Annotated in this window: 52 protein-coding genes and 1 pseudogene (2 of these 53 cut by a window edge); 18 read left to right on the plus strand and 35 right to left on the minus strand. The window is 72.7% G+C overall.

The window, feature by feature from the left end; all coding sequences use genetic code 11:
- The 3 genes from pulA to ACIRQ9_RS07180 all read left to right on the plus strand — a co-directional run.
- A protein-coding gene (gene pulA / locus ACIRQ9_RS07170; RefSeq protein WP_404168013.1) for a pullulanase-type alpha-1,6-glucosidase crosses the window boundary here: on the plus strand, window positions 1–1044 show its 3' portion. The gene continues 4323 nt to the left of window position 1, outside the view; only the last 1044 of its 5367 coding nucleotides appear in the window; the start codon falls outside the window, past its left edge; the stop codon is at window positions 1042–1044.
- A 72-nt stretch (window positions 1045–1116) separates the two neighbouring features.
- Window positions 1117–2739, plus strand: coding sequence for a SpoIIE family protein phosphatase (locus ACIRQ9_RS07175; protein WP_404168015.1), 1623 nt, complete (start codon window positions 1117–1119; stop codon window positions 2737–2739).
- Window positions 2740–2774: 35 nt separating this feature from the next.
- Window positions 2775–3131 (plus strand): 5-carboxymethyl-2-hydroxymuconate Delta-isomerase, encoded by a 357-nt coding sequence (locus ACIRQ9_RS07180; protein WP_404168017.1) that lies wholly within the window; start codon window positions 2775–2777, stop codon window positions 3129–3131.
- 20 nt (window positions 3132–3151) lie between these two features.
- Here the strand turns inward: ACIRQ9_RS07180 and ACIRQ9_RS07185 are convergent, their stop codons facing one another.
- The 4 genes from ACIRQ9_RS07185 to ACIRQ9_RS07200 all read right to left on the minus strand — a co-directional run bounded on the left by ACIRQ9_RS07185 (window position 3152) and on the right by ACIRQ9_RS07200 (window position 7872).
- The gene (locus tag ACIRQ9_RS07185; RefSeq protein ID WP_404168019.1) at window positions 3152–3841 is read right to left on the minus strand and encodes a TetR/AcrR family transcriptional regulator; all 690 of its coding nucleotides are present in this window, start codon (window positions 3839–3841) and stop codon (window positions 3152–3154) included.
- A 56-nt stretch (window positions 3842–3897) separates the two neighbouring features.
- Window positions 3898–4926, minus strand: a complete 1029-nt coding sequence (locus ACIRQ9_RS07190) for a PDR/VanB family oxidoreductase (RefSeq protein ID WP_404168021.1) — start codon at window positions 4924–4926, stop codon at window positions 3898–3900.
- Window positions 4926–5831, minus strand: a complete 906-nt coding sequence (locus ACIRQ9_RS07195; protein WP_404168023.1) for a metal-dependent hydrolase — start codon at window positions 5829–5831, stop codon at window positions 4926–4928. Before ACIRQ9_RS07195 ends, ACIRQ9_RS07190 begins: the two co-directional genes overlap by 1 nt.
- A gap of 112 nt (window positions 5832–5943) precedes the next feature.
- Window positions 5944–7872 carry a hypothetical protein gene (locus ACIRQ9_RS07200; protein WP_404168025.1) on the minus strand — a complete coding sequence of 643 codons (1929 nt, stop codon included), beginning with the start codon at window positions 7870–7872 and terminating at the stop codon, window positions 5944–5946.
- 159 nt (window positions 7873–8031) lie between these two features.
- Here ACIRQ9_RS07200 and ACIRQ9_RS07205 point away from each other — a divergent pair, with 159 nt between their 5' ends.
- On the plus strand, window positions 8032–8439 hold the full coding sequence (locus tag ACIRQ9_RS07205) for a hypothetical protein (protein WP_404168027.1): 408 nt from the start codon (window positions 8032–8034) through the stop codon (window positions 8437–8439).
- A 252-nt stretch (window positions 8440–8691) separates the two neighbouring features.
- On the opposite strand, the gene ACIRQ9_RS07210 is transcribed toward ACIRQ9_RS07205, so the two are convergent.
- The 9 genes and pseudogenes from ACIRQ9_RS07210 to ACIRQ9_RS07250 all read right to left on the minus strand — a co-directional run.
- Entirely contained in the window at window positions 8692–10239 is a 1548-nt protein-coding gene (locus tag ACIRQ9_RS07210) for a DUF1996 domain-containing protein (RefSeq protein ID WP_404168029.1), read from the minus strand.
- A 173-nt stretch (window positions 10240–10412) separates the two neighbouring features.
- Window positions 10413–11063 (minus strand): response regulator transcription factor, encoded by a 651-nt coding sequence (locus ACIRQ9_RS07215; RefSeq protein ID WP_363017584.1) that lies wholly within the window; start codon window positions 11061–11063, stop codon window positions 10413–10415.
- Window positions 11048–12322: a sensor histidine kinase gene (locus tag ACIRQ9_RS07220; RefSeq protein WP_404168031.1), complete on the minus strand. Its 1275-nt coding sequence runs from the start codon at window positions 12320–12322 to the stop codon at window positions 11048–11050. Before ACIRQ9_RS07220 ends, ACIRQ9_RS07215 begins: the two co-directional genes overlap by 16 nt.
- Before the next feature lie 147 nt (window positions 12323–12469).
- On the minus strand, window positions 12470–13480 hold the full coding sequence (locus tag ACIRQ9_RS07225; RefSeq protein ID WP_404168033.1) for an NAD-dependent epimerase/dehydratase family protein: 1011 nt from the start codon (window positions 13478–13480) through the stop codon (window positions 12470–12472).
- A 65-nt stretch (window positions 13481–13545) separates the two neighbouring features.
- The gene (locus ACIRQ9_RS07230; protein ID WP_404168035.1) at window positions 13546–14136 is read right to left on the minus strand and encodes a winged helix-turn-helix domain-containing protein; all 591 of its coding nucleotides are present in this window, start codon (window positions 14134–14136) and stop codon (window positions 13546–13548) included.
- Window positions 14137–14419: 283 nt separating this feature from the next.
- Window positions 14420–14797 carry a DUF6891 domain-containing protein gene (locus ACIRQ9_RS07235; RefSeq protein ID WP_404168037.1) on the minus strand — a complete coding sequence of 126 codons (378 nt, stop codon included), beginning with the start codon at window positions 14795–14797 and terminating at the stop codon, window positions 14420–14422.
- A 139-nt stretch (window positions 14798–14936) separates the two neighbouring features.
- Window positions 14937–15968, minus strand: a complete 1032-nt coding sequence (gene glnII / locus ACIRQ9_RS07240) for a glutamine synthetase (protein ID WP_404168039.1) — start codon at window positions 15966–15968, stop codon at window positions 14937–14939.
- 280 nt (window positions 15969–16248) lie between these two features.
- A complete protein-coding gene (locus ACIRQ9_RS07245; protein WP_404168041.1) occupies window positions 16249–16959 on the minus strand; it encodes a hypothetical protein in 711 nt (236 codons plus the stop codon).
- A 130-nt stretch (window positions 16960–17089) separates the two neighbouring features.
- Window positions 17090–17260 (minus strand): annotated as a pseudogene (locus tag ACIRQ9_RS07250) (ArsC/Spx/MgsR family protein); the annotation flags it as partial.
- Between the two features lie 287 nt (window positions 17261–17547).
- Here ACIRQ9_RS07250 and ACIRQ9_RS07255 point away from each other — a divergent pair.
- Both ACIRQ9_RS07255 and ACIRQ9_RS07260 read left to right on the plus strand, forming a co-directional pair.
- Window positions 17548–17862 carry a hypothetical protein gene (locus ACIRQ9_RS07255; RefSeq protein ID WP_351325367.1) on the plus strand — a complete coding sequence of 105 codons (315 nt, stop codon included), beginning with the start codon at window positions 17548–17550 and terminating at the stop codon, window positions 17860–17862.
- Between the two features lie 628 nt (window positions 17863–18490).
- Window positions 18491–18775, plus strand: a complete 285-nt coding sequence (locus tag ACIRQ9_RS07260) for a hypothetical protein (RefSeq protein WP_404168044.1) — start codon at window positions 18491–18493, stop codon at window positions 18773–18775.
- Between the two features lie 28 nt (window positions 18776–18803).
- Here the strand turns inward: ACIRQ9_RS07260 and ACIRQ9_RS07265 are convergent, their stop codons facing one another.
- The 4 genes from ACIRQ9_RS07265 to glnA form a co-directional block, all read right to left on the minus strand.
- Window positions 18804–19385 (minus strand): hypothetical protein, encoded by a 582-nt coding sequence (locus ACIRQ9_RS07265; RefSeq protein ID WP_404168222.1) that lies wholly within the window; start codon window positions 19383–19385, stop codon window positions 18804–18806.
- Window positions 19386–19387: 2 nt separating this feature from the next.
- Entirely contained in the window at window positions 19388–20308 is a 921-nt protein-coding gene (gene htpX / locus ACIRQ9_RS07270; RefSeq protein WP_404168046.1) for a zinc metalloprotease HtpX, read from the minus strand.
- Window positions 20309–20413: 105 nt separating this feature from the next.
- Window positions 20414–20671: a hypothetical protein gene (locus ACIRQ9_RS07275; protein ID WP_404168048.1), complete on the minus strand. Its 258-nt coding sequence runs from the start codon at window positions 20669–20671 to the stop codon at window positions 20414–20416.
- A 103-nt stretch (window positions 20672–20774) separates the two neighbouring features.
- Window positions 20775–22184: a type I glutamate--ammonia ligase gene (gene glnA / locus ACIRQ9_RS07280; protein ID WP_362169691.1), complete on the minus strand. Its 1410-nt coding sequence runs from the start codon at window positions 22182–22184 to the stop codon at window positions 20775–20777.
- Window positions 22185–22393: 209 nt separating this feature from the next.
- On the opposite strand from glnA, the gene ACIRQ9_RS07285 reads away from it, so the two are divergent.
- A complete protein-coding gene (locus tag ACIRQ9_RS07285) occupies window positions 22394–22861 on the plus strand; it encodes an RDD family protein (RefSeq protein ID WP_404168050.1) in 468 nt (155 codons plus the stop codon).
- A 26-nt stretch (window positions 22862–22887) separates the two neighbouring features.
- Here ACIRQ9_RS07285 and ACIRQ9_RS07290 read toward each other — a convergent pair whose 3' ends face one another.
- A complete protein-coding gene (locus ACIRQ9_RS07290; RefSeq protein ID WP_404168224.1) occupies window positions 22888–24537 on the minus strand; it encodes an FAD-dependent monooxygenase in 1650 nt (549 codons plus the stop codon).
- A gap of 213 nt (window positions 24538–24750) precedes the next feature.
- On the opposite strand from ACIRQ9_RS07290, the gene ACIRQ9_RS07295 reads away from it, so the two are divergent.
- From ACIRQ9_RS07295 to ACIRQ9_RS07325, 7 genes are read left to right on the plus strand one after another with little or no spacing between them, the layout of a single operon-like run.
- Window positions 24751–25812 (plus strand): SchA/CurD-like domain-containing protein, encoded by a 1062-nt coding sequence (locus ACIRQ9_RS07295; protein ID WP_404168052.1) that lies wholly within the window; start codon window positions 24751–24753, stop codon window positions 25810–25812.
- A 40-nt stretch (window positions 25813–25852) separates the two neighbouring features.
- Window positions 25853–26269 (plus strand): cupin domain-containing protein, encoded by a 417-nt coding sequence (locus ACIRQ9_RS07300; RefSeq protein ID WP_404168054.1) that lies wholly within the window; start codon window positions 25853–25855, stop codon window positions 26267–26269.
- Window positions 26266–27534 carry a beta-ketoacyl-[acyl-carrier-protein] synthase family protein gene (locus ACIRQ9_RS07305; protein ID WP_404168056.1) on the plus strand — a complete coding sequence of 423 codons (1269 nt, stop codon included), beginning with the start codon at window positions 26266–26268 and terminating at the stop codon, window positions 27532–27534. Before ACIRQ9_RS07300 ends, ACIRQ9_RS07305 begins: the two co-directional genes overlap by 4 nt.
- Window positions 27531–28775, plus strand: a complete 1245-nt coding sequence (locus ACIRQ9_RS07310) for a ketosynthase chain-length factor (protein WP_404168058.1) — start codon at window positions 27531–27533, stop codon at window positions 28773–28775. The genes ACIRQ9_RS07305 and ACIRQ9_RS07310 overlap by 4 nt, the downstream gene beginning before the upstream one ends.
- A gap of 46 nt (window positions 28776–28821) precedes the next feature.
- The gene (locus ACIRQ9_RS07315; RefSeq protein ID WP_351325347.1) at window positions 28822–29073 is read left to right on the plus strand and encodes an acyl carrier protein; all 252 of its coding nucleotides are present in this window, start codon (window positions 28822–28824) and stop codon (window positions 29071–29073) included.
- Between the two features lies 1 nt (window position 29074).
- Window positions 29075–29554, plus strand: coding sequence for an SRPBCC family protein (locus ACIRQ9_RS07320; RefSeq protein ID WP_404168060.1), 480 nt, complete (start codon window positions 29075–29077; stop codon window positions 29552–29554).
- Window positions 29555–29567: 13 nt separating this feature from the next.
- Window positions 29568–29900, plus strand: coding sequence for a TcmI family type II polyketide cyclase (locus ACIRQ9_RS07325; RefSeq protein WP_351325343.1), 333 nt, complete (start codon window positions 29568–29570; stop codon window positions 29898–29900).
- An 80-nt stretch (window positions 29901–29980) separates the two neighbouring features.
- On the opposite strand, the gene ACIRQ9_RS07330 is transcribed toward ACIRQ9_RS07325, so the two are convergent.
- The 6 genes from ACIRQ9_RS07330 to lipB form a co-directional block, all read right to left on the minus strand.
- On the minus strand, window positions 29981–30976 hold the full coding sequence (locus ACIRQ9_RS07330; RefSeq protein WP_404168226.1) for a methyltransferase: 996 nt from the start codon (window positions 30974–30976) through the stop codon (window positions 29981–29983).
- 109 nt (window positions 30977–31085) lie between these two features.
- The gene (locus ACIRQ9_RS07335) at window positions 31086–32174 is read right to left on the minus strand and encodes a nitrous oxide reductase family maturation protein NosD (protein WP_404168063.1); all 1089 of its coding nucleotides are present in this window, start codon (window positions 32172–32174) and stop codon (window positions 31086–31088) included.
- 157 nt (window positions 32175–32331) lie between these two features.
- The gene (locus ACIRQ9_RS07340; protein WP_351325338.1) at window positions 32332–33033 is read right to left on the minus strand and encodes a DUF4191 domain-containing protein; all 702 of its coding nucleotides are present in this window, start codon (window positions 33031–33033) and stop codon (window positions 32332–32334) included.
- A gap of 69 nt (window positions 33034–33102) precedes the next feature.
- Complete coding sequence (locus ACIRQ9_RS07345; RefSeq protein ID WP_351325337.1) at window positions 33103–33300, minus strand: hypothetical protein; 198 nt, start codon at window positions 33298–33300, stop codon at window positions 33103–33105.
- A gap of 214 nt (window positions 33301–33514) precedes the next feature.
- Window positions 33515–34504: a lipoyl synthase gene (lipA, locus tag ACIRQ9_RS07350; protein ID WP_404168065.1), complete on the minus strand. Its 990-nt coding sequence runs from the start codon at window positions 34502–34504 to the stop codon at window positions 33515–33517.
- 125 nt (window positions 34505–34629) lie between these two features.
- A complete protein-coding gene (lipB, locus tag ACIRQ9_RS07355; RefSeq protein WP_404168067.1) occupies window positions 34630–35427 on the minus strand; it encodes a lipoyl(octanoyl) transferase LipB in 798 nt (265 codons plus the stop codon).
- 248 nt (window positions 35428–35675) lie between these two features.
- Here lipB and ACIRQ9_RS07360 point away from each other — a divergent pair, with 248 nt between their 5' ends.
- The gene (locus ACIRQ9_RS07360) at window positions 35676–37142 is read left to right on the plus strand and encodes a regulator (protein ID WP_404168069.1); all 1467 of its coding nucleotides are present in this window, start codon (window positions 35676–35678) and stop codon (window positions 37140–37142) included.
- Window positions 37143–37633: 491 nt separating this feature from the next.
- On the opposite strand, the gene ACIRQ9_RS07365 is transcribed toward ACIRQ9_RS07360, so the two are convergent.
- Window positions 37634–38989, minus strand: coding sequence for an NAD(P)/FAD-dependent oxidoreductase (locus ACIRQ9_RS07365; RefSeq protein WP_404168071.1), 1356 nt, complete (start codon window positions 38987–38989; stop codon window positions 37634–37636).
- A gap of 160 nt (window positions 38990–39149) precedes the next feature.
- Complete coding sequence (locus ACIRQ9_RS07370; RefSeq protein WP_404168073.1) at window positions 39150–40043, minus strand: TIGR01777 family oxidoreductase; 894 nt, start codon at window positions 40041–40043, stop codon at window positions 39150–39152.
- Between the two features lie 71 nt (window positions 40044–40114).
- On the opposite strand from ACIRQ9_RS07370, the gene ACIRQ9_RS07375 reads away from it, so the two are divergent.
- Window positions 40115–40603, plus strand: coding sequence for a GNAT family N-acetyltransferase (locus ACIRQ9_RS07375; protein ID WP_404168075.1), 489 nt, complete (start codon window positions 40115–40117; stop codon window positions 40601–40603).
- A 3-nt stretch (window positions 40604–40606) separates the two neighbouring features.
- On the opposite strand, the gene ACIRQ9_RS07380 is transcribed toward ACIRQ9_RS07375, so the two are convergent.
- On the minus strand, window positions 40607–41791 hold the full coding sequence (locus tag ACIRQ9_RS07380; protein ID WP_404168077.1) for a MarP family serine protease: 1185 nt from the start codon (window positions 41789–41791) through the stop codon (window positions 40607–40609).
- A gap of 192 nt (window positions 41792–41983) precedes the next feature.
- Here ACIRQ9_RS07380 and ACIRQ9_RS07385 point away from each other — a divergent pair, with 192 nt between their 5' ends.
- Window positions 41984–43129, plus strand: a complete 1146-nt coding sequence (locus tag ACIRQ9_RS07385) for an N-acetylmuramoyl-L-alanine amidase (RefSeq protein ID WP_404168079.1) — start codon at window positions 41984–41986, stop codon at window positions 43127–43129.
- A gap of 337 nt (window positions 43130–43466) precedes the next feature.
- Here ACIRQ9_RS07385 and ACIRQ9_RS07390 read toward each other — a convergent pair whose 3' ends face one another.
- The 8 genes from ACIRQ9_RS07390 to ACIRQ9_RS07425 form a co-directional block, all read right to left on the minus strand.
- A complete protein-coding gene (locus ACIRQ9_RS07390) occupies window positions 43467–43985 on the minus strand; it encodes a DUF4240 domain-containing protein (protein WP_404168228.1) in 519 nt (172 codons plus the stop codon).
- 56 nt (window positions 43986–44041) lie between these two features.
- On the minus strand, window positions 44042–45031 hold the full coding sequence (locus ACIRQ9_RS07395) for a helix-turn-helix transcriptional regulator (RefSeq protein ID WP_404168081.1): 990 nt from the start codon (window positions 45029–45031) through the stop codon (window positions 44042–44044).
- Window positions 45032–45144: 113 nt separating this feature from the next.
- Window positions 45145–47847 (minus strand): pyruvate dehydrogenase (acetyl-transferring), homodimeric type, encoded by a 2703-nt coding sequence (gene aceE / locus ACIRQ9_RS07400; RefSeq protein WP_404168083.1) that lies wholly within the window; start codon window positions 47845–47847, stop codon window positions 45145–45147.
- Window positions 47848–48157: 310 nt separating this feature from the next.
- A complete protein-coding gene (locus tag ACIRQ9_RS07405; protein WP_351325320.1) occupies window positions 48158–48781 on the minus strand; it encodes a GntR family transcriptional regulator in 624 nt (207 codons plus the stop codon).
- A gap of 303 nt (window positions 48782–49084) precedes the next feature.
- Complete coding sequence (sucB, locus tag ACIRQ9_RS07410; RefSeq protein ID WP_404168085.1) at window positions 49085–50878, minus strand: 2-oxoglutarate dehydrogenase, E2 component, dihydrolipoamide succinyltransferase; 1794 nt, start codon at window positions 50876–50878, stop codon at window positions 49085–49087.
- A 61-nt stretch (window positions 50879–50939) separates the two neighbouring features.
- The gene (lpdA, locus tag ACIRQ9_RS07415; RefSeq protein WP_404168087.1) at window positions 50940–52328 is read right to left on the minus strand and encodes a dihydrolipoyl dehydrogenase; all 1389 of its coding nucleotides are present in this window, start codon (window positions 52326–52328) and stop codon (window positions 50940–50942) included.
- A 312-nt stretch (window positions 52329–52640) separates the two neighbouring features.
- Window positions 52641–54167, minus strand: a complete 1527-nt coding sequence (locus ACIRQ9_RS07420) for a leucyl aminopeptidase (RefSeq protein WP_404168089.1) — start codon at window positions 54165–54167, stop codon at window positions 52641–52643.
- A 239-nt stretch (window positions 54168–54406) separates the two neighbouring features.
- A complete protein-coding gene (locus ACIRQ9_RS07425; protein ID WP_404168091.1) occupies window positions 54407–55201 on the minus strand; it encodes an adenosylcobinamide-GDP ribazoletransferase in 795 nt (264 codons plus the stop codon).
- 60 nt (window positions 55202–55261) lie between these two features.
- Between ACIRQ9_RS07425 and ACIRQ9_RS07430 the strand changes: the two genes are divergently transcribed.
- Window positions 55262–55460 carry the beginning of a hypothetical protein gene (locus tag ACIRQ9_RS07430; protein ID WP_404168093.1) on the plus strand. 569 nt of this gene lie beyond the right edge of the window, so the window shows 199 of its 768 coding nt (coding positions 1–199); its start codon is at window positions 55262–55264; its stop codon lies off the right edge, out of view.

The raw sequence follows: 55460 nt of genomic DNA on the forward strand, positions 1-55460 counted from the left end.
GCCCGCTTCGTGCAGGCCACCCAGGCCAACATGGCCGGCACCGGCGTCGCCACCTTCTCCGACCGCGCCCGGGACGCGGTGCGCGGCGGCAGCCCCTTCGACGAGGACCCCGGCGTCCAGGGCTTCGCGTCCGGCCTGTACACCGACCCCAACTCCTCGTCCGCCAACGGCACTGTCGCCGAGCAGAAGGCCCGGCTGCTGCACTACCAGGACCTGATCAAGGTCGGTCTGAGCGGCAGCCTCGCCCGGTACCGGTTCACCGACACCGACGGCAAGGAGGTCACCGGGGCCGGGGTCGACTACAACGGCTCCCCGGCCGGGTACGCGGACGCGCCGGGCGACGCCGTCGCCTACGCCGACGCGCACGACAACGAGTCGCTGTTCGACGCGCTGACGTACAAGCTGCCGTCGGCGACCAGCGCCCGGGACCGGGCCAGGATGCAGGTCCTCGCGATGGCCACCGCCACCCTGTCGCAGGGCCCGTCGCTCTCCCAGGCGGGCACCGACCTGCTCCGCTCCAAGTCGCTCGACCGCAACTCCTTCGACAGCGGCGACTGGTTCAACGCCATCCACTGGAACTGCCGGGACGGCAACGGCTTCGGACGCGGCCTGCCCATGGCCGCCGACAACGCCCCCAAGTGGCCGCAGGCCGCACCGCTGCTGAGGTCGGTGCGCGTCGGGTGCGCGGAGATCGACGGAGCCTCGGCCGCCTACCGCGATCTGCTGAGAATCCGTACGACCGACAACGTGTTCTCGCTGGACACCGCTGGACAGGTGCAGTCGAAGCTCTCCTTCCCGCTGTCCGGCAAGGACGAGACGCCGGGCGTGATCACGATGGAACTCGGCGACCTCGTCGTCGTGTTCAACGCCACGCCTGAACGGCAGGAACAGCGGGTGGGCGCCCTGGCCGGGACCGGATACCGGCTGCACCCGGTGCAGGCGGCGGGCGCCGACCCGGTCGTCAAGGCCGCGTCGTACGACCGGGCCGCCGGTACGTTCATCGTTCCGGGGCGGACCGTGGCGGTGTTCTCCCGGTCCGCCTGAGATCCGCACTACGTTGGTGGGGCAGGCCCCAAACCGGGTGCTGCCCCACCGGCGTTGTCCAGGGGGTGGTCAATGGACGTCAACGGCAACCTCACCGACACCACCGTGCTGATCGTGGACGACGAGGCCGCGAGCCGGTACGCGATGGGCACCGTGCTGCGCCGGGCCGGTCACGAGGTCGTCCCGGTCGCCCGCGGCCACGCGGCGCTCGCCGAACTCGACGTACGGCTGCGCAGGGGCCGGCTGCCCGACGTGGCGCTCATCGACGTGCACCTGCCGGACATGAGCGGCTTCGAGCTGTGCCGCCGGCTCAAGGAACGGCCCCACATGGCCGGGCTGCCGGTCGTGCACTTCTCCGCCCTGTCCGCCGTCCCGGCGGACCGCTGTCCGGGCCTCGAAACGGGCGCCGAGGCCTACCTGACGGTGCCCGCCGAACCGGAGGACATCGAGGCGGCCGTCCGCGCCGCGGTCCGCTCCGCCCGGCTCCGCGCCGACGACCAGGCCCTGGTGCGGCGGCTGCGGCAGCTGTCGCAGACCATCGTCGCCGTCCAGTCGGCGCGCTCGCTGCACGAACTGGCCGACGCGGCGGCGGAGGGCGCCGCCCGGCTGCTCGGCTGCCCCGCCGCCGTCTTCTTCCTCGACCGCGACGGCGAGCTGTACCGCGGCCTGAGCCGGGGGCGCACCTCCCTCGCCCTGCCCGACGAGGGCGCCCACCGGGACGTCGCCGCGCTGCTGCGGCGGCTCACCCGGGACCAGTCCGGGGTCCGGATCACCACCGTGCCCGCACCGCTGTGGCCCGCCGGGTTCTTCCGGCCCGGAGTGCAGCACGACGCCCGGCTGACCCTCGTCCTCACCCAGGACGGCCAGGTGCCGGTCTGCCTGGCCACCCCCACCCGCGGCCGGCGCCGGGTCAGCCCCGAGAACGAGGCACTCCTCGCCCAGCTGGCCCAGGCCACCGCGCTGGCCGCCGAACCGCTGCTCATGTACCAGGTGGAGCGGCATGTCGCCCTCACCCTCCAGCACAGCTTCCTGCCCCGGCCGCACGAACTGCCCGTTCTGCCGGGCGTCGACATAGCGGTGCGCTACGAGCCCGCCTCCCAGGAGACCGAGATCGGCGGCGACTTCTACGCCGCGGTACCGGTCGGCGACGGCGTGCTCACCGCGGTCGGGGACGTCGTCGGGCACTCGCTGGAGGCGGCCACCGTCATGGTCGAACTGCGGCACGCGCTGCGCGCCTACTGCCTGGCGGAGAGCGACCCGGCCGCGCTCGCCGACCGGCTCGACCGGCTGCTCCAGCACTACCACGCCGAGGTCACGGCCACCGTCTGCCTGGCCCTGATCGACCCCGGCACCGGACGGACCCGGATCGCCAACGCCGGCCACATCCCGCCGCTGATACTGGGCGAGGACGGCAGCGCCGAGTACGTCAAGGCGTCCGGACCGCTGCTCGGCGTGGGCCTGCCGCACCCGCCGCCCACCGAGCTGGTCCTCGGGCCCGCCGACCGGCTCCTCATGGTCACCGACGGCCTGATCGAGACCCGCGGCACCGACCTCGCGGTCTCGATGGAGCACCTCCGTGCCGCCGCCGTCGGCGCGCTGCCCGGCCTGGAGGCCCTGTGCGACACGCTCCTGGCCTGCTTCGCCCGCGACCGCGAGGACGACGTCGCCCTCCTGGCCCTGCGGCTCGCCGACTAGGCTGAGGCACTGTTCCGGCCGACCAGGAGGGCTCCATGCCGCAGATCACCGTCGACTACTCTCCCGCCGCGGGCCCCGGCCTCGACCGGGAGGGCTTCGCCAGGGCCCTGCACACCGCCGTCGTCGAGATCGCGGCGGCCCGGCCCGAGGCCTGCAAGACGCTGTTCCGCGCCGCCGATTCCTCGGCGTACGGCTACGACGAGGAGGGCGCGCACGTCATCGTGCACATCACCTTCGGGCTGCTGGCCGGCCGCTCCGACGAGACGAAGGCGAAGCTGACCGAGACCACCCTGGACCTGCTGCGGGACCACCTGAAGTCGGACGGTTTCGTCCTGCACGCCTCCGCGGAGGTCCGGGACCTGGACCCGTCGTACCGCAAGTACGAGGGCTGAACGGCCGGCCGTGCCGCCGCTCAGCCCGCCAGCGACAGCAGCCGGACGGCCAGGTCCGCGAACGGGCCGTCGCCCGGCTCGTCCTTGACCATCCGCTTCAGCAGGGCACTCATCTCCTCGTCGTGGGCGGCGCTGACGGCGGCCAGCGCCGCGAAGTCGTGCACCAGCTGGATCTCCAGCTCGGCACGCGGGATGCGCCGGCCGTCCAGCCAGATCAGCGCGGTCGACTCGGCCAGCGAGATCCAGGACCGGATGACCAGTTCCAGCCGGACCGGTGGCTCGGCGACGTCGAGGTGCGCGAGGATCTGCTCGTAGGCGGCCTGCCGTACGGAGTCGATGAGCGCGTTGGTCGCGGACGAGCCGACCGCCGGGCCGCCGCGCATCAACGCGGCGAAACCGGGACCGTGTTCGTCGACGAAGTCGAAGAAGCGCCGCATCACCCGCAGCAGCCGCGATCCCAGCGGACCCTCCCGCGGCTCGGCGAAGCGTCCCGCGAGATCCTCCGAGGCACGCTTCAACGCGGCCTCGTACAGGCTGAGTTTGCCGGGGAAGTAGTGATAGACGAGCGGTCGCGAGATGCCCGCGGCCGACGCTATCTCGTCTATCGAGACCTCGTCGGGCGATCGGCGGCTGAACAGTTCGAGGGCGACGCCGATCAACTGCTGCCGCCGCTCCTCGACTCCCAATCTGCGGCGTACCCCGGTACTCATACGAACACCTTACCGATCGGATCCGGCCTCCCGCGGACCTGACCCGCCACGGGCGTTCACAGATCCAGCACGAGTCTCCCCCCGTGCGCCCGGGATACGCAGATCAGCATCGAGTCGGCACGCTCCGCGTCCGTCAGCAGGTCGTCCCGGTGATCCACCTCGCCCCCCAGCACCCGCTGCCGGCAGGTCCCGCAGAACCCCTGGGCGCAGGAGTAGGCGGTGTCGGGCAGCTCCGTGCGCACCGCGGCCAGCACGGACGAGTCGGCCGGCACCGTCAACGTCTTTCCGCTGCGCCGCAGTTCCAGCTCGAACTCCTGGTCGTCCGCGCCGCCGGCGGACGGGCCGAAGCGTTCCAGCCGGACGCCGGGGAACCGCTCCTGAACGGCCGCCATCAGCCCCTGCGGACCGCAGCAGTACACCAGCGCGCCGTCCGGGACCGTCAGCGCGTCCAGGTCCGGGCGGCCGTCCTCGTCCTCGGCGACCACCGTGACCCGCCCGTCCCCGGCCAGTTCGGCCACGAACGGCATCGACGCCCGGCTGCGCCCGCAGTACAGCAGCCGCCACTCGGCTCCCGGCGGCAGGGCCCGCACCATCGACAGGATCGGCGTGATGCCGATGCCCCCCGCGACGAAGACGTACGAGTCGGCCCCGGCGAGCGGGAAGCGGTTGCGCGGCCCGCGGACCTCCAGCTCCATGCCCTCGGTCACTCGCTCGTGCACCTCGCGGGAACCGCCGCGCCCGTCCGCGACCAGCCGGGCGGCGATCGTGTACGACGAGGCGTCCGCCGGGTCCCCGCACAGCGAGTACTGCCGGACCAGTCCCGACGGCAGCACCACGTCCAGATGCGCCCCGGGCTCCCAGCCCGGCAACCGTTCGCCCTCCAGGCGCAGTTGCACGACGCCGTCCGCGACCGTCGCGCGCGCGGCGACCCGCAGCCGCAGCGACCGCGAGCGCGGCCGTCCGGAGGTCGGCGGGTCCAGGGCCGGCAGGGGCCACAGCGGGGAGACCCCGATCCGGCGTCGCACGGCCTGGCGGACGAGCAGCGCGGCGCCCGCGAGCGCGACGGCGGTCCGCAGCCGCGGCATCACCGGGCCCCGTTCTCGGCGTGCTCGGCGGCCAGCGCGGCGGGGGAGGAGGCGAGGTAGGCGACCGCCTGCGCGGTGGAGCCCTCCTGGGAGGGGTGGTAGTCGCGGCTCAGGTACCTCGGGATGGACCGGAGCATGGCGCCGGTGGCGGGCAGCGTGCCGCGCCGGCCGGCGCGGTGGAAGTCCCGGAACCGGGCACGGCCGTCCTTGAGTGTCGGGTCGTTGGCCATGAAGAAGCGGGCGCCGCGCTGCCACAGGAACACGATCGCCGTGAACGCCGTCGCCCAGGTCCGCGCCCGCCGCCGGTAGCCGCCGTCCAGGTGCTGGAACAGGTCGAAGGCGACCGACCGGTGCTCGACCTCCTCGGCGCCGTGCCAGCGCAGCAGGTCCAGCATGGTCGGATCGGCGCCGCGCCGGTCCAGTTCGCGGGCGTTCAGCACCCAGTCGCCGAGGAAGGCGGTGTAGTGCTCGATGGCCGCGATCAGCGCGACCCGTTCGAGGAGCCACCAGCGGCGCGCCCGGCCGGGCGGCAGCGTGCGGTCGCCGAGCAGCTTCTCGAAGAACCAGTCCACCTGCGCGGTGTACGGCGTCGGGTCGAGTCCCAGCTCCTTGAGGTGGGGCAGGACCTCGTCGTGGGCCTGGGAGTGCATCGCCTCCTGCCCGATGAACCCGACGACGTCGGCGCGCAGCCGTTCGTCGCGGATCAGCGGCAGCACCTGCTTGTAGACGTGCACGAACCAGCGCTCGCCGGCGGGCAGCAGCAGGTGCAGCACGTTGATGGTGTGCGTGGCGAGCGGGTCGCCGGGCACCCAGTGCAGCGGGGTGTCCTGCCAGGCGAAGGACACGTTGCGGGCGGTGAGCGTGAGGTGCTCGGACGCCACCGGTTGCGGCTGCTTGTGGGACATGGCGTCAATGTACTGACGGGTAAGCGGCGTGAGAAGACCTGCCGCGGTGCTTGTTTACGAATCTGTCAGCAAGGATGGGGGGCCGGCCCGGTGGCGGAACGGCCGGGAATCCTCACCGCAGGCCGCTGATCCCGCTCCCGTCCGTCAGCGTCCCCGTCAGGTCGGCCCGCGCCCCCTGCTCGGTCCTGGCCGTGAGCAGCGCTCCCCGGGCGGAGGCGGTGACCCCGCCGGTGGCCCGGATCGACGCCGTGTCACGGCCGCCCGCGGCCAGCAGGTACCACTGCCCGGCCCCGGACTTCCACAGCACCCCGGCCAGCACGTGCGGGTCCCGCGGACCGCACGCCGTCCCGTCGGACCCCTTCGCCGCCACCGCGCCGTACCGGCTGCCCGGCGTCCGGAACTGGGCCAGCGACACCGCGCCGTCGCCCCGCCAGGTCTCCGCGCGCGTGCACACCCAGGAGCCGGTGCCGCTCCCGTCCGGCAGCGGCTGCTCCGCGAACGCCCAGGCGTTGACAGCGCGCACCCCCGCGGACCGCTCCGCGGACAGCGAGCAGGCGAACGGCGCCCAGTCCCGCAGCGCCCGCGCGCCCGAGGCGTCCTCGGTGTACCCGGGCCGGCCCGCGGTGAGGAGGGCCGGCACCAGCTCGCCCAGGTCGGTGGCGAGGTGCACGCCCTGCGCGTCGGTCAGCTGGAGCACGTTCCACGACGTGCACGACCCCTGCTGGAGCGCGGAGCCCGCCAGCGGAGCGGCGACCCCGTCGGTCAGCGCGAGGTCCATCGCGCCCGAGGTCGGCTTCAGCAGGTCCCGTTCCGCCGCCCTGGTCACCCACGGGGCCGTCAGGTAGCGGGTGTTGCCGTCCGAGCGGCCGAGGACCAGCGCGTCCGCCTCGGCGCCGGTGGCCCCGTCGACGCGGGCGAAGTCCAGGGCCGCGCCCGCGGTGCCGTCCTTCGGCTCGGCGTACCGGGCGATGCGCAGACCGTCGTAGAAGATCACCACCCGGGCGGCGTCGACCTCGCCCGCGTACAGCAGCTGGGGCGGTCCCGCCGGGCCGCCGGTCTGGGTGCCCGGGGTCGCCGAGACCCGGACGGTCCCGCCGGGGCGGGCCCAGACCGCGAGCGCCCGGCGCAGCAGCGCGGCGTCGGCGGTGAGGGCGCCGCGCGCGGGCCAGGCGGAGAAGTCGGTGCGGGCGGCGGTCTTCCAGGCGCCGGCCGGCACCTTCGTCAGCTGGGCCGGGTCCAGGGCGGCCTCGGCGGCCGGGTTCTGCGCGTACACCGGCGCCGCCGCGCCGTCCGCGCCCCAGCCGCCGCCCGGCAGGGTGACCAGCGCCCCGCACACCGCGAGCGCGGCGGCGGCGGCGAGCGCGGCCCTGGTGTGCCGGCGGCGCCGCATCAGGTCGGTGGGCCGGGCCTGCAGGGCGCAGGGGTCGAACTCGGCGGAGTCGAGCAGCGGATATTCGGCCGGTACGCCGTTGGCGTCGGCCAGCGCGCCGTCCGCGTGCTCGACGCCGGCCGTCCGCAGGATCCTGCGGACGTCGCCGTCGGGGAGCTGTTCGAGCCCGCGCAGGGCGTAGGCGGCGCGGGCCGGCCCGGACAGGGCGGCGAGGCGCTGGTCCAGGGCGAGTTCGTCGGCGCCGCCGGAGCGCGGGAACAGCCGCAGGCCCCACACCTGGGGGAACAGCGGGGGCAGCTGGGCCCGCCTGGGCCAGGCCGTGAGCTTCAGGGGCCTCCCCGCCTCCAGCGCCGTACGCACCACTTCGAGGCGGACCAGGGCGTATCCGGGGTCGGTGTCGCGGCCGGGGGACTGGGCCGGGATCACCGGGGCGGGCCTGCGCCCGCGGGGCAGTGCCCGCTGGACCAGGGCGTGTGCGGTCAGGACCCGGCGTCCCCGGGGCAGGCCCGGCGGCAGCACCAGGTAGGCGAGCCGGACCAGGCGTGGGTAGTGCTCGACGAGCGCGGCCTCGGCCTGCTCGACATCGACGGCCGGACCCGGGGCTCCGGTGGAGGCGGCTGCGTGACGCTGGGCTACATCCTGTGACTGCACGTCCTGATGAACGAGCGAACCGTTGGTCGGTCACCGCCACGCGGGTGACCGGGGCGTCCTGGTCCTCCGTTCGATTTGAGCGTCCCGCGCTCCGCGGCCGTATCGAAGGGGAGGGCCCCGCGGGCATGTCCGGGGCCGGCAACGCGACCGGAGGAACAGATGAGGGTGACCCGACCGATGCTCGCCGCGGCCGGCGCGGCGGCCGTACTGGCGCTGGCGGGCTGCGGCTCCGGTGACAGCACCGCGGAGGCGAGGATCCCGGTGGCCGCCACCGGCAGCCTGGAGAGCCTGGCCGCCAAGGTGAAGTGCGCCCCGGACATGCAGATCGACTCCGACGAGGTCCGCCAGGCCATCTGCAAGACCTCCGCCGGCAAGTTCGTCTTCGCCACCTTCGCCACCGACCGCGGCCAGCGCGAATGGATCAACGACGCCAAGGACTACGGCGGTTTCTACCTCGTGGGCCGCAAGTGGGTCGCCGTCGGCGACGACGTGGTGGTCAAGACGCTGCAGACCACGCTGGGCGGCGAGGAGGAGATCGGCACCGACCACAGCAAGCACACCGGCTGAGGCCCCGGACGGACAGAAGCGGGGGGGGGGGGTGTGCCCCCCCCCCCCGCCGGGGGGGCCGGGGGGGGCCCGGGCCCGGCCGGTGCGAGAGGGCGCGGCGGCCCCGCGGGTTGGGGGTGGGGGGGGTGGTCTTCCCCCCCCCCCCCAACCCCACCCCCCGGGCCGCCGCCCCGGCCCTCCATGTGGGGGGGGTTGCCACCCCCCCCCCCCCCGCTTCCGTGTCTCCGGGTCGCTACCGGTCAGCTGCCGTTCCTACTGGCAGCGGCGGCCCGAGTTGATGCAGTTGGCGATCTTCGCCGCCAGGTTGTTCTTGGTGACGCTGATGAAGTCGTCGTGGTCGGTCGCCGCCTTGTGCAGCTGCTCCGGGAAACCGTCCACCGCGTAGGCGTTCTTCACCTGGCCGTTCTGGACGGTCGGCGGGGTGATCTTGTAGACCAGGCGCATCGTCAGCTGCGGGATGGCCTTGAAGCCGTTGCCGCAGACACCGCTCGCCGGGTCCGCGAAGGCCACGTGCGTACGGTGGTTGGCGCTGTCGATGTTGACGCCGTCCCAGCAGCTCTGGAAGGCGAACGTCCGGACCACGTTGCTGCCCTGCGGGCAGATCGGGTACTGCTCGGTCAGCTGGACCTTGTTCTCGAAGCCGGTGCAGCTCCAGTGCGCGTTGGCGTTGGCCAGACCGTTGGTGGTGGTCTTGGCGTCACCGGTGATGATGCGCAGGAACTGCGGCATCGCGACGACCTTGGCGGCCGGGCTGCCGACGTACTTGATCTCGGCCGACTGCGGGGTCAGGATCTTGCCGACGTTGCCTTCCTTGCCACCGCCGTCCGAGTTCTGGTCGAAGTCCTGCGTGCCGTCCTGCACCCGCACGACCGGCCAGTAGTACGACGACAGGTCGCTCTGGTTCTGGCAGGAGCTCGGCGCCGCCAGCATCGAGTCGTTGGTGGCGAAGGCGTTGACCTTCTGGTTGCCGACGTAGTCGTGCAGGTGGTGCGCGCCGTTGGCCACGCCGGGCGCCACGATGACGTTGTCGGTGTTGTGGTTCTTGTTGGCGTTCACGCCGCAGCGGGTGGTGAAGCTGCCCGTCGAGGCGGTCCGCTGCTTCTGCGGCTTGGCGAGGACGTTCGGCGCGACCCGCGTGATGTCCACGAAGTCGGCCGCGACCGGGCCGTTGCCCGCCTGCCCGCCGATGTTGGCCGGCGCGCCGGCGCTCGCGCTCGGCGCCGCGGTGGCCTGGCCGCCGTTGTTCTGGCCGCCGTTGTTCTGACCCCCGTTGTTCTGGCCGCCGTTCTGGCCGCCGTTGTTGTTGCCCCCGCCGGCGGTGGTCTGGTTGGCGGTCTGGGTGGTGCAGGCGGCGAGCTGGGCCAGCGAGCTGTCGAACTTGCCACCGACCCGGGTGATGTCGATCCTGATCCGGTCGATCGTGGCCGCCCGCTTCTCCTTCAGGGGGCCGACGATCGCGTTCTGCACGAAGTTCGCGTCGTTCGCCTGGGCCTGCCGGGTGGAGGCGAGACGGGCGTAGGCCTCGGTGATCTGCTTGTCGAGCTTCGCCAGTTCCGTCGCCACCCCCTGCCTGGCCTTCCACGGCACGTTCGTCAGCTTCTGGCCGACGTCCGGGCAGGAGATCGTCGCGACCGTGGCGGCGGCGGCCTTGGTGTAGTTCTGGGCCGAGTTGTTCGACTCATGCGCAGAAGCGTTCATCTGTGCCCAAAGCAGCCCGCCCCCGCCGAGCACTAGGGCCGCCGATGCGGCTATGGCCTTGGTGGCCAGCGGCGTGCGGCGTTTGCGTGTGTTGCGTCCCATGGAACTCCTCTGACTTCCTTGGCGGGGCAGCATCGAGGCGCCCGACAGGAGTGAAGCGGCGCCCTCTCATACGGAGGCCGCCTCAGTGGTGTTCAGCCGTCTCACGAATTCATCAGGGACTTGTTACCGACTTGGGGCACAACTGCCGTTTGAGCAGGACGACTTCTGGAAAATCAGCGGTCGCGGTCCAGATACGCGAGCACCGCCAGGACGCGCCGATTGTCATCGTCCGACACCTCGAGTCCCAGTTTGGTGAAGATGTTGGAGGTGTGTTTGGCGATGGCCCGTTCCGTCACCACGAGCTGGGCGGCGATCGCCGCGTTCGAACGGCCCTGCGCCATCAGCTCCATGACCTCCAGCTCCCGCCGTGTCAACCCCTCGAGGGGCCGGTCGCCGGCCCGCCGGGACAGCAGCTGCTGGATCACCTGCGGATCCATCGCCGTACCGCCCGCCGCGACCCGCCGCACCGCGTCCACGAACTGCTCCGCGTCGAACACCCGGTCCTTCAGCAGATATCCCACCCCGCCGCTGCCGTCGGCCAGCAACTCCCGCGCGTACAGCTGCTCCACGTGCTGGGAGAGCACCAGCACCGGCAGCCCCGGCCGGTCCCGGCGCGCGGTGAGCGCGCACTGCAGCCCCTCGTCGGTGTGCGTGGGCGGCAGCCGTACGTCGACCACGGCCACGTCCGGTTCCAGCTCGGCCAGGGCGCGGGCGAGTTCGGGGCCGGTCTCGACGGCGGCCGCGATCTCGAAGCCGTAGGCCTCCAGCAGCCGCACCAGCCCGTCGCGGAGCAGGAACAGGTCTTCGGCTAGGACAACGCGCACGGAATCTCCATGGTGACCATGGTGGGACCGCCCGCGGGGCTGCTGACGGCCAGGACGCCGTCGAATGTACCGAGCCGCCGCTCCACGCCGGCCAGCCCCGACCCGGCGCCGATCACCGCGCCGCCCCTGCCGTGGTCGGTGACCGAGATCCGCAGCATGCCCGCGCCGTCCGGGACATGGTGCACGTCCACCCAGATCCGGTCGGCGCCGGAGTGCTTGACCGCGTTGGTCAGCACCTCGCTCACCGCGAAGTACGCGGCCGACTCCACCGGCGCGTCCGCCCGGCCCGGCAGGTCCACCGTCACCTCCGTGGGCACCGGCAGCCGCAGCGCCAACGCCCGTACGGCGTCCCCGAGTCCGCGCTCGGCGAGCACCGGCGGATGGATGCCCCGCACCAGGTCGCGCAGCTCGCCGAGGGCCTCCACGGACGCCTGCCGGGTCCGCGCGAGCAACTGCCGCGCCCGCTCGGGGTCCTTGTCCAGCAGCATCTCGACGGTTCCCAGGTCCATGCCCATGGCGACCAGCCGGGCCTGCGCGCCGTCGTGCAGGTCCCGTTCGATGCGGCGCAGTTCGGCCGCCGAGGTGTCCACGGCGTCCTTGCGGGTCTCGGTCAGCACCCGCACCCGCTCGGTGAGTTCGCCCTGCCCGGGGGCGAGGACCGCTCGGGCGAGCCGGAAGTGCACGGTCAGCAGGGCAGGAGCCCAGCGGTAGCCGGCGACGAGGATGACGGCGCCGAGCCCGGCGGCGGCGAACGCGGTGGCCTGGCCGGTGACCGGCACGAAGCCGTACCAGTAGCCGTCCCCCATCACCCGCCACAGCCCGGCGGCCACCGCGAACCCCTCCATCGGATAGAACACGAGCAGCGCCGGCAGCAGCGCGGTCACGAACCCGGCCGTCATGTCCGTGAACAGCCACAGCACGTCCCGCCCGACCTGCGGGTCCCGGAGCAGTGCGAGGGTGCGGGTCCACGGGTTGGCGCCCGCGGGCAGCGGCCGGTACGCCGACGGGATCCGCATCCCGCACCACTCGTGGGCGAGCCGCCGCCGCACCTCGGCCACGTCCCGCACACCGCCGAGGACCGCCGGGGTGGTGAGGACACCGAGACCGGCCGGGATCAGCGCGACGGAGACCGCCGTCAGGACGAAGCAGAGGATCGAGAGCGCCGGCATCACCAGCGCCAGCACCAGCCCCCGTACGGCGGCGAGCACGACCTCCCGCGTCCTGTCACGGAGGCCCCCGCTGTTCGTGTTCGTCGTCATGGCGCCAGTGTGTCCGACCACCGCGCCACGGGTCACTGGCCCCAAGCCCCGTCCCAGGGGGTGGTGCCAGGTGCACCCCGGGGACTGTCGCGCCCCGAAAGGGGCGCGGGGAACTGCGCGACAGACCCGCACCGGACCGCGGATCCGTCACGCCCCTTGCGTCGGCAGGCCGAGCACCCTCGCCTCGACGACAGGGTCCAGCCCGACGGCCGGACGGTCCGGCCGCGCCGGTGCCGCGCCGCCGGTCTCGCGCAGCCACTGCCAGGTGTCCGCCACGGTCTCCTCCACGGACCGGCACACCAGTCCCGTCCGCACCGCCCGCTCCACGTCCACGCGGTGCAGCGCGTCGTACGACTCGCTGCCCGGCGGCAGCCACACCGGCAGCTGGACCCACGGTTCGATCCCGGCGGCGAGGATCACCTCCGGGTCGGTCCAGCGCAGCTCCGCGGCCGAGCCGGTGACCCGGCGGCAGGCCTCCAGGAGCGCGCCCGTCGTGGTCCGGCCGGCCGGACCGACCAGGTTGTACGGCCCGGACAGGCCGCTCTCGACCGCGCCCAGCGTCCACTCGGCGAGATCACGCGCGTCCACGAACTGGACGGGCAGGTCGCGCGGACCCGGTGCCAGCACCGGGCCGCCCCGGGCGATCCGGTTCAGCCACCACGGCAGCCGGCCGACGTTCTCGTACGGTCCGAGGATCAGCCCGGCCCGCACCAGCAGCGAGCCGTCCGCGCCGAACGACTCCTCGGCGGCCAGTTCGCCGCCGCGCTTGTCCCGTGCGTAGTCGGTCCGTCCGGCGTCCGGCGCGGCCCCGGTCACCAGGGCCGCGTCCTCGGCGGCGTCCGCCGGCCGCGGCCACGCGTAGACCGAGCAGCTCGACACGTACGCGTACCGTCCGGCGCGGCCGCGCAGCAGCCGTGCGGTCTCGCGCACCGCGCGGGGCGCGGCCGACCAGGTGTCGACGACCGCGTCCCACGTGGTGGCGTCGGCGAGGGCGGTGAGACCGCCGGGCGCGCTCCGGTCGCCGGTCAGCGCCCGCACGCCCGGCGGGGGCCGGCGCCGTCCCCGGTTGAGGACGGTCACCTCCCAGCCGCGTCCCAGGGCCGTCGCCACCACGGCCCGCCCCACGAACTCCGAACCACCCAGCACCAGAAGTCTCATGCCGGTGATCGTGCCCGGAAGCGGCGCCGGGGGGAACGGGACTCTGCCGAGGGCAGAGCGGCCCGTCAGCGGCCGGCCGGCGGGGTGTACTTGTAGCCGACCCGGCGGACCGTCTGGATCGTCCTGCGGTGCTCCGCGCCGAGCTTGCGGCGCAGCCGGGCGACATGGACGTCGACCGTACGGCCGTCGCCGACGTGGCCGTAGCCCCAGACCGTGGTGACCAGCTGGTCACGGGTGTGCACCCGGTTCGGGTGCGCGACCAGGTGGGCGAGGAGCTCGAACTCCAGGTAGGTGAGGTCGAGTTCGCGCCCGTCGACCTGCGCGGTGCGCTGCACGGGGTCGACGGTGACCAGCGGCCGGGTGCCCTGCGCGGCCGGTTCGCCGGGCAGGCCGGTCTCCTCCTGCGCGTCGGGCACCGCGACCGGCAGGAACGGCGGCCGCTGGTCCGCCGGGACCAGCACCAGGTAGCCGATCATCGGAGGCCGGCCGGGCAGGGCGGGCAGGGTGTGCTGCGGGGCGGGCAGCCAGGTGGCGCCCGGCGGCAGGAAGTCCGCCATGTCCACCACCTCGTCCCGGTCGACGGCACGCAGCCGGTGCCGGGCGGCGGAGGAGGCGGCGAGTGCGGAGGTGGGGGAGAGGGCAGGAGTGGTCGCCATGAGACGTCAGCTCTTTCGCGCGAGGAGTTCGTCGGTCGGGACGACGGCCGCGATTCGTGGTCGGGCGCGCCGGGACGTTCTGCGTTCCGCGCTGGCCGAAGGCCGGGGTGTACGGCTTTAGAGGGCCCGCGCGTTCCTCGCGCGGCAACACACCCGGTCGAAGTCGTGATGCTGACGGGAAGGCCAGAAGGGCTCGAGGTCATGGCGACCCGTCGCGCTGCACATCTGATAGCCGGCCATGCGCCCATTGAAGCAGACAGGAACCAAAAACAGGACCCTCCTCTCACTGCTTGGACGCCTCCCCGGCGGGATCCCGGTCCCGCCCGTCTCGTCCGACCAGGCGTTGGTGCCAGGTCGGCGAGGGCGGCTCGATCGCCTTGGCCGGATCGCCGTCCCACACCGCGGACGGCCCGGCGGCGGTCAGGGCGGCGGTCACCTCGTGGCCGACGGCCGTGGTGGACTCCGCGGAGCCGTCGAAGCCGCCGTCATGGCGGCTCAGGCCGTGGCCCTCGGCGGCGGAGCGGGTGCCCTGGTGGCGGAAGAAGACGAAGCCCTGGGCCCCGCCCGCGTCCTCGGCGCCGATCTCCGCCAGGCAGCAGGAACGTTGCCGGCCGTGCCGAGCCCGCGCACCGCCTCGCGCAGCCCGTCCGGCGTGCTCCACAGGTACCTCTGCCCGTTCTCCGTCCAGGCGTTGACGGCGAGCCTCTCCTCGGTCTCCGTGCGCTCACCCCGGCACGCGCCGCCGACAACGAAGTGGGGGCGTCCACCGGCGGTGGACGCCCCCACGGCGAGCGCGCGGATCAGACCTGGCCGGCCTTCTCCAGGGCCGTGCAGCAGGTGTCGACGATCAGCCGGGTCACCAGGTACGGGTCGACGTTGGCGTTCGGACGGCGGTCCTCGATGTAGCCCTTGCCGTCCTTCTCGACCTGCCACGGGATGCGGACCGAGGCGCCGCGGTCGGAGACGCCGTAGGAGTACTCGTTCCACGGGGCGGTCTCGTGCAGGCCGGTCAGGCGGTCGTCGATGCCGGCGCCGTAGTTCTTGACGTGGTCGAGCGGCTTGGAGCCCTCGCCGAGCGACTCGCACGCGGTGATGATCGCGTCGTAGCCCTCGCGCATCGCCTTGGTGGAGAAGTTGGTGTGCGCGCCGGCGCCGTTCCAGTCGCCCTTGACCGGCTTGGGGTCGAGGGTGGCGGAGACGCCGAAGTCCTCGGCGGTGCGGTAGAGCAGCCAGCGGGCCACCCACAGGTGGTCGGCGACCTCCAGCGGGGAGACCGGGCCGACCTGGAACTCCCACTGGCCGGGCATGACCTCGGCGTTGATGCCGGAGATCGCCAGGCCCGCCTTGAGGCAGTTGTCCAGGTGGGCCTCGACGATCTCGCGGCCGAAGATCTCGTCGGCGCCGACACCGCAGTAGTAGCCGCCCTGCGGGGCCGGGAAGCCGCCCTCGGGGAAGCCCAGCGGACGGGCGCCGTCGAAGAAGGTGTACTCCTGCTCGATGCCGAAGATCGGCTCCTGCGCGGCGAACTTCTCGGCGACCCCGGCCAGCGCGGCACGGGTGTTGGAGGAGTGCGGGGTGAAGTCGATGTCCAGGACCTCGCACAGGACGAGGACGTCGTCGCCGCCGCGGATCGGGTCCGGGCAGGTGAAGACCGGCTTCAGTACACGGTCCGAGGAGTGCCCCTCGGCCTGGTTCGTGGAGGACCCGTCGAAGCCCCAGACCGGCAGCGCGTCGAGACCGGCGGGGGCGCCCGCGATGATCTTCGTCTTCGAACGCAGCTTGGCCGTCGGCTCGGTGCCGTCGATCCAGATGTACTCAGCCTTGAAGGTCACGGGCCACATCCTTCGGGTGGGTCGGGCGCACCTGCCGGTGCGGCGGCGCTACGGCACTGGGGCGCCTCGGTGTTGCCCGGCAGCCTGTCAACAGGCGATTTCCCGATCATTGCTCGCACGTGAACCCGGTGTTACCTGGCGGTTCTGTGGCGCGGCTCACGTTGTGAGGCGCGGGCCGGCGGGGTACAGAGCCCATTTCGGGCGCCGCGCAGCCCGGTGCGGCGGCCGCCGGCTTTCCCTCCGTGAAAGCCGGCGGCCGGACCGCCTCCCGCCGGGCCGGTCAGCCGACCTTCTGGATCAGCGCCCGGCGGATGAGGAACTTGCCGGGCTCCCTGACCTGTTCGAAGGCGGCGTTGTTGAGCAGCACGCAACTGCCCGAGACCGAGGTGACCTTCACCGTCGTGGACTTGTTGTTGTCCAGGTTGGTGACCTTCAGCGTGGTTCCCGCCGGGAACTGGTTGCTGGAGGCGGCCGGGGCGCCGGCCTCGCCGGACAGCGTGACCGTGGAGCCGTTGCAGACCTGCCGGCCCGCGGCGGCACCGCCGCCTCCGGTGTTCCCGGCGGCCGCGCCCTTCGAGGGCGCCGCCGGGGCGGCCTGCTGACCGGTCTGGCCCGTCTGACCGGTCTGGCCCGGCTGGGCGCCGCCCGCCGCCTGGGAGCCCTGAGCCGACTCCCCAACGACGCAGCCGGACGCCTGCTGCTGGACCTTGATCTGCGCGATCACCGCTTCACGGTTGCTGATCCGGGCCGCCGACTGGGCGTCCGGGTTCGCCTTCTGGTCCGCGATGAACTTCTGGTTGTTGCCGAGGGCGGTGGCCAGCCCCGAGCAGACGGTCGAGTCCGCGGCCGACGACAGCGTCTTCGCGTTCTGCGGGGACTGCGCGGCGTTCGAGGTGGACGCCAGGACGAAGGCCCCGCCGCCGGCCACGGCGGCGGCGCCGACCAGCAGGGCGATCGACTTCTTGGCGCCGAGAGTTCTCCTACGCGACATGCGCGCCTCCTGGAAGGGGTGGGGGAACGTACGCCGTTATGTACGAGATACCGAACGGAGTTACTCAACGGTTACAGGAGTCACCGAAGTAACCTGTGTCACAAGGGAGTTGAAGTCCGCCCGGTTTCCGTCACCGGCGGCCCCCGACCGGCGACTCCCGGACCGCCTCGTCGCCGCGGGCGACCAGCGCCGTCCCGTCGTCCGCCGTGACGATCGGCCGCCGGATGAGCTTCGGGTGCTCGGCGAGCGCGGTGACCCAGCGCCCGCGCGCCGCCTCGTCGCGCGCCCACTCCTTGAGTCGCGGTGCGGCACTTCGAGCAGGCCGGGTCGATCCGGATCTCCATGCCGCCCACGGTGGCCACACCGGCGCGGCAGGCCGGCCGGACATCGGCTCTGTTCGAATTTCTCGGCACCTCACCCGCACCATCCGAAACCACAGAACCAGACCCGCAATGTCCTTTCCCACCTGCTGTTTTGACGGGTCGTCCGAGGCCTCCGATTGTCAGTGCGGGCCGGTACACTGGAAGCAGTGTTCGAGAGAGTCGCCGGGGTGTCCGGTGGCCCTCTGACCGCGACAGGAGGATGCCTGTGCCCGCTGCCGCTCTGAAGCCGAAGCCGTTGCCGACCCAGTCCACCGCGAAGCGTGCCGTCCTGCTCGACTCGCCCTACGCGCCGGCGGAGAAGCGCCCGCTGCCGGCCGGGCGGCCCCGCGACTGGTACGTCACGCACAACCGCCGCCTCAAGGCCATGCGCCTGGCCATCGCCCTGCTCGACTCCGGCGTCTACCTGCCCAGCCAGGCCCGTGACGAGACGATCCGGAGCACGGCGCTGAGCGTCGGCATCCACCCGCCGTCGGACACCACGTGCCACATGGTGCGGGCGCTGATGCGGTACTCCCGGTGATCCGGCATCTCCGGTGATGTCGCATTCACGGTGGTCCGGTGACCTGGTGACCGCGTGACCGGGTGATCCCGTGCGCCGGGGGGCGGCCGTCCGGTCCGGCCCCCGGCGCCTCCACCGCCGTGACCGCCCGTCCCCGGGGCGCCCGTTCGGCGGGCCCCGGCCACCGGGGCGCCGCCGGACAGCGGCTGTTTCCGGCCGCCGCGGGTATCCTCCCCGGCCGGACGACCGGACACCCGGGGCCGCGCCCGCCACGGGCGCCGGCCGCGGGGCGCGAAGGGCCCGCGGCGACCGCCGCCATGGAGCCGAAGAGCCCGCGCGGGTACGCCGACCTGACCACCGCCGACCACGCCGTCCCCGGCACGGCGGTCACCGCGGGCGTCCGGACGGCGGCCCCGGGAGTCCGAAGCGGCCCCGGCATCCCGGCCGCCCCCCGAAAAGAGGATGCACGCCGAGTGACCGGATCCCTACGCTGGAGACGCGTTCCGGAGCAGTCCGCCACCGCTTCTCGAAGAGCCGACCGCGCCCGCGGTCTCGGGGCTACTCTGCTACGCACCGACGGACGGCCGCCCGTCCCCGCGTGCCGGCGGATCCGTCGACCGCTCACACACCCACGCCACGGAGGCCCGTCATGGGCACCATCGTCCTCTCCGGGACCGTCGTCCTGGTCATCCTCGGATTCGGGAACCACAACTGGTGGCTCGCCGCCGTCGCCCTGCTCTTCCTGTACGTCCACTACGGGCGCGGCTCGTCGTCGGCATCCTCGTCGGGCGGAGCGCCCGGCGCGGGCGGGGGCACGCCCGAGGACTACAGGACCTACCGCGACCGCCGAGACCGGCAGGCCAAGTGGGAGCGCCGCTACCGGCGCGAACGCCCGGTGGAGTTCCGCCGCCAGGAGCGGACCAAGGGCTCGTAGGAACCCGCGCGCGGACGCGCCCGGCCGGTCACAGGCCGGGCGCACCCCACACCGGGAACCAGCGGCCGAGGTCCGGCTCGATCCGCAGGTCGTCCGCGAGGGCCGCCTTCACCTGCAGCTCCAGCGCGCTGTCCCGCCGTTCACCGGAGCCCAGCGGCGCGAAGGGATAGAACGTGGCCCTCTTGTAGAGATAGACGAGCGCGAGCCGGCGCCCGCGCTCGTCCTCGAAGGAGGCCAGGGAACAGAGCAGTTGCGGGCCGAAGCCGTTGACCTCCATCGAACTGTTCACCGCGTGCAGGTCGTTGACCAGCTGCGGAAGCTGGTCGGGCGTGCGCCGCGAGACCAGCCAGGAGTAGCCGTAGGAGTCCAGGGAGAGTTCGACCGGCACGCCGCCGCGGTCGGTGTCGGCGTCGAGGAGCGCCTGCACCTCGCGATGGGTCTGCTCGAAGGCCGCGCCCTCCACGGTGGCGAAGCACACCGCGCCGAGGCCGGTGGGCCGGAATCCGGCCGCCGCCTCCAGGGTCACCGCCGCCGACGGCAGCGCGAACAAGGCGTCGAGGTCGGGAGCGACGGGCCTGGTGCGGCCGAGCAGGATGTCCAGGAACCCCATGCTCACCCGGCCTTTCCGGGCGTCGCCGCCTCACCCAGTTCCGCGGAGATCCGCCCGAGCTGCTCCAGGCGCTGCGCCAGGGGCGGGTGGGTGGAGAAGAAGCGTTCGATGCCGGGCTCCTTGCCGGTGGCCGGGGTGAAGTAGAAGGCGTTGAACGCCTGGGCGGTCCGCAGGTCCTTGGTCGGGATCCGGGCGATGTCACCGGAGACCTTGGTGAGCGCGGACGCCAGCGCGGAAGGCCGTCCGGTGAGCTGGGCAGCCGCCCGGTCCGCCGCCAGTTCCCGGTACCGGCTCAGCGCCCTGATCAGCAGGAAACTGATCGCGTACACGGCGGCGGAGACGCCGATGACGGCGGCGAGGACGGCGGCCGTGTTCTGGTCCCGCCGGCCGCCGCCGAAGATCTGCGAGTAGAAGGCGAACCGCACGACCAGTCCCGCGATCACTCCGAGGAAGGACGCGACCGTGATCACGGCGACGTCCTTGTGCGCCACGTGCGACAGCTCGTGCGCGAGCACTCCCTCCAGCTCGGCCGGCTCCAGCCGCCGCAGCAGACCCGTGGTCACGCAGACCACCGCGTGATCGGGATTGCGTCCGGTGGCGAACGCGTTCGGCATGTCCATCTCGGACACGGCCACCACCGGTTTCGGCATGTCGGCGATGGCACACAGCCGGTCCACCACCGCGTGCAGCTCGGGATACTCCTCGCGCTCCACGACCCGCCCGCGCATGGCGAACATCGCGATCCGGTCGGAGAACCAGAACTGCGCCACGAACATCGCGCCCACCAGCACGACGACCAGCAGCCACGACTTCAGCAACACGATCAACGCGGCCACGAAGCCCACGTACAGCAATCCGAGCAGGAACAGCGTGACCGTCATCCGCACGGTCAGCCGCCGGTCGCTCCGGAAGCGGCTCTGCATCTGCCATCACCCCGCAGTCAGGCACTCGTCCCGCTGTCCAGTGTGCACCTGCGGGCGCCCATGGAACGGTTCCGAACGTCCCCAGTGGCGGCAAAAGGTCGCTCCCTAGTACGGCGAGCGCGTCCGGAGGTACCCCAGCAGGACGATCACCGCCGCCACGCACCCCAGCACCAGTGCCGTCGACACCCAGGACGACCGGCGCGGCGCCGCCGGTCCCGGATCCGGCCGGAACGGCACCGGGCCGGGCGGGTTCTCCCGCCACCGCGCCGCCAGCATGCGGGCCCGCGCCGACGGCTCCTTCTGCTCGGCCTCGGCGGCCCACCGGAAGTCGAACTCCCGTTCCTCGTCACCCTGCCCGGACATCCCGCGTCCCCCCGTGTCGAACATCAGTACCGACGCACGATACGACGGCGCCCCCGTCCCGGGAAACGGGAACGGGGGCGTCCGTGGCCGGAAGGGGCGCCTGTCACACGTCGAAGTACAGCTCGAACTCGTGCGGGTGCGGACGCAGCTGGAGCGGGGCGATCTCGTTGGTGCGCTTGAAGTCGATCCACGTCTCGATCAGGTCGGGCGTGAAGACGTCACCGGCGAGCAGGAACTCGTGGTCGCGCTCCAGGGAGTCGAGGACGGCCGGGAGGGAGGTCGGGACCTGGGCGACGTTCGCGTGCTCCTCGGGAGCCAGCTCGTAGAGGTCCTTGTCGATCGGCTCGGCCGGCTCGATCTTGTTCTTGATGCCGTCCAGGCCCGCGAGGAGCAGCGCCGAGAAGGCGAGGTACGGGTTGCCGGAGGAGTCGGGCGCGCGGAACTCGACGCGCTTGGCCTTCGGGTTGGAGCCCGTGATCGGGATACGCATCGCGGCCGAGCGGTTGCGCTGCGAGTACACCAGGTTGATCGGCGCCTCGAAGCCCGGGACCAGACGGTGGTACGAGTTCACCGTCGGGTTGGTGAAGGCGAGCAGCGACGGGGCGTGCCTGAGGATGCCGCCGATGTAGTAGCGGGCGGTGTCCGACAGGCCCGCGTAGCCGGCCTCGTCGTAGAACAGCGGGTCGCCGTTGGCCCACAGCGACTGGTGCACGTGCATGCCCGAGCCGTTGTCGCCGAAGATCGGCTTCGGCATGAAGGTCGCGGTCTTGCCGTTGCGCCAGGCCACGTTCTTCACGATGTACTTGAAGAGCTGCAGGTCGTCGGCGGCGGCGAGCAGCGTGTTGAACTTGTAGTTGATCTCCGCCTGGCCGGCGGTGCCCACCTCGTGGTGCTGGCGCTCGACCTTCAGGCCCTGCTTGTCCAGCTCCAGGGAGATCTCGGCGCGCAGGTCGGCGAAGTGGTCGACCGGCGGGACCGGGAAGTAGCCGCCCTTGTAGCGGACCTTGTACCCGCGGTTGTCCTCCAGGGCGCCGGTGTTCCAGGCACCCGCCTCGGAGTCGATGTGGTAGAAGGACTCGTTCGCGGTGGTCGCGAAGCGGACGGAGTCGAAGACGTAGAACTCGGCCTCGGGACCGAAGTACGCGGTGTCGGCGATACCGGTGGACGCCAGGTACGCCTCCGCCTTCTTCGCCACGTTGCGCGGGTCACGGGAGTACTGCTCGCCCGTGATCGGGTCGTGGATGAAGAAGTTGATGTTGAGGGTCTTGTCGCGGCGGAAGGGGTCCACCCGGGCCGTCGACAGGTCGGCGCGCAGCGCCATGTCGGACTCGTGGATCGCCTGGAAACCGCGGATCGAGGATCCGTCGAAGGCGAGCTCGTCGTCCGGGTCGAACGCCTCGACGGGCACCGTGAAGTGCTGCATGACGCCCGGCAGGTCGCAGAACCGGACGTCGACGAACTTGACGTCCTCGTCCGCGATGAACTTCTTGGCCTCGTCGGCGTTCTGGAACATCCACTCCTCCTACTCCCAGCCGTTCCCGTGCCGGGGGGTAGCTCGTTCGTGCGGCCAGTGCGGTGGCACACGCTGGTCCCGACCCTAGGGACGGGTGATTTCTCGGGCGTGACCCGATTGTTTCGCTGAAGTTAACCGGCCTTGTTCCACCGTAGTCCCCTGGTACCCCGCCGGACCCCGGCCGCCCACCCGGGCAGTACCGTGTCCGGGTGGACAACAGGCAAGCAATGGGATCGTGGCTCTCCGGGCCGCGCGCGGCCATGGAAGAGGCCGGGGCGGAGTTCGGGTACCGGGGCGAGCAGCTGGGTCTGCCAGAGGACGGGCCGGGCTCGATCGCCCGTCCCGGACGGCGGCTCGGCGCGCTGGCCGTGGACTGGGGCCTGTGCGTCCTGATCGCATACGGCCTGATCACCGACGGCTACACCCCGGCCACCGGCAACTGGACACTGCTCGTCTTCCTCGTCCTCGGCGTGCTGACCGTCGGTACGCTCGGCTTCACGCCGGGTAAGCGGCTGTTCGGGCTGCGGGTGGTCGGCGTCGGCACGGGACGGGTGCAGCCGCTGCGCGCGCTGGCCCGCACGGTGCTGCTGTGCCTCGCGATCCCGGCGCTGGTCTGGGACCGGGACGGCCGGGGGCTGCACGACCGGCTGGCGAGGACCGTCGAGGTCCGCATGTAGGTGCGGACCGGCGGGGGAGACCCCGGTCACCTCGTCCGCAGCAGCCGGGACAGCACGTCCCGCAGCTCTCCCTCCGGGTCCGGCACGGCGCCGTCCGCGCGCCAGGCCACGAATCCGTCCGGCCGCACCAGGACCGCGCCGTCCGCCGTCGTCCCGTGGGCCGTCGTCCAGTCGGCGTCCGCCGCGTCGGGCACCAGATCGGCCCCGGTCCCCGGCGCCCCGATCCGGTAGGTGTCCAGCCGGAGCCGTTCCGTGTCCGCGATCCGGCGGGCGGCCGCGTGCCAGGCGGCGCCCGCCGCCGAGCCCGCGTCGCTGAGCAGCACCATCGACCGCTCGTACAGGTCGAGCGTGGAGATGCGCTCGTCCGCACGGCGCAGCCACAGATGCGGCGCCCGGCTGCCCGGCTGCCCGGTCAGGTTCATCCCATCGGGTACGACCGGCCGGCCGGGGTCGGCGCCGATGACCGCGCCCTTCGGGTAGCGGTAGCCGAGGACGATGTTCAGGATGCCGCCGCGGCTGCCTGCCCCGATGCCGGGTGCGGGCGCGAACCCGGGGTGGCTGTGCTCCACCGAGCGGGCCGAGGCGCGGGCGCTGGTGGCGACGGCGACCGGGCGGCGTTCGGCGTCGTAGGACTCCAGCAGTCCGGGTCCGGCCCAGCCGTCCAGGACGGCCGCCAGCTTCCACGCCAGGTTGTGCGCGTCCTGGATGCCGGTGTTGGAGCCGAACGCGCCGGTCGGGGACATCTCGTGCGCGGAGTCGCCGGCCAGGAAGACCCGCCGGTCCGCGTACCGTTCGGCGACCCGTTCGGCGGCCCGCCAGGAGGCGCGGCCGGTGACCTCGACGTCCAGGTCGGGGACGCCGACGGCGCGGCGGATGTGCCGGGTGAGCCGCTCCTCGGTGAACTCGTCGAGGGTTTCGCCGCGTTCGGGGTGCCACGGGGCGTGGAAGACCCAGCGCTCCTTGTTGTCGACGGGCAGCAGCGCGCCGTCCGCCTCGGGGTCGGTGAGGTAGCAGCAGATGAACCGGCGGTCCCCGACGGTCTGGGCGAGCAGCTTGGAGCGGAAGGTGATGCTCACGTTGGCGAACAGGTCGCCGGGACCCGTCTGGCCGATGCCGAGCCGGCCCCGCACCGGGCTGCGCGGTCCGTCGGCGGCGATCAGGTACTCCGCACGGACGGTGTACATCCGGTCGGAGTCACGGTCGCGGACGTAGGCCGTCACTCCTTCGGGGTCCTGCTCGAAGGACTCCAGCTCGTGGAAGTAACGCAGTTCGCCCGTCAGGGACTCGGCCGACCGGCGCAGTACCGGCTCCAGGTCGTTCTGGCTGCACAGGCACCAGGCCGTGGGGCTGAACCGGGCCAGTCCGCCGCCCGGGTCGATCTCCCTGAACAGCCAGTCGCCGGCGTCGCCGGCCAGCGTCGGGGCCTGCAGGATCCCGTGGTTGTCGGCGAGCAGGGAGGCGGCGGCCTTGATGTCGGGCTCGATGCCGGCCTTCCGGAACAGCTCCATCGTCCGCACGTTGTTGCCCCGGCCGCGCGGGTGGACCGAGGTCCCGGAGTGCCGTTCGACCAGCATGTGCCGTACGCCTAGCCGGCCCAGGAACAGGGACATGGACAGGCCCACGAGGGAGCCGCCCACGACGAGGACGGGGACCTGGTGATCGGTTCTGTGCTGCATCGCGGACTCCAGGAGCGGGTGGCGGCGCGTCAGGTGCGTTGGAACCTCCATGCCCCTTCCGCGCCCCTTTCGGAGGGGTTCGGCGCGCTCAATCACCCACCTGGTTCACGCGAGTCGCGCGCTTCGGAGGACCGGCACAGGATCAAGAAGCGCTGACGCCGCGTCATCGGCGAAGGCGTAGGCCGCTGCCCCCGTGAAGGAGATGTGCGAAGCATGACGACGATCTCGGAAAAGGTTTCGGAAAAGACGACCCGCCCGGTGTCGAAACGGGTCTCCCAGACCGTCTTCGACGGCTCCCGCCTCCGGGTCGTCCTGCTCGTGGACGTCTTCGACGGCGCGCAGCAGCAGTTCCTGGAGGCGTACGAGCAGCTGTGCAGCCAGGTCGCCAAGGTGCCCGGGCACGTCAGCGACCAGCTCTGCCAGTCGATCGAGAACCCCTCCCAGTGGCTGGTCACCAGCGAGTGGGAGAGCGCCCCGCCGTTCCTCGCCTGGGTGAACAGCGAGGAGCACGTGGACATGGTCAGGCCGCTGCACAGCTGCGTGCGTGACACCCGTTCGCTCCGCTTCCACGTGGTCCGCGAGACCGGCGGCCCGTCGGCGGAGGCCGAGCGGATCCTGCAGGACGGGCCCCGGGTGGGTGACGGCGTGATCCGCCACGCGCTCACCTTCACGGTCCGGCCGGGCAGCGAGGAGAAGGTCGCCGCGCTGCTGTCGGACTACGCCTCGCCGGAGCCGAAGGTCGACGACTCCACCCGCCTGTGCCGCACCTCGCTGTTCATGCACGGCAACCGGGTGGTGCGCGCCATCGAGGTGCGCGGCGACCTGATGGCCGCCCTGCGCTACGTCGCGCGGCAGCCCGAGGTGCGGGCCGTCGAGGAGGCCATCAACCCCTACCTGGAGCAGGACCGTGACCTGAACGACCAGGAGTCCGCACGGATCTTCTTCACCCGGGCGGCACTGCCGGCCGTGCACCACGTCGTCGCCGAGGAGCTGGTCGACGGCGACCGCCACGCGCTGTACTACCCGGCCCGTCCGGGCTGCGGGATGCGGCTCGCCGAGCTGCTGGCGCAGCACGACGAGGCCGCGGCCGAGGACTCCGCGAGCCCGGTGCTGCACAGCACGGTCTTCCAGCGGGACGACGTCGTCGTACGGCTGGTCGAGCAGCGGGCCGGTACACCCGTGGACGCCGACCCGGCGCACGCGCTGACCGCCCTGCTGGACGGCGACGTGGTGCGGATGCAGCTCCTCACCGACCGCCGTTCGCCCGACGCCTGACCCCACCACCGCAGGATCACCCTCACGGAGGAACGTAGAGATGAAGCCCATTCCCAAGGTCGTGGACCTCGGCGAGATCGAGCCCAACACGCGGCGCGGCGGTGACCTGCGCGCCATGCTCACCCCGGCCACGGTCGGTTCCACCAGCGGTTTCATGGGTGTGGCCATCGTGCAGCCGGGCGACCGCATCGCCGAGCACTACCACCCGTACTCCGAGGAGTTCGTGTACGTGGTCTGCGGCGAGATCGAGGTCGACCTGGACGGCGAACCGCACCCGCTGCGGCCCGAGCAGGGACTGATGATCCCCATGAACATGCGCCACCGTTTCCGCAACGTGGGCGCCGCCGAGGCCCGGATCGTCTTCCACCTCGGCCCGCTGGCGCCGCGCCCGAGCCTGGGACACGTCGACACGGAGGAGACGGAAGCCGCCGTCGCCGTGGGGCAGGTCCGGTCGTGACCCGGCGCGTGGCGGTTACGGGCATAGGCATCGTGGCTCCGGGGGGTGTGGGCGTACCGGCGTTCTGGGACTTGCTCGCCTCCGGCCGGACCGCGACGCGCGGCATCACCTTCTTCGACCCCTCCGGCCTCAGGTCGCGGATCGCCGCCGAGTGCGATTTCGACCCGGTGGCGCACGGCCTGGACGCCGGAGAGATCGAGCGGGCGGACCGATACATACAGTTCGCCCTGGTCGCCGGTGACGAGGCGGTCCGGGACTCCGGTCTCGACCTGGGCAGGGAGAACCCCTGGCGGGTCGGGGTGTCCCTGGGCACCGCCGTGGGCGGCACCACCCGCCTGGAGCACGACTACGTGCTGGTCAGCGCCGGCGGCCAGCACTGGGACGTGGACCACCGGCAGGCCCAGCCCCAGCTGCACCGGGCGTTCTCGCCGAGCACGCTCGCCTCCGCGGTGGCGGAACGTTTCGGCGCGCAGGGTCCGGTGCAGACCGTCTCCACCGGCTGCACCTCCGGCCTGGACGCCGTCGGCTACGCCTTCCACACCGTGCAGGAGGGCCGCGCGGACATCTGCATCGCGGGTGCCTCGGACTCCCCGATCTCCCCGATCACCATGGCCTGCTTCGACGCGATCAAGGCCACCTCCCCGAACAACGACGATCCCGAGCACGCCTCGCGGCCGTTCGACAACCGCCGGGACGGGTTCGTCATGGGGGAGGGCGGCGCGGTGCTGGTCCTGGAGGAGCTGGAGCACGCCAAGGCCCGCGGCGCGCACATCTACTGCCAGCTCGACGGCTACGCCACCTTCGGCAACGCCTACCACATGACCGGTCTCACCAGCGAGGGCCTGGAGATGGCCCACGCCATCGAGTCCGCTCTCGACCACGCCCGCCTCGATCCCACCGCCATCGACTACGTCAACGCGCACGGCTCCGGTACCCGGCAGAACGACCGCCACGAGACCGCTGCCGTCAAGAAGGCGCTCGGGCACCACGCGTACAGCACGCCCATGAGCTCCATCAAGTCCATGGTGGGCCACTCGCTCGGCGCCATCGGCGCCATCGAGATCGTCGCCTGCGTGCTGGCCCTGGCCAACCAGGTCGTCCCGCCCACCGCCAACTACGAGACCCCCGACCCCGAATGCGACCTCGACTACGTGCCACGGGTCGCCCGTGAACGGTCCCTCGGCGGCGTCCTGTCCGTGGGCAGCGGGTTCGGCGGCTTCCAGTCCGCGGTGATCCTGACCCGGCAGAGAGGACGGACACGATGAGCGAACCGCGTTCTCGGCGGGCCGCCGTCACCGGCATCGGTGTCGTCGCGCCCAACGGAACCAGCACCGAGACCTTCTGGAAATCCGTCCAGGAGGGACGCATCGTCCTCGACACGGTGACCCGCGACGGCTGCGACCACCTGCCCATGAAGGTGGCCGGCGAAGTCCGCGGCTTCGACCCGGAGGCCGCCGTCGAGGAACGCCTCATCGTCCAGACCGACCGCTTCACGCACTTCGCGATGGCCGCGGCCGACCTGGCACTCGAGGACGCCCGGCTCGGCCGCGGCGACACCGACGGCTCGCCGTTCGACGTCGGCGTGGTCACCGCGGCCGGCTCCGGCGGCGGCGAGTTCGGCCAGCGCGAGCTCCAGCGACTGTGGGGCAAGGGCAGCCGGTTCGTCGGCCCCTACCAGTCCATCGCCTGGTTCTACGCGGCCAGCACCGGCCAGATCTCCATCCGGCGCGGCTTCAAGGGGCCCTGCTCGGTGGTGGCCGCCGACGAGGCCGGCGGTCTGGACGCCCTGGCGCACGCCGCCCGCGCGGTGCGGCGCGGCACCGACGTCATCGTGGCCGGCTCCACCGAGGCGCCCATAGCTCCGTACTCGATGGTCTGCCAGCTCGGCTACGAGGAACTGAGCCGGGAGACCGACCCGGCCCGCGCCTACCGCCCGTTCACCGAACAGGCCTGCGGGTTCGTGCCGGCCGAGGGCGGCGCCATGCTCGTCGTGGAGGACACCGGGTCGGCCCGCAGACGCGGACTGCCGGTCCGGGCCACCCTCGACGGACACGCCTCGACCTTCACCGGGGCCTCCCGCTGGACCGAGTCGAGGGCCGGGCTCGCCCAGGCGATCCGCGGCGCCCTCGCCGAGGCCGGGTGCGCCCCCGAGGAGGTCGACGTGGTCTTCGCCGACGCCCTCGGGGTGCCGGAGGCGGACCGGGCGGAGGCGCTGGCCATCACCGACGCGCTCGGCGCGCACGGCAGGCGGGTGCCCGTCACCGCGCCCAAGAGCGGGATCGGCCGGGGGTACTGCGCGGCCCCCGTCCTGGACACCGCCGCGGCGGTGCTCGCGATGGAACACGGCCTGATCCCGCCGACACCGGGTGTCCACGACATCTGCCACGACCTCGATCTCGTGACCGGCAGCGCCCGCGCCGCCGCACCGCGCACGGCGCTGGTCCTCAGCCGGGGCCTCATGGGGTCGAACTCGGCACTCGTGCTGCGTCACGGCGCGGCCGGGTGAGCCGGAGAAGAAACAGCTGCCCAGCAGCGAAGAAGGAGGAGTCCTCATGTCCATCACCGTGGACGAACTGTCCGAACTCATGAAGAAGGCCGCCGGAGTCACCGTCGCCCCGGCCGACCTCCAGGACCGGGCCGACAGCGGTTTCGACGTCCTCGGCGTCGACTCGCTGGGCCTGCTCGGCATCGTCGGCGAGCTGGAGAACCGGCACGGCGTGCCCATGCCGGTGGACGCCGAGCGGTGCAAGACCCCCCGCCAGTTCCTCGACCTCGTCAACAGCGCCATGCCCGCGGGAGCCTGACATGACCGGACACACCCAGAACGAGATCACCATCGCCGCGCCCGTCGACCTGGTCTGGGACATGACCAACGACGTGGCCAACTGGCCCCAGCTGTTCAGCGAGTACGCCGCCGCCGACATCCTCGAGCAGGAGGGGAACAAGGTCACCTTCCGGCTGACCATGCACCCCGACGAGAACGGCAAGGTGTGGAGCTGGGTCTCCGAGCGCGAGACGGACCGCCGCGGCCTGCGGGTCAAGGCCCGCCGGGTCGAGACCGGCCCGTTCGCGCACATGGACATCGTCTGGCAGTACGAGGAGGTCCCCGCCGGCACCCGGATGGTCTGGACCCAGGACTTCGCGATGAAGCCGGACGCCCCGGTCGACGACGACTGGATGACCGACAACATCAACCGGAACTCCAAGGTCCAGATGGCCCTGATCCGGGACAAGATCGAGAAGGCGGCCACCGGCCGCCGCCCCGACCCGGCCCTGGCCGACTGAACGGAGGGACACCGTGCACCAGGCCCTGATCGTCGCCCGTATGGCACCGGGTTCCGCGCCCGACATCGCGAAGGTCTTCGCGGAGTCCGACCGGGGAGAGCTGCCGCACCTCGTCGGGGTCACCCGGCGCAGCCTCTTCCAGTTCGGCGATGTGTACATGCACCTCGTCGAGTCCGAGCGCGAGCCGGGACCGGCCATCGCCAAGGTCACCTCGCACCCTGAGTTCAGGGACATCAGCGACCGTCTCACGGCGTACGTCAGCGCGTACGACCCGGAGACCTGGCGGTCCCCGAAGGACGCCATGGCACAGCGCTTCTACCTCTGGGAGCGCGACGGCGGGGCGTGAACCGCCTTACCGCCGCCAAGCCAACGGTGCCGGACCCGCGCAGAACGCGGGCCCGGCACCGGCGTGTTCCGGGGCCTGCCTCAGGCGGGCACCGTGCAGTCGAAGGCGTGCAGGTACGGGTTGACGGGACGGATGTCGTTGACGCTCAGACCCGCGTCGGTCAGCCGGCGCACCATGCTGTCGGTGGTGTGCTTGGCCCCGCCGACGTTCAGGAGCAGCAGCAGGTCCATCGCGGTGCTGAACCGCATCGACGGGGTGTCGTCGACCAGGTTCTCGATCACCACGATCCGGGCCCCCGGGCCGCCCGCCGCGACCACGTTGGCCAGCAGCTGCGCGGTGGACTCGTCGTCCCACTCCAGGATGTTCTTGATGATGTAGACGTCCGCGTCGACCGGTACGGCCTCCCGGATGTCGCCCGGCACGATCCGCGCCCGGTCCTCCAGGTCGCCGCCCGCGCGCAGCCGGGGCAGGGCCTTCTCCACCACCTTCGGCAGATCCAGCAGATAGCCCTTCATCGCCGGGTACTTGTCCAGCAGGCAGGCCACCACGTGCCCCTGGCCGCCGCCGAGGTCGGCGACCGACCGGCTCGCGGACAGGTCGAGCAGCGCGGCGACCTCACGGGCCGACTGCTCGCTGGAGGTGGTCATCGCCCGGTTGAAGACGTCCGCCGACTCGGGGGCGTCCTCGTTCAGGTAGACGAAGAACTCCTTGCCGTACAGGTCCTCGATGACGTTGCGGCCGCTGCGCACGGCCTCGTCGAGCTTCGGCCAGGCGTCCCAGGTCCACGGCTCGGTGCACCACAGGGCGATGTACCGCAGGCTGTGCGGGTCGTCCTCGCGCAGCAGCCGGGAGGTCTCGGTGTGCGCGAACGTGCCGTCCGGACGCTCGGCGAAGACGCCGTAGCAGGACAGCGCGCGCAGCAGCCGGCGCAGCGGCTTCGGGTCGGTCTTCACCGTGGACGCCAGGCTCTCCACGGTCATGGGGACGTCCCCGAGCGCGTCGGCGACGCGCAGCCGGGCTGCCGCGCGGACGGCGGCGGCACAGGCCGCCCCGAACACGAGCTCGCGCAGCCGCATCGAGGGCGGCGGTGCGTCGTCCCGCGCCGTGTCCTTCGGTGCCGGGAGATCGCGTGCTGGTGCGGTCATGTGCCGCTTCCTTCCGTCTGGGGTGGGTAGGGCCGTCAGGTCAGCACAGACCGGCGGGCTTGGACTTCTTGCAGGTGTTGGTGGTGAAGGCGTTGCCGTGCTTGGCCGCTTCCTGGTTGATCAGGTCGGCGGGGGAGTTGTCCGAGAGCTTGTTGCGAGTGATCTGGTTCTTCTCGCTGGTGGCGCCCACGAAGCTCTTGACGATCACGACACCGCCGGACATCGGGGACTTGCCCGAGTTGCCGGTGACCGTGTTGCCGGTGACGAGGGTGTCCTCGGCGCCGGTCAGGACGATGCCGGAGCCCTGCAGGAAGGAGAGCCGGGCGGTCTTCTTGCAGTACTTGTTGTTCTTCACGAACTGGTTGTCGGCGATCACGATGTGACCGGCCTTCGGCTTGTTCTCGTCGCCGACGACGAACAGGCCCGCGCAGTTGCCCGTGACCGAGTTGTCGGAGACGGTCAGGTTGCGCAGCCGCCGCACGGTGACGCCGATCCGGTTCTTCTCCAGCAGGTTGTGCTCGACCACCGTGCCGTCGGTGTCGGTGGAGCCCTTCTCCGCGGTGATCGTGTTGGCGAGGAAGAGGCCCGCGTCGCCGTTGTCCCGGGCGACGTTGTTGCGGTAGACGCTGTGCATGGCGCGCTCTTCGGCGATGCCCCACTGGCCGTTCTTGACGGCGGCCACGGAGTGCACGTTCAGGTTGGCCGTGCCGACCGCGATGACGCCGTTGCGGGAGAACCCGGTCACGGTCAGGTGGGAGACGGTGACGTTCTCGACGAGCCCGTTCTTGGTGCCGACCACGCAGATGCCGTCGCCCCTCTGGGCGCAGGACTTCTCGGCGGCGGCCTTGCCCGGCATCGCCTTCCCGGCCTTCTTGGCCGGCTGGAGCACGGTCTGCGGACCCACGCCGCGCAGGGTCAGGTCGGGGGTGCTCACCGTGACGCTCTCGCGGTAGGTACCGGCCAGCACCACGACCGTGTCGCCGGGCTGGGCGGCGTCGACCGCCTTCTGGATGGACTCGCCCGGGTGCACCTGGAGCACGCGGTGCGTGGCGGTCGCCGGAGCGGCGCCGAGGAGGGAGCCGCACAGGGCGGCGCTGCATGCGAGGTATGTGATATGGCGTTTTGTCACATGAGGAAGGTTACGAGTAGATCACCCGATAAACGGCTGGATGCTCCGTTCGGCGGCGTGTCCCGCGGGGGCGGCCGCGCGGGGCGGCCGCGCGGTGGAACGACGAAGGCGCGGCGGTCGCCTGTGCGACCGCCGCGCCCCGGGTTCGTGCGGGTGTCTACCGCCCGCGCTGGCCGCCCTTGGGCATCCGCATGCCCTTCGGCATCGGACCCTTCGGCAGCGGCATGTTGCTCATCAGGTCACCCATCGCCCGCAGCCGGTCGTTGGTGACCGTGACCTGCGGGCCGGTCAGCACGCGCGGGAACTTGAGCATCGTGGTGCGCAGCTTCTTCAGCTCGACCTGGCCCTCGCCCGTGCCCACGATCACGTCGTGCACCGGGACGTCGGCCACGATCCGGGCCATCTTCTTCTTCTCGGCGGCGAGCAGGGTCTTCACCCGGTTCGGGTTGCCCTCGGCCACCAGGACGATGCCGGCCTTGCCGACGGCCCGGTGGACCACGTCCTGGCTGCGGTTCATCGCCACCGCCGGCGTCGTCGTCCAGCCCCGCCCGATGTTGTCCAGGACGGCGGCCGCGGCGCCGGGCTGGCCCTCCATCTGGCCGAAGGCCGCCCGCTCGGCCCGGCGGCCGAAGACGATGGCCGTCGCGAGGAAGGCGAGCAGCAGGCCCAGGATGCCCAGATAGACCGGATGGCCGATCAGGAATCCGATCACGAGGAAGACGGCAAGGGTGCCGAGACCGACACCCGCGAGTACGAGGCCGATCACCTTGTCGGCCTTGCGGGTCATCTTGTACGTCAGGACGATCTGCTTCAGTCGTCCCGCATTCGCAGCGTCCGCTGCGGGTTCCTTCCTCGCCATGCCCCGAAGTCTACGTGGCCCCGGGAGTGCCTTCGACGGCAGTGCCCGCACAGGGGCCGGAGGGGGCGCTCAGGGGCGCCCGGCGACCTGCTCCAGGAAGAGCTGCGCCTCGACCCGGTCCTTGGCGCGACGGCGGTCCTCCAGGACGGAGGTCCAGGCGTTCTGACGGGCGGTGCGCTGGCCGCCGCTCATCAGGAGGGACTCGACGGCGCGCAGCGCGTCGGTGAAGGACGGGATGGCGGTGGCGCGGACGGGCGCGGCCTGCATGGTGAAGGTCCCCCCTCGGAGTGGGTGTACGTGCTGTGATTCCAGGGTCACTGTTCGGTGTTACCAGGGCGTGACCGACCGGTCAAACACCAATGAAACCTTGATACGCGGACGCCGCACGCCGACGCGGTCCTGACGGGCGTCCTCATCAGCGAGGACGGTCAGGACCGCGGTCATTCGGTCATTACTGGCCGGTAGCCACCAGTGCGTGAATTCACACGGCCTGGGCGGCGACGACGGAGCCGCTCTGCCGCGGGGCGCCCGTCTCGCGCAGCTCCATGGCCATCCGATAGAGCCGGCCGGCCCGGTAGGAGGAGCGGACCAGCGGCCCGGACATCACGCCGGAGAAGCCGATCTGCTCGGCCTCCTCCTTCAGCTCCACGAACTCCTGCGGCTTGACCCAGCGCTCCACGGGGTGGTGCCGCACGCTCGGGCGCAGGTACTGCGTGATGGTGATCAGCTCACAGCCGGCCTCGTGCAGCTGCCGCAGCGCCTCGGAGATCTCCTCGCGGGTCTCGCCCATGCCGAGGATCAGGTTGGACTTGGTGACCAGGCCGAAGTCGCGGGCCTCGGTGATGACCTTCAGCGAACGCTCGTAGCGGAAGCCGGGACGGATCCGCTTGAAGATCCGCGGCACCGTCTCGACGTTGTGCGCGAACACCTCGGGACGCGACTCGAAGACCTCGCGCAGCAGCTCCGGGACGGCGTTGAAGTCCGGGGCGAGGAGCTCGACCTTGGTGCGGCCGGCCTCGCGTCCCGCCGTCTGCGCGTGGATCTGGCGCACGGTCTCGGCGTACAGCCAGGCGCCGCCGTCCGCCAGGTCGTCGCGGGCGACGCCGGTGATGGTGGCGTAGTTCAGGTCCATGGTGACCACGGACTCGCCCACGCGGCGCGGCTCGTCGCGGTCCAGGGCCTCGGGCTTGCCCGTGTCGATCTGGCAGAAGTCGCACCGCCGGGTGCACTGGTCGCCGCCGATGAGGAAGGTCGCCTCGCGGTCCTCCCAGCACTCGTAGATGTTCGGGCAGCCGGCTTCCTGGCAGACCGTGTGCAGGCCCTCGCTCTTCACGAGGTTCTGCATCTTCGTGTACTCGGGACCCATTTTCGCCCGGGTCTTGATCCACTCGGGCTTGCGCTCGATGGGGGTCTGGGCGTTCCTGACCTCCAGGCGCAGCATCTTGCGTCCGTCGGGTGAGACTGCGGACACGTCGGCTCCCTGTGACTTCGATTCCTCGGCGTACACCAGGGTACGCCCGTGATTGCTGGGCCCTTCCGTGGAGGCCAACCCCTCGGCCGCAGGGCGCATTCCCTCGGCGGCCGGCGGCCTCCCGGTCAGGCCGAGGTCTTCTCGATCTCGCGCGGCTTGAGGTCCGCGTTCTCCAGGACCTCCTTCAGGTGGCGCTCCACCACCGGCAGCACCTCCTCGATCGTCACGTCCCGGCCCAGCTCGGCGGCGAGGGAGGCGACCCCCGCGTCCCGGATGCCGCACGGGATGATCCGGTCGAACCACTTGTTGTCCGGGTTCACGTTCAGCGCGAAGCCGTGCATCGTGACGCCCTTGGCCACCCGGATGCCGATGGCGGCGATCTTCCGGTCCTCGCGGCGCTGCCCGGCGTTGGAGGGCGCGTACTCCGGGCCGTTGAGGCGGGGGTCGAACTCCTCGTCGTGCAGCCGCGGGTCGAAGTCCAGGGAAAGCCCGCCGAGCGTCGGACGCAGCTCGACCGGGTCGCCGAGCACCCACACCCCGCTGCGCCCCTCGACCCGGCTGGTCTCCAGGCCGAACTCGGCGCACACCCGGATCAGCGCCTCCTCCAGGCGCCGCACGTGCGCGACCACGTCCACCGGGCGCGGGAGCTTCTGGATCGGGTAGCCCACCAGCTGGCCCGGGCCGTGCCAGGTGATCTTGCCGCCGCGGTCCACGTCGATGACCGGAGTGCCGTCCAGCGGCCGTTCGTCGTCCGCCGTGCGGCGGCCCGCCGTGTAGACCGGGGGGTGTTCGAGCAGGAGGACCGTGTCGGGCGTCTCGTCGGCGAAGCGCGCGGCGTGCACCCGGCGCTGTTCGTCCCACGCCTCCCGGTACTCGACGGCGTCCGCGCCGAACCCCATGCGGACGAACCGCAACTCACTCACGGCAAGCGCCTCCCTCGGGCGATGGGTGTGTCAGGCACATAACGCGCCCAAGCCACTGTACGTCCGCCCGTCGCGCGTCAGCCCTGGGGTCAATCCTCACACGATCGGATGAATGAAGGTCGAAAGGTGCGATCGGCTGCTCACTCTCCGCTACATTCGCGCCGTCCACGAGCACCAAAAGGGCTGCTCACCGGCAATCCGGGCACAAGCCACCGGGCTGAGCCAGAAGGCAGGAGACCGCACTCCCGATGACGGACCGACCCGCGCAGCGCACTCCCAACCGCCAGCTTGCCGCGCTCATCGCAGAAGCAGGGTTCTCCAACGCGGGTCTGGCCCGTCGGGTCGACCAGCTCGGTCTTGAACACGGGCTGGACCTCAGATACGACAAGACGTCGGTCACCCGATGGCTGCGCGGCCAGCAGCCCCGGGGCACCACACCCGCCCTCATCGCCGAGGTCTTCACCAGGCGCCTCGGCCGCCGGCTCACCGCCCAGGACCTGGGCCTGGACGCCTGCGCCCCGGTCTACGCCGGGTTGGAGTTCGCCGCCAGTCCCGAGGAGGCCGTCGACATCGTCAGCGGGCTGTGGCGCAAGGACTCCGGCAGCCAGGCCGAACTCCGCAAGATCGCGTTCACCCCGGCCGGGCTCGTGGTGCCCAGCCGGGACTGGCTGATCGGCCGCGCCGACGACCGGGTGGCCCGCGGCGAACCGGCGGCGCTGCCCCGTGTCCCGGCGCAGACCCGGCCCGCCGTCGTGCCCAAGCAGCCGCCCGCGCCCGGACGCCCCCGCGGCCAGGCCGAGCGGGGCCCCGGCCAGCGGGTCACCGGCGGGGACATCGCCGCGCTGCGCTCGGTCGGCGAACTCTTCCGCACCCTCGACGACGCGTACGGCGGCGGGCACGCCCGGCAGGCCCTGGTGCGCTACCTGGAGCACGAGTGCGAGCCGCTGCTGCGCGGCACGTACGGCGAGCAGACCGGCCGCAAGCTGTTCGCCGCGGCCGCCGACCTGACCCGGCTCGCGGGCTGGACGTCGTACGACATCGCCGCGCACGGGCTCGCCCAGCGCTACTTCGTCCAGTCCCTGCGCCTGGCCCAGGCGGCCGGGGACCGCTCCTACGGCTCCTACGTCCTGGTCACCATGAGCCGCCAGGCCGTCTACCTCGGCCACGGCCGGGAGGCGGTGCAGCTGGCGCGGGTGGCCCAGCAGGGCGTGGGCACCAGCGCCCCGCCGGTCGTGCAGGCGCTCCTGCACGCCGCCGAGGCGCGGGCCCACGGGGTCCTCGGCGAGGTGCGGGCGTGCACCGGCGCCCTGGTCCGGGCCGAGCGCGCCCTGGAGACGGCACGGCCCGGCGACGACGTGCCCCACTGGGCCCGCTTCTTCGACGAGGCGCAGCTGGCCGACGAACTCGGCCACTGCCACCGGGACCTCCAGCAGTTCCGGGCGGCCGCGCAGCACGCCGAGCGCTCGCTGCAACTGCGTGCGCCCTCCTTCGCGCGCAGCCGCCTGTTCTGCCGTGTCGTCCTCGCCACGGCCCGCCTCGGCCTCGGCGAACTCGACCAGGCGTGCACGCTCGGCGCGGAGGCGGCGGGCGCCGCGGCCGAGATGCGCTCGGTCCGCGCGATCGAATACGTCAAGGACTTCGAACGCCGACTGGAGCCGTACAAGGACGCGGCACCGGTGAAGGGCTACCGAGAAAGGGTGTCCGCCTTGAACTGACCCCACCAAGGCCGCCCCGCAAGGTGCGCGGGGACCGCGCGACCGCCCCCGACGCCGCGGCCCCCGACACCAAACCGCCACCGTGCCCTCTCAGGGGCGCGGGGAACTGCGCGATCGGCCACGGCGGCGCGGCAGCGGCCACCGGACCGGTACCGCGCCCTCTCAGGGGCGCGGGGAACTGCGCGATCGGCCACGGCGGCGCGGCAGCGGCCACCGGACCGGTACCGCGCCCTTCCAGGGGCGCGGGGAACTGCGCGATCGGCCACGACGGCGGGGCACCGGGCACCGGACCGGTACCGCGCCCTCTCAGGGGCGCGGGGAACTGCGCGATCGGCCACGGCGGCGGGGCACCGGGCACCGGACCGGTACCGCGCCCTCTCGGGGGCGCGGGGAACTGCGCGATCGGCCACGGCGGCGGGGCACCCGGCGCCGGACCGGTACCGCTCCGCCGGGGTGTCCCGCGCGGCTCCCCGTGCCCCGCAGGGGCCCGGTTACGCCGCCCGGCGCACGGGCTCCGCGCTGTGCAGCGAGCCCGAGACCCCCAGATCCGCCAGGATCGACGCCGTCGCCCGGTGGGCCGAGTGCAGCGCTCCCTGGATGGTGCTGGTGTCCCGGTGGTCGCCGCAGACGTACAGACCGGCCAGCAGCCGCACCGGCCGCCGCAGGTCGTGCGGCGGACGCATCGCCGGGATCGCCTCCCGCGTGCGATGGACGGCCAGGGTCTCCCAGCGGTGCGTGGAGGTGCCGTAGAGCCGCGCGAGATGCGTACGCACCGCCGTGTCGACCCCGGCGGGCGGCGTCCCGAGCACCGTCGAGGAGATCAACGCCCGGCCCTGCGGAGCCCGGCTCGGGTCGACGCCGCTGACGACGTACGTGTGGGAGACGGGTCCGCCCCGGTCCGCGTCGAGGAGGAGCGAGGACCCGGTCGTGAGCGTGCCCGGCTCGTCCGTCGTGTGGTGGACCACCGTGACCTCGTGGAAGTCCGGCACGCGCAGCCCCGGCAGCAGCCCGGCCGCGGCCCGCGCGTCCGTCGCCAGCAGGACCGCCCGACAGCGGATCTCGCCGTGCTCGGCGGTCGTCACGGACGTCGTCGAGACCGCGGTGACCCGTACGCCCGTGTGGACCGTGCCGGGCGGCAGGGCGCGGGCGAGGAGTTCGGGGAGGACCTCGGCGCCGCCCTCCGGCACGCACAGCCGTCCGCTCGCGAAGGACCGCAGCGCGAGGTCGGCGCACCGGCTGGACGTGGTCAGCTCCGGATCGCAGAGCAGGGCCGCGAGCAGCGGGCGCAGGAAGCCGTCGATCGTGCGGGCCGGTATCCCGCGCTCCGCGAGGGCGCGCGCGGCCGGGAGTTCGGGCCGGGCGAGGATGCGGTTCACCGGGGTCGTGGCGATCCGCCCCAGCGCCGCGCCGAGCCGGGCCTGGTCGACCGCGCCCCCCATCGGCGCCGCGCCGCGCGCCGGCGACACCGCCGACGCGTTCCTGGGGGCGCTTGCCAGGGCGCGTACCGCGTACAGTGCGCCCCTCGCGCTTCCTCCACCCGCCGGAGCGCCGGCCCGGTGCCTGCGCCCGTCGTGATGCAGCAGTACGCCGGGCGCGAACCGGCGCAGAACCAGGGCGTCCAGTCCGGGTGCCGACCGTAGCTCCGGATAGGACGTGGACAGGAGCTGCCCCATCCGGTCGAGCCGGAAGCCGTCGACCTTCTCGGTCGACATGCGGCCGCCGACGTAGGGGGCGGCCTCCAGGACCGCGGTCGTTACTCCTGCGCTGTTCAGCCGATGAGCCGCGGAGAGTCCGGCGACGCCGGCTCCCACGATGACGACGTCCGCCTGGTACGCGGGCTCAAGCACGAGGCCCCTCCTCGATTGCGCGTCCGGTGGAGACGTGATGCCCCCGACCGGCTCCGGGGATACCCGAGTTCGGGTCGAGGTTAGGGCGGTGATCGGTCAAGGACAGTCGCGCATGGACAGGGCACGGTCGCACACCGGTCGCATACGGTCACGCAGGTGATCAGGCCGCACGGATCGCGTCCTCGATGCCCGGGAACGCGAAGGTGAACCCCGACTCCAGCAGCCGCTTGGGCACCACGCGTTGACTGCCCAGCACGTCCCCGGCCATCTCGCCGAGCGCCACCTGGAGCGCCGCGGCGGGCACCGGGAACAGGGCCGGGCGGCGCAGCACCCGGGCCATCGCCGCGGTGATCTCACGGTTCGTCAGGGGCTCCGGCGCGGTGAGGTTGAAGGGCCCCTCCAGACCCTCGGTGTCCAGCAGGAACCTGATCGCGGCCACCTCGTCGTGCAGCGCGATGAACGACCAGTACTGCCGCCCGTCGCCCAGCCGCCCGCCGAGCCCCGCCTTGAACAGCGGGAACAGCCGGGCCCACGCCCCGCCGCCGCGGGCCACCACCAGTCCCGTGCGCACGAACACCGTCCGGATGCCCGCCTCCCGGGCCGGGGCCGCGGCCTCCTCCCACTCCACGCACAGCGACGGCAGGAAACCGTCCCCGGCCGGGGCGTCCTCGTCGACGGCCCGGTCGCCCGTCTCGCCGTAGAACCCCATCGCGCTGCCGCTCACGAACACCCGCGGCGGCTCGTCCAGGGCGGCCATCGCCTTCGCGAGCGCCGCCGTGCCGAGGACCCGGCTGTCCCGGATCTGCCGCTTGTAGGCGTCCGTCCAGCGGCGGTCGCCGATCCCGGCCCCGGCCAGGTTCACCACCGCGTCGCAGCCGGCCAGCCCGGCCGTGTCGACGTACTGTCCCTCGGGGTCCCAGCAGACCTCGTCCTGGCCGTCGGCCGCGCGCCGCACCAGGCGCACCACCTCGTGCCCGTCCGCCCGCAGGGAGTCCACCAGGGCCTTGCCGATCAGACCGGACGCGCCGGCCACCGCGATACGAGAGTGTTCCATGGGTCCAGCATGGCCGCAGCGGCGCCGGAAAACACCCGGGACCCGGGGGCCGCCGGACTTAGGGTGACCACATGCCGGAACCGTACATACGCACCGCCCTGCCCGACGACGACCAGGAGCTGCGTGCACTGGACGGCGCCACCTGGTCGTACCAGCACGCCGTACTGCCCGAGCCGCAGCCGCCGTACGAGCCCTTCTTCGACCAGCGGCACGCCCCCGAGGACACCCTGGTCGCCGAGCTCGACCGGCGCATCGTCGGCTACATCCGCCTCGGGTTCGCCTACAACGTGGCCTCCAACGCGCACGTCCGGCAGATCCAGGGCCTCGCCGTCGCCGAGGAGGCCCGCGGCCGCGGGGTCGCCAGGGCGCTGCTGCGGGCGGTGATGGCGGAGGCCCGCCGGCGCGGCGCCAGCCGGATCCGGCTCGGTGTCCTCGGGCACAACGGCCCGGCCCGCAGGCTCTACGAGTCCGAGGGCTTCGCCGTCGAGGGCGTGCTGCCGGGGGAGTTCCTGCTGGACGGCACGTACGTCGACGACGTGATCATGGGCCGGGCGCTGTGACGCTCAGGACGTGATCAGCTCGCCGGTGTCCACCGGCGCCGTCGCCCGGGCCCCGCGGGCGGCGTCCGAGGCCACCTCGGCGGCCGTCAGGACGTATCCCGTCTCGTCGTCCGACGTGGAACGGGCGAACACCACGCCGTACACCTCGCCGCGGGTGGTCAGCAGCGGCCCGCCGGAGTTGCCGGGGCGGACCGTGGAACGGACCGAGTAGATCTCCCGCGTCACGGTGGCGTCGTTGTAGATGTTCCGGCCGGTGGCCGGCACCCTGGCGGCCACCGTGGCCGCCTGCAGGTTCAGGTCGCCGTCCTGCGGATAGCCGGCGACCACCGCCGAGTCGCCGCGGGCCGCACCGGTGTCGAACCGCAGCAGCGGCGCCCGCAACTGCGGCACGTACAGCACCGCCACGTCCCGGTCCGGGTCGAAGAGGACGACCTGCGCCTCGTACGACGTCCCGACCCCGCCGATCCGTACGCTCGGGTCGGAGATGCCGGCGACCACGTGGGCGTTGGTCATCACGTGCTCCGGCGCGTACACGAACCCGCTGCCCTCGCGGCCCTGGCTGCCCGAGACACCCTCGATCTTGACCGTGCTGCGCTTGGCCGCCTCGGTGGCGGCGGCGGTGACGCTGTCGCCCGTGGGCTTGGCGACCCGGGCCGTCGACTCGTTCTCGAACGGGTTGAAGACCTGCGGGAACCCGGCCTCCGTGAGCGCGGAGGTGGCCCGCGCGAACCAGGCGGGCGTGGTGTCCGGCATGGTGTCCTGCACCGTGCCGAGCAGCCGGGAGCCCTGGATCGCCTGGGCCACCGCCGGGGACGAGGACGCGCCGAGCACGCTGGCCGCCACCCAGGCCACGATCAGGACCGCCACCGAGTTCGCCGCCGCGCCGCCGATCCCGTCGGCCACCCGCAGCGGCCCCTGGTCCAGCTCGCGGCGCAGCCGCAGCGCCAGCCGCCCGGCCAGCTCGTGCCCGACCACCCCGGGCACCAGCACCGTCAGCACCGCGACCACCGTGGCCGTCGCGGTCCCGCGGGTGACCAGATCCATCACCCACGGCAGCGCCCACACGCCGATGACGGCCCCGCCCACGAACCCGGCCAGCGACACGCAGCCGGCCACCAGCCCGCGCCGGTAACCGGACGCCGCGTACACGAGGACCACCAGTACGAGCACCAGGTCGAGCAGGTCCACGGAGCCGCCTTTCTCTCGGTGCCCTCTTCATACGGCCGGGACAGGTCCAATGATCAGTGCCCGCGCGCGAGAACCCCGGGAACCGGCCACGCGTGCGTGTACCCACTGAAACGCCATAGACCGGGACGATGGTTCCACCAGGTGGCACAGCACACATCGCGGACGGAGTGGATCAACCCGAGAGTGGGTGCCATGCGTGTCTTCCCCAGAGCTGGGCGGCGCACCCGGATCGCCGTCCTGGCGCTGCTCGGCTGCGTGCCCGGCCTCGCCGCCGTCCTCGTGGCGGTGCTGTGCGCCCCGGGCGCCGACCACTCCGTCGCGGTCCACCTGGCCGCGCCCGCGCCCGCCAGCCCCGAAGGCCGGTTCCGGGCGCCCCGGCCGCCCATCGTGCCGCGCTCGGCCTGGCTGGACGCCACCGTCCGCCGCACCCAGCCGCCGCCGCGCTACGACGACAAGGTGGTCGCCGTCTTCGTGCACCACACCGACTCGCCCAACGGCTACTCCTGCGCCCAGGTGCCCGAGATCATCCGGCGCCTGTACAGCGGCCAGACCGGTGACCGGGCCTGGGACGACATCGGCTACAACTTCCTCGTCGACCGCTGCGGCACCATCTACGAGGGCCGGGCCGGCGGCACCGAACGGGCGGTCGTCGGCGCCCACACGCAGGGCTTCAACCACCGCACCGCCGGCATCGCCGCCCTCGGCACCTTCACCGCCGGGGTGCCCGTGCCGCGCGCCATGGCCGACTCGATCGCCGCGGTCGCCGCCTGGAAACTCGGCCTGGCCGACGTCGACCCGCGCACCAGCGCCCGCCTGGTCTCCAGCAACGGACGCAGCCGGTACCGGCTGGGCACCGTCGTCGCGCTGCCCGCCGTGGCCGCCCACCAGGACGGCTACCGCACCAACTGCCCCGGCGCCGCGCTCATCGACCGCCTCCCGGAGATCAGGGAGGCCGCGGCCCGCCTCCAGGGCAGGGCCCCGCGGACGCCACCGCCCGCGACACCACGCCCGGCCGCTCCCACGGCGCCCGTGCCGGCCGCTCCCACGGCGCCGCCGATGGGCACCTCGCCGACGACCGTGCCGGGCACGATCGTGGCGATCCCACCGGGCACCGCCACGGCGCCGTCCGAATCGGCCGCTGTGACCCCGTCCGGACCGGCCGCCCTGCCCCCGTCCGCCGAGCCCGCCGCGTCCGGGGGACCCGCAGCCACGCCCGCCCTGACGCCCCCCGGCACGCTCCGCAAGGCGCCACCCCTGCCCGGTCCCCTGGAAGCACCTCGCAAGCCCCTGAGGACGCCTGCGGACCCGTCCGCGAGCGCGTCCACAGGAACGCCATAGGCGGCACGCAGGCCGTTGGGATCCCCGCGCCCTGGCGTCGCGCACGACACGGACCGACGGAGGCGGGGATCATGGACAGCAGGCGTGGCGAAGCCGGTGCGCACACCAAGGGGAGCGCAGGCAGGGACGGTTGGTTCAGGCGGGCGCGCGGGCCGTGGGCCGAGGCGTGCGCGGTCGTGACGGTCGTCCTCGGCCCGGCCGCGGTCACCGCGTCCGCGCCCGATGGGGCCGACGCGGCACCGACGCACCCCGTGGTCGAGGCCGGGCGGACCCAGGCCGGCCCGCCCGAGGTCCCGGCCCGCCGGCGTCCGGCCCGAGGCGTGCCGCGCGCCGGCCCTCACTCCCTGAAGCGGTCCCAGAGCCGGGGGAAGCGTTCCGCGAGGGCCCGTTCGTTCTCGAAGTCGACCGGTGCGCCGTCCGGTTCGCTGGGCGCGGGGGCGATGCCGAGGTCCGGGGCCACGGTCCCGGTGAGCTGCTCGTACGCCTCGTCCGCCGCGTACCCGAGTTCCTCGCCGTCGCCGTCGATCTCCTCGTCGAAGTCGCCCAGCAGCTCCGCCAGCCCGTCCGGGTCGTGCAGGGCGCCCTCGAAGACCTCCCGGCCCTGGCCGATCAGCCAGCACCGGAAGAAGTCGAACGCGTCGTCGCTGGCGCCGTCGAGCAGCACCCACGCAGCGCCCCACAGATCCCAGCTGTAGGCGCGGTTGTAGCGGGCCTCGAAGTGACGGGCGAAGTCCAGCACCATGTCCGGGTCCAGCTGGAGCAGCCGGTCCACGAGCAGGTCCGCCTGGTCCTCCGGGTCACCCTCGGCGGCCGCGCGGGTGCTGTCGACCAGCTCCCAGAACTCCGTCTCGTCCATCACGGGTCAAGCATCGTGCCTGTGCGCCGGGGGCGCACGCGGAGTGACGCGGATTGTTATCCGCCGTCGCCCTCCGGCGGGTACAGCCCCGCCAGGCGCCGGGCGTCCGCCGCGAAACGGGCCCGCAGCCCCGGCGGCGCGAGCACCTCCGCCTCCGGTCCGAGCGCGGTCAGCTGACCGTGCGCGACCTCCTCGCTCTCCACCGGAAGGGTCACCGTCACCCGTCCCCGCGCGTCCGGGGCACCGGCGCCCGCGAGGGCCTGCCGTGCGGTGACCGGATCGACCGCGTACGGCAGCCTGCGCAGGCCGACCGCCGACAGCCGCACCACCACCTCGGCCCGCAGGATGGACCGCGCGAACTGCTCCGCCCGCCGGTCCCAGAACCCCGGCAGGTCGAACTCCTCGTCCCGCACGAACCGTTCCCCGCCCGCCTCGACCGAGGTGAACCGGTCGATCCGGTACACCCGGTAGGAGTCGGTCTCCGCGACCCGCGCGCACAGGTACCAGACGCCCGCCTTCAGTACGAGCCCGTACGGTTCCAGCTCCCGCCGCACCTGCGACTCGCCGCGCCGGTAGTGCGCGACGACCCGCCGGTCGTCCCACACCGCGTCGGCGAGCGCCGGCAGCAGCGCGGGCGTCCCGGGCTCCGCGAACCAGCCCGGCGCGTCCAGGTGGAACCGCTGGGCCGCGGTCCGGGAGGCGTCGCGCAGCGAGGGCATCAGCGCGGCGGACACCTTCAGCCGGGCGGCACTGGCCGCGTCCGCCAGCCCCATGTCCCGCAGCGCCCCGGGCACCCCGCTCAGGAACAGCGCCTCCGCCTCGCTCCGCCCGAGCCCCGTCAGCCCCGTCCGGTAGCCGCCGACCAGCCGGTACCCGCCCGCCCGGCCCCGGTCCGCGTACACCGGCACCCCCGCCTCCGACAGGGCCTGCGCGTCGCGCATCACGGTCCGCTCGGACACCTCAAGCTCGGCGGCCAGTTCACCGGCGGTCATCGCGGACCGGGACTGGAGCAGGAGCACCATCTTGATGAGTCGGGCGGCGCGCATGACCTCATCATGCCGGGGCCCGCCGGCGGCGAGGGGCCGGTCACGACGAAGGGGCACGGCCGCGGCCGTGCCCCTTCCCCTCGTTCCTGGTCCGCACCGGAGCGCGGCGGTGCCTACAGCCCGTACTTCTCCCGGGCCTCCTTCACCGCGGTCGCCTTGACCTCGCCGCGCCTGGCCAGCTGGGCCAGGGCCGCGACGACGACCGACTCGGCGTCGACGCCGAAGTGGCGGCGGGCCGCGTCCCGGGTGTCGGAGAGACCGAACCCGTCGGCGCCCAGGGAGGAGTAGTCCTGCTCGACCCACTGCGCGATCTGGTCCGGGACCTGGCGCATGTAGTCGGAGACGGCCAGCACCGGACCCTCGGCGCCCTGCAGGGCCCGGCGGACGTACGGGATCCGCTCCTCGCCGCGCAGCAGGGCCGCGTCCGCCGCCATGGCGTCACGGCGCAGCTCCGTCCAGGAGGTGGCGGACCAGACGTCGGCCGCCACGCCCCACTCCTCGGCGAGCAGCCGCTGCGCCTTCAGCGCCCAGTGGATCGCCGTGCCGGAGCCGAGCAGCTGGATGCGCGGGGCGTTGGCCACCACCGTGAGCCCGGCCGACTCCGCAGTGTTGAAGCGGTACAGGCCCTTGACGATGCCCTCGTCGACGCCGGGCCCGGCCGGCTTCGCGGGCTGCGGCAGCGGCTCGTTGTAGACGGTCAGGTAGTAGAAGACGTCCTGGTCCTCGCCCGGGGCGGCCTCGCCGTACATGCGGCGCAGCCCCTCCTTGACGATCGCCGCGATCTCGTAGGCGAACGCCGGGTCGTAGGACAGCGCGGCCGGGTTGGTCGCGGCGATGACCGGGGAGTGGCCGTCGGCGTGCTGCAGGCCCTCGCCCGTCAGCGTCGTGCGGCCGGCGGTCGCGCCGACCAGGAAGCCGCGGCCGAGCTGGTCGCCGAGCTGCCACATCTGGTCGGCGGTGCGCTGCCAGCCGAACATCGAGTAGAAGATGTAGAACGGGATCATCGCCTCGCCGTGCGTCGCGTACGCGGTGGACGCGGCGATGAAGTCGGCCATCGAACCGGCCTCGGTGATCCCCTCGTTGAGGATCTGGCCGTTCTTGGCCTCCTTGTAGTACATCAGCTGGTCGCGGTCGACCGGCTCGTACGTCTGGCCCTTGGGGGAGTAGATCCCGAGCGACGGGAACAGGCTCTCCATGCCGAAGGTGCGCGCCTCGTCCGGGACGATCGGCACCCAGCGGCGGCCCGTCTCCTTGTCGCGGACCAGGTCCTTGACGAGCCGGACGAAGGCCATCGTGGTCGCCAGGTTCTGCGAGCCGGAGCCCTTGTCGAAGGAGGCGAAGGCCTTGTCGGCGGGGGCCGGCAGCGGGGCCAGGGCGTGCGTGCGGCGGGCCGGGGCCGGGCCGCCGAGCGCCGCGCGGCGCTCCTGGAGGTAGCGCACCTCGGGGGAGTCGGCGCCGGGGTGGCCGTAGGGCACCTGGCCGTCGGCGAAGGCACTGTCCGCGATGGGCAGTCCGAGCAGGTCGCGCATCGTCTTGAACTCGTCCACCGTCAGCTTCTTCATCTGGTGGTTGGCGTTCTTCGACGCGAAGCCGGGGCCGAGGGTGTGGCCCTTGACGGTCTGGGCGAGGACCACGGTCGGCGCGCCCTTGTGGTCCAGGGCCGCCCTGTAGGCCGCGTACACCTTGCGGGCCTCGTGACCGCCGCGGGACAGCTGGAAGCACTCGATGATCTTGTCGTCGCTCAGCAGCTTCGCCATCTCGGCGAGCGCCGGGTCCTTACCGAAGAAGTCGGCGCGGATGTAGGCGGCGTCCCGGGTCTGGTACGTCTGCACCTGGGCGTCGGGTACCTCGCGCAGGCGTCGTACCAGCGCGCCGGTGGTGTCGAGCGCGAACAGCTCGTCCCAGGCGTTGCCCCACAGCGACTTGACGACGTTCCAGCCGGCGCCGCGGAACTGGGCCTCCAGCTCCTGCACGATCTTGAAGTTGGCGCGCACCGGGCCGTCGAGGCGCTGCAGGTTGCAGTTGATGACGAAGGTGAGGTTGTCCAGGCCCTCGCGGGCGGCGAGTGCGAGGGCGGCCGTGGACTCCGGCTCGTCCATCTCGCCGTCACCGAGGAACGCCCACACGTGCGAGGAGGAGACGTCCTTGACGCCGCGCGCGGTCAGGTACCGGTTGAAGCGGGCCTGGTAGATCGCCGAGAGCGGGCCGAGGCCCATGCTCACGGTCGGGAACTCCCACAGCCAGGGCAGGCGGCGCGGGTGCGGGTACGACGGGAGGCCGTTGCCGCCGGCCTCCTGGCGGAAGTTGTCGAGGTGCGCCTCGGTCAGGCGGCCGTCGAGGAAGGCGCGGGCGTAGATGCCCGGGGAGGCGTGGCCCTGGATGTAGAGCTGGTCGCCGCTCCCGTCGCCCTCCTTGCCCTTGAAGAAGTGGTTGAAGCCGGTCTCGTAGAGCCAGGCCGCGGAGGCGAAGGTGGCGATGTGGCCGCCGACGCCGTGCTTGCTGCCGCGGGTGACCATCGCGGCCGCGTTCCAGCGGTTCCACGCGGTGATCTTCCGCTCCATCTCCTCGTCGCCGGGGATCGCCGCCTCGGCGCCGGTGGGGATGGTGTTGACGTAGTCGGTCTCGAGGAGCTTCGGCAGCGCGATGCCGCCCGCCTCGGCGCGCTCCAGCGTGCGGCGCATCAGGTACGCGGCGCGGTGCGGCCCGGCCTCCCTGGTGACGGCGTCCAGGGAAGCCCGCCATTCGGCGGTCTCCTCCGGGTCCCGGTCCGGGAGCTGGTCGAGCGCGCTCGGCTGGATGGCGTGGGGGTCGGTCATGTCGCCGCCTTCCTCGGTCGAAGGGGGTTCCCTCATCGGCAAGGGTTCGGGGGTGCCCTAGGTCTTTGGCAGGACAGGGCGGCGGGCCCGGGTGCGGGCCCGTCGGCGACAATAACTCCCTGATCGATGATCGATCAAAGGGGTCGGGGGAAAAACTTCTCGATTTGAGGAAAGTCGGCACGGGGTGCCTCCGGCCATGGCACCGGGTGACGTGATCGGAGGGACGTTTGCGCAGGTGAGGCGGTGTGTGAGCGGGGGTCCGCTCGGGTGTACGCCGGGTGCCGTGGCACTCGCCGTGACACCTCGCGGCTCAGGGCCTGGGCGCGCAGCCGAGGACGTGGGCCTTCACGATCTCCGGGATCCGCGGGTCGCGGCGCCGGAAGGCGGCCACCAGTTCCTCGTGCTCCTCCGCGTACGACTGCTGGACCGTGCCCAGCCAGCGGATCGACAGCGCCGTGAACACCTCGATGCCCAGGCCCTCCCAGGTGTGCAGCAGCACCGAGTTGCCGGCCGCCCGCACCAGCTCGCGGTGGAAGCCGACCGTGTGCCGGACCTGCCCCGTGCCGTCGGCGTTCCTGTCGGCCTCGTACAGCGCCGTGACGTGCGGTTCGAGCGCCGAGCAGTCCGCCGCCAGCCGGTCCGCCGCCAGCTCCGCCGCGATCGCCTCCAGGCCGGCCCGCACCGGGTAGCTCTCCTCCAGGTCGGCCGCCGTCAGGTTCCGCACCCGGACGCCCTTGTTCGGCGCGGACTCGATGAGGCGCAGCGACTCCAGCTCCCGCAGGGCCTCGCGCACCGGGGTCTGGCTGACCTCCAGTTCGGTGGCGATCCGCCGCTCCACGATCCGCTCGCCCGGCTTCCAGCGCCCGCTGACGATTCCCTCCACGATGTGCTCGCGGATCTGTTCGCGCAGCGAGTGGACGACGGGCGCGGTCATGGGAGCTCCTTAAGGGCGTTGACGTTTAGACAATACGGCCGGACCGCCTGTCGGGAGAGGCGCACGGGGGCGCTTTCGCGCAGGTGAGACGAGGCTTACACGCTGCCCGCCGGACGGGCTCGGCAAAGCTCCGGGCCCGCTGCGAACGGCGCGGACCGGCCGCCGCCGCGGTGCGCGCCGACCCTCCTGGGCTGCGGTGTTCCCGGCCCGCGGACGGCCGCGCCGGCGGGCCGGGGTCCCTTGCACACGACGGTGCCCCGTCCGGAGCAGCTCCGGACGGGGCACCGCACAACCCGTGGGGGATCAGAGACCGAGCTCGACCTCGAACTCGCCGGCCTCCAGGATCGCCTTGACGGCCGTCAGGTAGCGGGCCGCGTCGGCGCCGTCCACCAGGCGGTGGTCGTAGGACAGGGTCAGGTACGTCATGTCGCGGACGCCGATGACCGTGCCCTCCTCCGTCTCGATGACGGCCGGGCGCTTGACCGTGGCACCGATGCCGAGGATCGCGACCTGGTTCGGCGGCACGATGATCGTGTCGAACAGGGCGCCGCGCGAGCCGGTGTTGGAGATGGTGAAGGTCGCGCCGGACAGCTCGTCCGGGGTGATCTTGTTGGCGCGGACCTTGCCGGCCAGGTCCGCCGTGGCCTTGGCGATACCGGCGATGTTGAGGTCGCCGGCGTGCTTGATGACCGGGGTCATCAGGCCCTTCTCCGAGTCCACCGCGATACCGACGTTCTCGGTGTCGAAGTAGGTGATCGTGCCCTCGTCGACGTTGATCCGGGCGTTGATGGCCGGGTGGGCCTTCAGCGCCTGGGCGGCGGCCTTGACGAAGAACGGCATCGGGGAGAGCTTGACGCCCTCGCGCGCGGCGAAGGAGTCCTTGGCCTGGGCGCGCAGGCGCATCAGGCGGGTCACGTCGACCTCGACGACCGAGGACAGCTGCGCCTGCTCGTGCAGCGCCTTGACCATGTTGTCGCCGATGACCTTGCGGATGCGGGGCATCTTGACGGTCTGGCCACGCAGCGGGGAGACCTCCAGGGCGGGGGCCTTCTTCGCGGCGGCGGCCGGAGCGGCGGCCGCGGGAGCCGGGGCGGCGGCCTTGGCGGCCTCCGCGGCGGCGAGCACGTCCTGCTTGCGGATACGGCCGCCGACACCCGTGCCCTTGACGGCGCCCAGGTCGACGCCGTTCTCGGCGGCGAGCTTGCGCACCAGCGGGGTGACGTAGGCGCCCTCGTCGGCCGGGGACGCCGCGGCCGGTGCGGCGGCCGGGGTGACCGGAGCCGCAGCGGCCGGCGCGGGGGCCGGAGCGGCCGGTGCCGGAGCGGCGGCGGCCGGTGCCGGAGCGGCCGGGGCCGGGGCCGGGGCGGGCTCGGGAGCGGGCGCCGGGGCCGCGGGAGCGGCCGGGGCGGGCGCGGGGGTCTCGGCGGCGGGTGCCGGGGCCGGGGCGGCGGGGGCCGCGGCGGGGGCCGGAGCGGCACCCGGGGCGCCGATGACGGCGAGCTTGGCGCCGACCTCGGCGGTCTCGTCCTCACCGACCACGATCTCCAGCAGCACACCGGCGACCGGCGCGGGGATCTCGGTGTCGACCTTGTCGGTGGAGACCTCGAGCAGCGGCTCGTCCTCCGCGACCTCCTCGCCGACCGACTTCAGCCAGCGGGTGACGGTGCCCTCGGTGACGGACTCACCGAGCGCGGGCAGGACCACGTCCGTGCCCGAGGCGCCACCGGCCGGCGCGGCCGGCGCCTCGGCGGCGGGGGCCGGGGCGGGAGCGGCCGGGGCCTCGGCGGCCGGGGCCTGCGCGGCGGGGGCCGGAGCCGGGGTCGGCTCGGCGGCCGGGGCGGCGGGGGCGGGCGCGCCGGTGCCGTCGTCGATGATCGCCAGCTCGGCGCCCACCTCGACGGTCTCGTCCTCGGCGACCTTGATCGAGGCCAGCACGCCGGAGGCGGGGGCCGGGATCTCGGTGTCGACCTTGTCGGTCGAGACCTCGAGCAGCGGCTCGTCGGCCTCGACGCGCTCACCCTCGGCCTTCAGCCAGCGGGTGACGGTGCCCTCGGTGACGCTCTCGCCGAGCGCCGGAAGGGTTACGGAAACCGCCATGGTTTCGGTTGCTCCTTACGAAATTGCGGAAGTCTGAGTCGTCGCGTGTGTCGACCGAGGGTCAGTCGTGCGAGTGCAGCGGCTTGCCGGCCAGGGCCAGGTGGGCCTCGCCCATCGCCTCGTTCTGCGTCGGGTGGGCGTGGATGAGCTGGGCGACCTCGGCGGGCAGCGCCTCCCAGTTGTAGATCAGCTGGGCCTCGCCGACCTGCTCGCCCATACGGTCGCCGACCATGTGGACGCCGACCACGGCACCGTCCTTCACCTGGACGAGCTTGATCTCGCCGGAGGTGTTGAGGATCTTGCTCTTGCCGTTGCCCGCCAGGTTGTACTTCAGGGCGACGACCTTGTCCGCGCCGTAGATCTCCTTGGCCTTGGCCTCGGTGATGCCCACGGAGGCGACCTCGGGGTGGCAGTACGTGACCCGGGGGACACCGTCGTAGTCGATCGGGACGGTCTTCAGACCCGCCAGACGCTCCGCGACCAGGATGCCCTCGGCGAAGCCGACGTGCGCGAGCTGGAGGGTCGGGACCAGGTCACCGACGGCGGAGACGGTCGGGACGTTCGTGCGCATGTACTCGTCGACCAGGACGTAGCCGCGGTCCATCGCGACGCCCTGCTCCTCGTAGCCGAGGCCGGCCGAGACCGGGCCGCGGCCGACGGCGACGAGCAGCACCTCGGCCTCGAACTCCTTGCCGTCGGCGAGGGTGACCTTGACGCCGTCGGCGGTGTACTCGGCCTTCGAGAAGAAGGTGCCCAGGCTGAACTTGATACCGCGCTTGCGGAACGCGCGCTCGAGAAGCTTGGAGGAGTTCTCGTCCTCGACCGGCACGAGGTGCTTGAGGCCCTCGATGACGGTGACGTCGGAACCGAAGGACTTCCAGGCGGAGGCGAACTCGACGCCGATGACCCCGCCGCCCAGGATGATCGCGGACTTCGGCACGCGGTCCAGGACGAGGGCGTGGTCGGAGGAGATGATGCGGTTGCCGTCGATCTCCAGGCCGGGCAGCGACTTCGGCACGGAGCCGGTGGCGAGCAGGACGTGCCGGCCCTGGATGCGCTGGCCGTTCACGTCGACGGAGGTCGGGGAGGAGAGCCGTCCCGTGCCCTCGATGTACGTCACCTTGCGGGACGAGATCAGACCCTGCAGGCCCTTGTACAGACCGGCGATCACGCCGTCCTTGTACTTGTGCACGGCCGGCACGTCGATGCCCTCGAAGGTGGCCTTGACACCGAACTGCTCGCTCTCGCGGGCCTGGTCGGCGATCTCGCCCGCGTGCAGCAGGGCCTTGGTGGGGATGCAACCCCGGTGCAGGCAGGTACCGCCGACCTTGTCCTTCTCGATCAGGGCGACGTCCAGGCCCAGCTGCGCCCCGCGCAGGGCCGCGGCGTAACCGCCACTACCACCGCCGAGGATCACTAGGTCGAAAACGGTGCTGGCGTCGTTCGCCACGTCACGTCCTCCATGCATGTGCGCCGTACGCCGGTCAACGGTGACCGCGCGGCGGCTGGTGTCCGGCCGCTCTTCTTCGGCCCTGTGGTGGGGGCCCTGTCCTGCCGAGCCCCATCTTCGCACTTGTCTGAGGTGAACGAGACGCCGGGCTGGGGTGTGAGACACCACACGCGGCGCCCCCGAAGGGGCGCGGGGAACCGTGCGGGAGACCCCCGCCGGCCCGCCGCCGCCCCGCGACGGAACGGACCGGGACCGTGGGCGACGGGACCCCGCCCTACCCGCGCGCGAGGTCCCGTCCCACGAAAGCCGACGTCAGCCGAGGTCGCCCTCGGCGGTCAGCTCCGCCAGCCGCACCAGCGTCCGCACCGCGGAGCCCGTGCCGCCCTTGGGCGTGTAGCCGAACGCGCCGCCCTCGTTGAACGCGGGCCCGGCGATGTCCAGGTGCGCCCAGGTGATGCCCTCGCCCACGAACTCCCGCAGGAACAGACCGGCGACCAGCCCGCCACCCATGCGCTCGCCCATGTTCGCGATGTCCGCGGTGGGGGAGTCCATGCCCTTGCGCAGGTGCTCCGGCAGCGGCATCGGCCACGCCGGCTCGCCGACCTCCTCGGCGGCCTCGTGGATCGCCGTGCGGAACGCGTCGTCGTTGGCCATGATCCCGAACGTGCGGCTGCCCAGCGCCAGCATCATCGCGCCGGTCAGCGTCGCCACGTCGACGATCGCGTCCGGGTTCTCCGCCGACGCCGCCCACAGCGCGTCGGCCAGCACCAGGCGGCCCTCGGCGTCCGTGTTCAGGACCTCGACCGTCTTGCCGCTGTACATGCGCAGCACGTCACCCGGGCGCACGGCCGAGCCGGACGGCATGTTCTCGGCGAGCGCCAGCCACCCGGTCACGTTGACCTCGAGGCCGAGCCGCGCCGCGGAGACGACGGCCGCGAAGACCGCCGCGGCGCCGCTCATGTCGCACTTCATCGTCTCGTTGTGGCCGGCCGGCTTGAGCGAGATGCCGCCCGAGTCGTAGGTGATGCCCTTGCCGACGAAGGCGAGGTGCTTGTCCGCCCCAGGGCTCGTGTACGACAGCTTCACCAGGCGCGGGGTCGCGGCCGAGCCGCCGCCGACACCGAGGATGCCGCCGTAGCCGTCCTTGGCGAGCGCCTTGTCGTCCAGGACCTGGACCTTGAGGCCGTGCTCCTTGGCGGCGCGCTGCGCGATCGCGGCGAACGCGGCCGGAGTGAGGTCGTTCGGCGGGGTGTTGATCAGGTCGCGGGCGCGGTTCAGCTCCTCGGAGACCGCGGTGGCGCGGGCCAGGGCCGCCTTGTGGGCCGCGTCCCGCGGCTTGCCGCCGAGCAGCGTGGCCTCGGCGAGCGGCGCCTTGTCGGCCTTCGCCTTGGCGGAGGAGCCGTTGTCCTTGTAGACGTCGAAGGAGTAGGCGCCCAGCAGCACGCCCTCGGCGATCGCGCCGACGGCCGCCGCGTCCTCGACGGGCAGCGCGAAGGCCGCCTTCTTCGCGCCGTTCAGGGTGCGGGCGGCGACGCCGGCCGCCCGGCGCAGTGCCTCGGCGCCGTAACCGGTGCCGTCGTCGGGCACGGTGCCCAGGCCGACCGCGATGACGAGCGCGGACTTGAAACCTGCCGGGGCGGGCAGCTTGGTCAGTTCGCCCTCGGCACCCGAGGCACCGAGGGTCTCCAGGACGCCGGCGAGCTTGCCGTCGTAGGCCTTGTCCACGGCCTCGGCGCCCGGCGCTACGACCGGGCCCTTGGCGCCCTTGGCGACACCGATCACGATCGCGTCGGCCCGGAGGCCGGGCGCCGCTGAGGTGCTGAGAGTGAGAGCAGTCACGGTGGTGGGATCTCGCTTCCGATGTTGAGTTGCAGTGGCCGAGTGGGTGGGTCGACCGGGCCCGGGAAGCGACCCTAGGCAGTGGCCTCGGGTCGCCGTGTCACCGGGGCCTTCACCCTGTCGGCGAACACCCGGGACGAGACTACGCGTGTACCTGCGTTCGCTCATTCCTTCGGGTGTTCACCCGTCGGTGGCGTCAAGGCCACGTCCGGCCCCGAACGGCCCCCGCCGGGACGCTTTCAGCCGCCCAGGCAGAGCACCACGAGCGCGGTGGTCGCCGCCGTCTCGGCGAGGCATCCGAAGACGTCCCCCGTCACCCCGCCGAACCGCCGCCGGCACAGCCGCAGCAGTGCGTCCGTCGCCGCCTCCGCCGCCACCACCGCGAGCAGCGCCCGCAGACTGTCGGCCGGTCCCACCAGCGCCCCGGCCCCCGCCGCCGCCACCATCACCGCGACCGTGACCGCCGACGCCCCGGCCTTCGGCACCACGCCGGCCACCGCCGCGCCCAGCCCCTCGGGCCGGGCGGCGGGCACGCCGCGCACCGCGGCCAGGGTCATGGCCAGCCGGGCGACGGCCGCCGCGACGACCGCGGTCAGCAGCCCCCGCTGCCACGAGCCGCCGTAGGCCTGGGCCAGCGCGGCCACCTGGCCGAGCAGGACGAGGACGAGCGTGATCACCCCGAACGGCCCGATGTCCGACTGCTTCATGACGCGCAGCGCCTCCTCGGCGGGCTTGCCGCTGCCGAGGGCGTCGGCGGTGTCGGCGAGCCCGTCCAGGTGCAGTCCCCGGGTCAGCACGGCCGGCACCGCCACCGCGGCCACCGCGGCCACCAGCGCGCTCGCCCCGGCCAGCACCAGCAGCGCGCCGACCGCACCCGCGCAGAGCCCGACGGCGAGACCGGCCAGCGGTGCGAGCAGCATGCCGCCGCGGGCGGCCTCGCGGTCCCAGCGGGTCACCTGCACGGGGAACACGGTCAGCGTGCCGAAGGCGAAACGGAGGCCGTCACGCCAGGAAGTCGCAGAGGTCGCAGCCACCGGCGCAGGCTACCCGGTGGTCGGCGGGGCCCGTCCCACGGCCGGGGATAAAGTGCGCACATGGGACATTGGCTGGAGCGGAACGTCGTCGAGCCGGGCAAACTGCCCCTGCTGCTCGCGCTGGCCGCCTTCGTCCTGACCTTCGTGGTCACCCGGGTCATCACCCGGCTGATCCGCGCCGGGAGGGGCCCGTTCGGCAACGTGAAGGCGGGCGGGCTGCACATCCACCACGTGGTCCCGGGCGTCGTCCTCGTCGTCA

The organism is Streptomyces sp. NPDC101237 (genome assembly GCF_044767465.1).
GTDB lineage: Bacteria > Actinomycetota > Actinomycetes > Streptomycetales > Streptomycetaceae > Streptomyces > Streptomyces gramineus.

What these genes read in the sequence shown, in the direction of transcription:
- ACIRQ9_RS07175 (WP_404168015.1), top strand. Translation starts at nt 1,117, where the DNA reads ATGGACGTCAACGGCAACCTCACCGACACCACCGTGCTGATCGTGGAC.
- ACIRQ9_RS07180 (WP_404168017.1), top strand. Translation starts at nt 2,775, where the DNA reads ATGCCGCAGATCACCGTCGACTACTCTCCCGCCGCGGGCCCCGGCCTC.
- ACIRQ9_RS07185 (WP_404168019.1), bottom strand. Translation starts at nt 3,841, where the DNA reads ATGAGTACCGGGGTACGCCGCAGATTGGGAGTCGAGGAGCGGCGGCAG.
- ACIRQ9_RS07190 (WP_404168021.1), bottom strand. Translation starts at nt 4,926, where the DNA reads ATGCCGCGGCTGCGGACCGCCGTCGCGCTCGCGGGCGCCGCGCTGCTC.
- ACIRQ9_RS07195 (WP_404168023.1), bottom strand. Translation starts at nt 5,831, where the DNA reads ATGTCCCACAAGCAGCCGCAACCGGTGGCGTCCGAGCACCTCACGCTC.
- ACIRQ9_RS07205 (WP_404168027.1), top strand. Translation starts at nt 8,032, where the DNA reads ATGAGGGTGACCCGACCGATGCTCGCCGCGGCCGGCGCGGCGGCCGTA.
- ACIRQ9_RS07210 (WP_404168029.1), bottom strand. Translation starts at nt 10,239, where the DNA reads ATGGGACGCAACACACGCAAACGCCGCACGCCGCTGGCCACCAAGGCC.
- ACIRQ9_RS07220 (WP_404168031.1), bottom strand. Translation starts at nt 12,322, where the DNA reads ATGACGACGAACACGAACAGCGGGGGCCTCCGTGACAGGACGCGGGAG.
- ACIRQ9_RS07225 (WP_404168033.1), bottom strand. Translation starts at nt 13,480, where the DNA reads ATGAGACTTCTGGTGCTGGGTGGTTCGGAGTTCGTGGGGCGGGCCGTG.
- ACIRQ9_RS07230 (WP_404168035.1), bottom strand. Translation starts at nt 14,136, where the DNA reads ATGGCGACCACTCCTGCCCTCTCCCCCACCTCCGCACTCGCCGCCTCC.
- ACIRQ9_RS07245 (WP_404168041.1), bottom strand. Translation starts at nt 16,959, where the DNA reads ATGTCGCGTAGGAGAACTCTCGGCGCCAAGAAGTCGATCGCCCTGCTG.
- ACIRQ9_RS07260 (WP_404168044.1), top strand. Translation starts at nt 18,491, where the DNA reads ATGGGCACCATCGTCCTCTCCGGGACCGTCGTCCTGGTCATCCTCGGA.
- ACIRQ9_RS07265 (WP_404168222.1), bottom strand. Translation starts at nt 19,385, where the DNA reads ATGGGGTTCCTGGACATCCTGCTCGGCCGCACCAGGCCCGTCGCTCCC.
- htpX (WP_404168046.1), bottom strand. Translation starts at nt 20,308, where the DNA reads ATGCAGAGCCGCTTCCGGAGCGACCGGCGGCTGACCGTGCGGATGACG.
- ACIRQ9_RS07275 (WP_404168048.1), bottom strand. Translation starts at nt 20,671, where the DNA reads ATGTCCGGGCAGGGTGACGAGGAACGGGAGTTCGACTTCCGGTGGGCC.
- glnA (WP_362169691.1), bottom strand. Translation starts at nt 22,184, where the DNA reads ATGTTCCAGAACGCCGACGAGGCCAAGAAGTTCATCGCGGACGAGGAC.
- ACIRQ9_RS07290 (WP_404168224.1), bottom strand. Translation starts at nt 24,537, where the DNA reads ATGCAGCACAGAACCGATCACCAGGTCCCCGTCCTCGTCGTGGGCGGC.
- ACIRQ9_RS07295 (WP_404168052.1), top strand. Translation starts at nt 24,751, where the DNA reads ATGACGACGATCTCGGAAAAGGTTTCGGAAAAGACGACCCGCCCGGTG.
- ACIRQ9_RS07300 (WP_404168054.1), top strand. Translation starts at nt 25,853, where the DNA reads ATGAAGCCCATTCCCAAGGTCGTGGACCTCGGCGAGATCGAGCCCAAC.
- ACIRQ9_RS07310 (WP_404168058.1), top strand. Translation starts at nt 27,531, where the DNA reads ATGAGCGAACCGCGTTCTCGGCGGGCCGCCGTCACCGGCATCGGTGTC.
- ACIRQ9_RS07315 (WP_351325347.1), top strand. Translation starts at nt 28,822, where the DNA reads ATGTCCATCACCGTGGACGAACTGTCCGAACTCATGAAGAAGGCCGCC.
- ACIRQ9_RS07320 (WP_404168060.1), top strand. Translation starts at nt 29,075, where the DNA reads ATGACCGGACACACCCAGAACGAGATCACCATCGCCGCGCCCGTCGAC.
- ACIRQ9_RS07330 (WP_404168226.1), bottom strand. Translation starts at nt 30,976, where the DNA reads ATGCGGCTGCGCGAGCTCGTGTTCGGGGCGGCCTGTGCCGCCGCCGTC.
- ACIRQ9_RS07340 (WP_351325338.1), bottom strand. Translation starts at nt 33,033, where the DNA reads ATGGCGAGGAAGGAACCCGCAGCGGACGCTGCGAATGCGGGACGACTG.
- ACIRQ9_RS07345 (WP_351325337.1), bottom strand. Translation starts at nt 33,300, where the DNA reads ATGCAGGCCGCGCCCGTCCGCGCCACCGCCATCCCGTCCTTCACCGAC.
- ACIRQ9_RS07360 (WP_404168069.1), top strand. Translation starts at nt 35,676, where the DNA reads ATGACGGACCGACCCGCGCAGCGCACTCCCAACCGCCAGCTTGCCGCG.
- ACIRQ9_RS07370 (WP_404168073.1), bottom strand. Translation starts at nt 40,043, where the DNA reads ATGGAACACTCTCGTATCGCGGTGGCCGGCGCGTCCGGTCTGATCGGC.
- ACIRQ9_RS07375 (WP_404168075.1), top strand. Translation starts at nt 40,115, where the DNA reads ATGCCGGAACCGTACATACGCACCGCCCTGCCCGACGACGACCAGGAG.
- ACIRQ9_RS07385 (WP_404168079.1), top strand. Translation starts at nt 41,984, where the DNA reads ATGCGTGTCTTCCCCAGAGCTGGGCGGCGCACCCGGATCGCCGTCCTG.
- ACIRQ9_RS07390 (WP_404168228.1), bottom strand. Translation starts at nt 43,985, where the DNA reads ATGGACGAGACGGAGTTCTGGGAGCTGGTCGACAGCACCCGCGCGGCC.
- ACIRQ9_RS07395 (WP_404168081.1), bottom strand. Translation starts at nt 45,031, where the DNA reads ATGCGCGCCGCCCGACTCATCAAGATGGTGCTCCTGCTCCAGTCCCGG.
- aceE (WP_404168083.1), bottom strand. Translation starts at nt 47,847, where the DNA reads ATGACCGACCCCCACGCCATCCAGCCGAGCGCGCTCGACCAGCTCCCG.
- ACIRQ9_RS07405 (WP_351325320.1), bottom strand. Translation starts at nt 48,781, where the DNA reads ATGACCGCGCCCGTCGTCCACTCGCTGCGCGAACAGATCCGCGAGCAC.
- sucB (WP_404168085.1), bottom strand. Translation starts at nt 50,878, where the DNA reads ATGGCGGTTTCCGTAACCCTTCCGGCGCTCGGCGAGAGCGTCACCGAG.